General features: G+C 34.4%; 57 protein-coding genes and 1 pseudogene (1 of these 58 running past the window's edge). 39 read left to right on the top strand and 19 right to left on the bottom strand.

Annotated features, from left to right (window positions below):
- Together ACW8TM_RS02640 and ACW8TM_RS02635 are read left to right on the top strand one after the other, a co-directional pair.
- A protein-coding gene (locus ACW8TM_RS02640) for a 4Fe-4S binding protein (RefSeq protein WP_491531725.1) crosses the window boundary here: on the top strand, positions 1-1,329 show its 3' portion. 639 nt of this gene lie to the left of the window's left edge; the window shows 1,329 of its 1,968 coding nt (coding positions 640-1,968); its start codon lies beyond the left edge, outside the window; its stop codon occupies positions 1,327-1,329.
- Positions 1,330-1,338: 9 nt separating this feature from the next.
- Complete coding sequence (locus ACW8TM_RS02635; RefSeq protein WP_491531724.1) at positions 1,339-2,586, top strand: nickel-dependent lactate racemase family protein; 1,248 nt, start codon at positions 1,339-1,341, stop codon at positions 2,584-2,586.
- An 8-nt stretch (positions 2,587-2,594) separates the two neighbouring features.
- On the opposite strand, the gene ACW8TM_RS02630 is transcribed toward ACW8TM_RS02635, so the two are convergent.
- From ACW8TM_RS02630 to ACW8TM_RS02615, 4 genes are all read right to left on the bottom strand, one after another.
- Positions 2,595-3,464 carry a CoB--CoM heterodisulfide reductase iron-sulfur subunit B family protein gene (locus ACW8TM_RS02630; protein ID WP_491531723.1) on the bottom strand — a complete coding sequence of 290 codons (870 nt, stop codon included), beginning with the start codon at positions 3,462-3,464 and terminating at the stop codon, positions 2,595-2,597.
- A 1-nt stretch (position 3,465) separates the two neighbouring features.
- Positions 3,466-3,990 carry a 4Fe-4S dicluster domain-containing protein gene (locus tag ACW8TM_RS02625; protein ID WP_491531722.1) on the bottom strand — a complete coding sequence of 175 codons (525 nt, stop codon included), beginning with the start codon at positions 3,988-3,990 and terminating at the stop codon, positions 3,466-3,468.
- A 190-nt stretch (positions 3,991-4,180) separates the two neighbouring features.
- The gene (locus ACW8TM_RS02620; RefSeq protein WP_491531721.1) at positions 4,181-5,149 is read right to left on the bottom strand and encodes an electron transfer flavoprotein subunit alpha/FixB family protein; all 969 of its coding nucleotides are present in this window, start codon (positions 5,147-5,149) and stop codon (positions 4,181-4,183) included.
- A gap of 3 nt (positions 5,150-5,152) precedes the next feature.
- On the bottom strand, positions 5,153-5,929 hold the full coding sequence (locus ACW8TM_RS02615; protein ID WP_491531720.1) for an electron transfer flavoprotein subunit beta/FixA family protein: 777 nt from the start codon (positions 5,927-5,929) through the stop codon (positions 5,153-5,155).
- 76 nt (positions 5,930-6,005) lie between these two features.
- Here ACW8TM_RS02615 and ACW8TM_RS02610 point away from each other — a divergent pair, with 76 nt between their 5' ends.
- Positions 6,006-7,310: a hydroxymethylglutaryl-CoA reductase, degradative gene (locus ACW8TM_RS02610; protein WP_491531873.1), complete on the top strand. Its 1,305-nt coding sequence runs from the start codon at positions 6,006-6,008 to the stop codon at positions 7,308-7,310.
- A gap of 53 nt (positions 7,311-7,363) precedes the next feature.
- Here the strand turns inward: ACW8TM_RS02610 and pxpB are convergent, their stop codons facing one another.
- Positions 7,364-9,139 carry a 5-oxoprolinase subunit PxpB gene (gene pxpB, locus ACW8TM_RS02605; protein ID WP_491531719.1) on the bottom strand — a complete coding sequence of 592 codons (1,776 nt, stop codon included), beginning with the start codon at positions 9,137-9,139 and terminating at the stop codon, positions 7,364-7,366.
- An 83-nt stretch (positions 9,140-9,222) separates the two neighbouring features.
- Between pxpB and ACW8TM_RS02600 the strand changes: the two genes are divergently transcribed.
- The 6 genes from ACW8TM_RS02600 (at position 9,223) to ACW8TM_RS02575 (ending at position 14,419) form a co-directional block, all read left to right on the top strand.
- Positions 9,223-9,762, top strand: coding sequence for an acyl-CoA carboxylase biotin carboxyl carrier protein subunit (locus ACW8TM_RS02600; RefSeq protein ID WP_491531718.1), 540 nt, complete (start codon positions 9,223-9,225; stop codon positions 9,760-9,762).
- Positions 9,763-9,771: 9 nt separating this feature from the next.
- Complete coding sequence (locus ACW8TM_RS02595) at positions 9,772-11,184, top strand: pyruvate carboxylase subunit B (protein WP_491531717.1); 1,413 nt, start codon at positions 9,772-9,774, stop codon at positions 11,182-11,184.
- Positions 11,185-11,348: 164 nt separating this feature from the next.
- The gene (locus tag ACW8TM_RS02590; protein WP_491531716.1) at positions 11,349-12,152 is read left to right on the top strand and encodes a DUF6754 domain-containing protein; all 804 of its coding nucleotides are present in this window, start codon (positions 11,349-11,351) and stop codon (positions 12,150-12,152) included.
- Between the two features lie 11 nt (positions 12,153-12,163).
- Positions 12,164-12,814: a hypothetical protein gene (locus ACW8TM_RS02585; RefSeq protein WP_491531715.1), complete on the top strand. Its 651-nt coding sequence runs from the start codon at positions 12,164-12,166 to the stop codon at positions 12,812-12,814.
- 1 nt (position 12,815) lies between these two features.
- Complete coding sequence (locus ACW8TM_RS02580; protein WP_491531714.1) at positions 12,816-13,688, top strand: hypothetical protein; 873 nt, start codon at positions 12,816-12,818, stop codon at positions 13,686-13,688.
- Positions 13,688-14,419, top strand: coding sequence for a hypothetical protein (locus ACW8TM_RS02575; RefSeq protein ID WP_491531713.1), 732 nt, complete (start codon positions 13,688-13,690; stop codon positions 14,417-14,419). Before ACW8TM_RS02580 ends, ACW8TM_RS02575 begins: the two co-directional genes overlap by 1 nt.
- Before the next feature lie 56 nt (positions 14,420-14,475).
- On the opposite strand, the gene ACW8TM_RS02570 is transcribed toward ACW8TM_RS02575, so the two are convergent.
- Both ACW8TM_RS02570 and glmS read right to left on the bottom strand, forming a co-directional pair.
- The gene (locus ACW8TM_RS02570; protein WP_491531712.1) at positions 14,476-15,669 is read right to left on the bottom strand and encodes a sugar phosphate nucleotidyltransferase; all 1,194 of its coding nucleotides are present in this window, start codon (positions 15,667-15,669) and stop codon (positions 14,476-14,478) included.
- Between the two features lie 10 nt (positions 15,670-15,679).
- Positions 15,680-17,509, bottom strand: a complete 1,830-nt coding sequence (glmS, locus tag ACW8TM_RS02565) for a glutamine--fructose-6-phosphate transaminase (isomerizing) (protein ID WP_491531711.1) — start codon at positions 17,507-17,509, stop codon at positions 15,680-15,682.
- A 287-nt stretch (positions 17,510-17,796) separates the two neighbouring features.
- On the opposite strand from glmS, the gene ACW8TM_RS02560 reads away from it, so the two are divergent.
- The 12 genes from ACW8TM_RS02560 to ACW8TM_RS02505 all read left to right on the top strand — a co-directional run bounded on the left by ACW8TM_RS02560 (position 17,797) and on the right by ACW8TM_RS02505 (position 31,073).
- Complete coding sequence (locus ACW8TM_RS02560) at positions 17,797-19,530, top strand: hypothetical protein (RefSeq protein ID WP_491531710.1); 1,734 nt, start codon at positions 17,797-17,799, stop codon at positions 19,528-19,530.
- A gap of 4 nt (positions 19,531-19,534) precedes the next feature.
- Positions 19,535-20,623 carry a zinc ribbon domain-containing protein gene (locus ACW8TM_RS02555; RefSeq protein WP_491531709.1) on the top strand — a complete coding sequence of 363 codons (1,089 nt, stop codon included), beginning with the start codon at positions 19,535-19,537 and terminating at the stop codon, positions 20,621-20,623.
- A 342-nt stretch (positions 20,624-20,965) separates the two neighbouring features.
- Positions 20,966-22,228: an ATP-grasp domain-containing protein gene (locus ACW8TM_RS02550; RefSeq protein WP_491531708.1), complete on the top strand. Its 1,263-nt coding sequence runs from the start codon at positions 20,966-20,968 to the stop codon at positions 22,226-22,228.
- Positions 22,221-22,517 (top strand): 4Fe-4S dicluster domain-containing protein, encoded by a 297-nt coding sequence (locus tag ACW8TM_RS02545; RefSeq protein WP_491531707.1) that lies wholly within the window; start codon positions 22,221-22,223, stop codon positions 22,515-22,517. Before ACW8TM_RS02550 ends, ACW8TM_RS02545 begins: the two co-directional genes overlap by 8 nt.
- Complete coding sequence (locus ACW8TM_RS02540; RefSeq protein ID WP_491531706.1) at positions 22,517-23,413, top strand: succinate--CoA ligase subunit alpha; 897 nt, start codon at positions 22,517-22,519, stop codon at positions 23,411-23,413. The genes ACW8TM_RS02545 and ACW8TM_RS02540 overlap by 1 nt, the downstream gene beginning before the upstream one ends.
- Positions 23,414-23,415: 2 nt before the next feature.
- Positions 23,416-24,315, top strand: coding sequence for an HpcH/HpaI aldolase/citrate lyase family protein (locus tag ACW8TM_RS02535; protein ID WP_491531705.1), 900 nt, complete (start codon positions 23,416-23,418; stop codon positions 24,313-24,315).
- Between the two features lie 6 nt (positions 24,316-24,321).
- Positions 24,322-25,983, top strand: a complete 1,662-nt coding sequence (locus ACW8TM_RS02530; protein ID WP_491531704.1) for an FAD-binding protein — start codon at positions 24,322-24,324, stop codon at positions 25,981-25,983.
- A gap of 151 nt (positions 25,984-26,134) precedes the next feature.
- Positions 26,135-27,415 (top strand): amino acid ABC transporter substrate-binding protein, encoded by a 1,281-nt coding sequence (locus ACW8TM_RS02525; protein WP_491531703.1) that lies wholly within the window; start codon positions 26,135-26,137, stop codon positions 27,413-27,415.
- Positions 27,416-27,459: 44 nt separating this feature from the next.
- On the top strand, positions 27,460-28,353 hold the full coding sequence (locus ACW8TM_RS02520; protein WP_491531702.1) for a branched-chain amino acid ABC transporter permease: 894 nt from the start codon (positions 27,460-27,462) through the stop codon (positions 28,351-28,353).
- Positions 28,350-29,306: a branched-chain amino acid ABC transporter permease gene (locus ACW8TM_RS02515; RefSeq protein ID WP_491531701.1), complete on the top strand. Its 957-nt coding sequence runs from the start codon at positions 28,350-28,352 to the stop codon at positions 29,304-29,306. Before ACW8TM_RS02520 ends, ACW8TM_RS02515 begins: the two co-directional genes overlap by 4 nt.
- Positions 29,307-29,319: 13 nt before the next feature.
- A complete protein-coding gene (locus ACW8TM_RS02510) occupies positions 29,320-30,576 on the top strand; it encodes a 3-isopropylmalate dehydratase large subunit (protein WP_491531700.1) in 1,257 nt (418 codons plus the stop codon).
- Positions 30,577-30,578: 2 nt separating this feature from the next.
- A complete protein-coding gene (locus ACW8TM_RS02505; RefSeq protein WP_491531872.1) occupies positions 30,579-31,073 on the top strand; it encodes a LeuD/DmdB family oxidoreductase small subunit in 495 nt (164 codons plus the stop codon).
- Here the strand turns inward: ACW8TM_RS02505 and ACW8TM_RS02500 are convergent.
- The 8 genes and pseudogenes from ACW8TM_RS02500 to ACW8TM_RS02465 form a co-directional block, all read right to left on the bottom strand.
- On the bottom strand, positions 31,070-31,774 hold the full coding sequence (locus ACW8TM_RS02500; protein ID WP_491531699.1) for an ABC transporter ATP-binding protein: 705 nt from the start codon (positions 31,772-31,774) through the stop codon (positions 31,070-31,072). The genes ACW8TM_RS02505 and ACW8TM_RS02500 overlap by 4 nt on opposite strands.
- Positions 31,775-31,784: 10 nt before the next feature.
- Entirely contained in the window at positions 31,785-32,516 is a 732-nt protein-coding gene (locus ACW8TM_RS02495) for an ABC transporter ATP-binding protein (RefSeq protein ID WP_491531698.1), read from the bottom strand.
- Positions 32,517-32,710: 194 nt separating this feature from the next.
- A complete protein-coding gene (locus ACW8TM_RS02490; RefSeq protein ID WP_491531871.1) occupies positions 32,711-34,357 on the bottom strand; it encodes an FAD-binding protein in 1,647 nt (548 codons plus the stop codon).
- Between the two features lie 42 nt (positions 34,358-34,399).
- Positions 34,400-35,092 (bottom strand): 4Fe-4S dicluster domain-containing protein, encoded by a 693-nt coding sequence (locus tag ACW8TM_RS02485; protein ID WP_491531697.1) that lies wholly within the window; start codon positions 35,090-35,092, stop codon positions 34,400-34,402.
- A complete protein-coding gene (locus ACW8TM_RS02480; RefSeq protein ID WP_491531696.1) occupies positions 35,085-35,942 on the bottom strand; it encodes a CoB--CoM heterodisulfide reductase iron-sulfur subunit B family protein in 858 nt (285 codons plus the stop codon). The genes ACW8TM_RS02485 and ACW8TM_RS02480 overlap by 8 nt, the downstream gene beginning before the upstream one ends.
- Positions 35,943-35,946: 4 nt before the next feature.
- Positions 35,947-36,318: a 4Fe-4S dicluster domain-containing protein gene (locus tag ACW8TM_RS02475; protein ID WP_491531695.1), complete on the bottom strand. Its 372-nt coding sequence runs from the start codon at positions 36,316-36,318 to the stop codon at positions 35,947-35,949.
- Positions 36,319-36,329: 11 nt separating this feature from the next.
- Entirely contained in the window at positions 36,330-36,782 is a 453-nt protein-coding gene (locus tag ACW8TM_RS02470) for a hydrogenase iron-sulfur subunit (protein ID WP_491531870.1), read from the bottom strand.
- A pseudogene (locus ACW8TM_RS02465) lies at positions 36,765-38,729 on the bottom strand (FAD-dependent oxidoreductase); the annotation flags it as partial. The pseudogene ACW8TM_RS02465 and the gene ACW8TM_RS02470, both read right to left, overlap by 18 nt.
- 88 nt (positions 38,730-38,817) lie before the next feature.
- Here ACW8TM_RS02465 and ACW8TM_RS02460 point away from each other — a divergent pair.
- Genes ACW8TM_RS02460 through ACW8TM_RS02400 form a run of 13 tightly spaced genes read left to right on the top strand, consistent with a single transcriptional unit; the run spans position 38,818 to position 47,792 of the window.
- A complete protein-coding gene (locus ACW8TM_RS02460; RefSeq protein ID WP_491531694.1) occupies positions 38,818-39,249 on the top strand; it encodes a glycine cleavage system protein H in 432 nt (143 codons plus the stop codon).
- Positions 39,250-39,267: 18 nt separating this feature from the next.
- Positions 39,268-39,732 (top strand): 4Fe-4S dicluster domain-containing protein, encoded by a 465-nt coding sequence (locus ACW8TM_RS02455; RefSeq protein ID WP_491531693.1) that lies wholly within the window; start codon positions 39,268-39,270, stop codon positions 39,730-39,732.
- Positions 39,725-40,003, top strand: coding sequence for a hypothetical protein (locus ACW8TM_RS02450; protein ID WP_491531692.1), 279 nt, complete (start codon positions 39,725-39,727; stop codon positions 40,001-40,003). Before ACW8TM_RS02455 ends, ACW8TM_RS02450 begins: the two co-directional genes overlap by 8 nt.
- Positions 40,004-40,014: 11 nt before the next feature.
- Positions 40,015-40,881, top strand: a complete 867-nt coding sequence (locus ACW8TM_RS02445) for a CoB--CoM heterodisulfide reductase iron-sulfur subunit B family protein (protein WP_491531691.1) — start codon at positions 40,015-40,017, stop codon at positions 40,879-40,881.
- A gap of 2 nt (positions 40,882-40,883) precedes the next feature.
- The gene (locus ACW8TM_RS02440) at positions 40,884-41,327 is read left to right on the top strand and encodes an NADH-quinone oxidoreductase subunit B family protein (RefSeq protein WP_491531690.1); all 444 of its coding nucleotides are present in this window, start codon (positions 40,884-40,886) and stop codon (positions 41,325-41,327) included.
- Positions 41,328-41,615: a hypothetical protein gene (locus tag ACW8TM_RS02435; protein ID WP_491531689.1), complete on the top strand. Its 288-nt coding sequence runs from the start codon at positions 41,328-41,330 to the stop codon at positions 41,613-41,615.
- Positions 41,616-41,641: 26 nt separating this feature from the next.
- Positions 41,642-43,273, top strand: coding sequence for a hydrogenase large subunit (locus ACW8TM_RS02430; protein WP_491531688.1), 1,632 nt, complete (start codon positions 41,642-41,644; stop codon positions 43,271-43,273).
- A 5-nt stretch (positions 43,274-43,278) separates the two neighbouring features.
- Positions 43,279-44,259, top strand: coding sequence for a complex I subunit 1 family protein (locus tag ACW8TM_RS02425; RefSeq protein ID WP_491531687.1), 981 nt, complete (start codon positions 43,279-43,281; stop codon positions 44,257-44,259).
- On the top strand, positions 44,260-44,820 hold the full coding sequence (locus tag ACW8TM_RS02420; RefSeq protein WP_491531686.1) for a 4Fe-4S binding protein: 561 nt from the start codon (positions 44,260-44,262) through the stop codon (positions 44,818-44,820).
- 26 nt (positions 44,821-44,846) lie between these two features.
- Positions 44,847-45,125, top strand: a complete 279-nt coding sequence (lplB, locus tag ACW8TM_RS02415; RefSeq protein ID WP_491531685.1) for a lipoate-protein ligase small subunit — start codon at positions 44,847-44,849, stop codon at positions 45,123-45,125.
- A 2-nt stretch (positions 45,126-45,127) separates the two neighbouring features.
- Complete coding sequence (lipS2, locus tag ACW8TM_RS02410; protein ID WP_491531684.1) at positions 45,128-46,102, top strand: LipS2 family lipoyl synthase; 975 nt, start codon at positions 45,128-45,130, stop codon at positions 46,100-46,102.
- Positions 46,103-46,160: 58 nt separating this feature from the next.
- Entirely contained in the window at positions 46,161-46,922 is a 762-nt protein-coding gene (locus ACW8TM_RS02405; protein ID WP_491531683.1) for a lipoate--protein ligase family protein, read from the top strand.
- A gap of 3 nt (positions 46,923-46,925) precedes the next feature.
- Positions 46,926-47,792, top strand: coding sequence for a radical SAM protein (locus ACW8TM_RS02400; RefSeq protein ID WP_491531682.1), 867 nt, complete (start codon positions 46,926-46,928; stop codon positions 47,790-47,792).
- On the opposite strand, the gene ACW8TM_RS02395 is transcribed toward ACW8TM_RS02400, so the two are convergent.
- Complete coding sequence (locus ACW8TM_RS02395) at positions 47,782-48,789, bottom strand: polyprenyl synthetase family protein (protein WP_491531681.1); 1,008 nt, start codon at positions 48,787-48,789, stop codon at positions 47,782-47,784. The two genes, ACW8TM_RS02400 and ACW8TM_RS02395, sit on opposite strands and share 11 nt — an antisense overlap.
- 160 nt (positions 48,790-48,949) lie before the next feature.
- Between ACW8TM_RS02395 and ACW8TM_RS02390 the strand changes: the two genes are divergently transcribed.
- The 3 genes from ACW8TM_RS02390 (at position 48,950) to serS (ending at position 52,385) form a co-directional block, all read left to right on the top strand.
- Positions 48,950-49,882, top strand: a complete 933-nt coding sequence (locus ACW8TM_RS02390; RefSeq protein ID WP_491531680.1) for a prenyltransferase — start codon at positions 48,950-48,952, stop codon at positions 49,880-49,882.
- Positions 49,883-49,963: 81 nt separating this feature from the next.
- A complete protein-coding gene (locus tag ACW8TM_RS02385; RefSeq protein WP_491531679.1) occupies positions 49,964-50,632 on the top strand; it encodes a DUF2258 domain-containing protein in 669 nt (222 codons plus the stop codon).
- A gap of 388 nt (positions 50,633-51,020) precedes the next feature.
- Positions 51,021-52,385, top strand: a complete 1,365-nt coding sequence (gene serS / locus ACW8TM_RS02380) for a serine--tRNA ligase (RefSeq protein ID WP_491531678.1) — start codon at positions 51,021-51,023, stop codon at positions 52,383-52,385.
- 70 nt (positions 52,386-52,455) lie between these two features.
- On the opposite strand, the gene ACW8TM_RS02375 is transcribed toward serS, so the two are convergent.
- Positions 52,456-54,081: an ATP-binding protein gene (locus ACW8TM_RS02375; protein ID WP_491531677.1), complete on the bottom strand. Its 1,626-nt coding sequence runs from the start codon at positions 54,079-54,081 to the stop codon at positions 52,456-52,458.
- Positions 54,069-55,079, bottom strand: coding sequence for a DNA double-strand break repair nuclease NurA (locus ACW8TM_RS02370; RefSeq protein ID WP_491531676.1), 1,011 nt, complete (start codon positions 55,077-55,079; stop codon positions 54,069-54,071). The genes ACW8TM_RS02375 and ACW8TM_RS02370 overlap by 13 nt, the downstream gene beginning before the upstream one ends.
- A gap of 384 nt (positions 55,080-55,463) precedes the next feature.
- On the opposite strand from ACW8TM_RS02370, the gene ACW8TM_RS02365 reads away from it, so the two are divergent.
- On the top strand, positions 55,464-56,477 hold the full coding sequence (locus ACW8TM_RS02365; protein WP_491531675.1) for a hypothetical protein: 1,014 nt from the start codon (positions 55,464-55,466) through the stop codon (positions 56,475-56,477).
- 15 nt (positions 56,478-56,492) lie between these two features.
- On the opposite strand, the gene ACW8TM_RS02360 is transcribed toward ACW8TM_RS02365, so the two are convergent.
- Positions 56,493-57,191: a glycerophosphodiester phosphodiesterase gene (locus ACW8TM_RS02360; RefSeq protein ID WP_491531674.1), complete on the bottom strand. Its 699-nt coding sequence runs from the start codon at positions 57,189-57,191 to the stop codon at positions 56,493-56,495.
- A 141-nt stretch (positions 57,192-57,332) separates the two neighbouring features.
- On the opposite strand from ACW8TM_RS02360, the gene ACW8TM_RS02355 reads away from it, so the two are divergent.
- Positions 57,333-57,671 (top strand): hypothetical protein (locus ACW8TM_RS02355; RefSeq protein WP_491531673.1); only part of this gene is annotated, 339 nt, incomplete at its 3' end.

The raw sequence follows: 57,671 nt of genomic DNA, 5'->3' as shown, positions 1-57,671 counted from the left end.
GAAAACATAACACTTCTAACCTACTCTGAAGTTATAGATATTTCCGGTAGAGCTGGAGATTTCAAAGTTAAAGTGGTTAGAAAGCCAAGATATGTAGAGAGAGATAAATGTATTAGCTGTGGTGATTGTGCAAGAGTTTGCCCAGTTAAAGTTCCAGATGAATTTAACTATGGTTTAAGTTATAGAAAGGCAATTTATCGGCCTTTTGCTCAATCAATTCCAAGTTCATATCTTATAGATCCGAAGCATTGTCTATATCTTACCAGGGGAGTCTGTCAACTATGTGCTAAGATCTGTAAAGTTAAAGCAATAAACTATGAAATGAAAGAAGAAATTGTTGAGTTAAATGTTGGCGCAATAATTATTGCAACTGGTTACCAACTATATGATGTTAAAAAACTAAGTGAATACGGCTATGGGAGATTTAAAAATGTAATTCATGGTATGGAATTTGAAAGAATTTCAGCCGCAGATGGTCCAACGAAGGGTAAAATTATTTGTCCATCAAATGGTAAAGCACCTGAAAACGTAGCAATCATATTGTGTGCAGGATCAAGAGATGAAAATCACTTACCATACTGCTGTAAAGTTGGATGTATGGTTGGATTAAAACACGCTTACTATATTACATCCTCTCTACCAAATTCAAAGATATACATATTCTATACTGATATACGAGCTGCAGGAAAAGGATTTGAAGAATTTTATCAAAGAATAAGGAAGCTAGAAAACGTTTATCTAATTAAGGGGAAACCAATGGAAATTATAGAAGAGAATGGAAAGCTTGTTTTTGACGTATTTGACATAACAGCAAACGAACTATATAGATTTTCTGCTGATTTAGTTATATTAGAGCCTGGACTAGTACTTAATCAACATATTAATCCATTGATTTCAATGTTAAAACTCCCCCTCAGCCAAGATGAATTTCTTCTTGAGCTTCATCCAAAATTAAAGCCTGTTGAAACAGCTGTAAATGGTGTGTTTATCTGTGGATGTGCACAGGGACTAAAGGATATTCCTGATACAATCGCTCAAGCTTCAGCAGCTGCAGCTGCTACAATATCACTTTTAGCTAAAGGTGAGGTTGAAGCAGAACCATTTATAGTAGAAGTAGATGAAGACTTCTGTAGTGGCTGTGGAATTTGTATTGCATCTTGTCCATACAATGCATTAAAAATGGACCTAGACAAAAAAATTGTTAAAGTCGAAATAGCGATGTGTAGAGGATGTGGAACATGTGTTGCAGCATGTCCAAACAATGCATTAACACAGAAACACTTTTCAGATGAAGTTATTGTTGAAGCAGTTAAAGCTCTATTAAGTTAAGGTGATCGATTGATCTTTAATTATTATTATTTTAATAAAATTAAGAAATTATATTTGCCAAATAATATAAATGTTAAAATATTGTCACCTAGGAAAATTGAGGTAAATAACGAATCAAAAATGGTTAGTTTAGTTCTCAAAAATCCATGCGAATTACCCTCTCTTTCATCATTCTTAGCATATGCAAAGAATATCGCTGTTGTTGTTAATGATCATGAACGTCCCACACCAACAGCTAGGATACTAAGCTATATCCATCATGATATCAAACATTATGATTTAACGTTTATAGTGGCAAGCGGTGCACATAGACCTCCTAATGAAACGGAATTAAGGCAGATATTTGGAAAATTTTATGATGTTTATAGGGATAATATTGTGATTCACAATTGTAGAAACTATGATAAGCTGACTTATATTGGTGAAACAAGCTTTGGGACTACATTACTTGTAAACAATATTCTCTTAGAATGTGATAAAATAATTGTTATAGGGTCAATTGAACCACACTATTTTGCAGGATTTACAGGTGGAAGAAAATTTCTTCTTCCCGGAACTGCAGCCTATAAATCTATAGAGCAAAACCATAGACTCGCATTGGATGAGAGGGCTAAACCCTTAGCCTTAACAGATAACCCTGTCCATGAAGATATGATGAACTCATTAAAACTTCTTGATAGGTATGATGATATCTTTTCAATAATGACGGTATTAAGTGGGAAAAATAGCGTTTTTTATGTTTCAGCAGGCCATATAAACACTTCATTTTATAGGTGTGTAGATAATGCAATGAAAATTTACTGTGTCCCAGTTAAAGAGAAGGCGGATATTGTAGTCGCAATTACACACTCTCCTCTGGACAACAATTTATATCAAGCTCATAAATCAATAGAGCATGCAAAGTTAGCTCTTAAGAAAAATGGCGTACTAATCCTAGTTGCAGCATGTACTGAAGGTATAGGTCCACCGAATTTCTACAATTTATTGTCAAGCTCTAATAATCCAAATGAAATTTTAGAGAAAATTCAGAAGAAATATCGTCTGGGTTACCATAAAGCTGCCAAAATTGCTGAATTACAAACCTGGGCTGAAATATGGGCTGTCACGAATATGAATAAAGAAACATTGGAGAAGATACGTATAAGACCATTCAAAAACCTACAAGATGCGATTAGTGAAGCGCTAAGATTTAAGGGTAAAGATTCTAGAGTACTAATTATCGATAATGCCTCTATGGTTGTACCTAAAATTGATTAGTTGGATGATTATATGATTTTCTTTAAAATATCACTTATATTTGATTTATTTAGCTGTAATCCTAAGTCATCAGGCTTTAAGCCTAGAGCTAAGCCTAATAGTTGTGTATAGTATACCACTGGTATTGGGTTTTTTGCTCCAATAATCTTTAATGCCTCTTCCTGTCTTTTATCTAGCATTTCGCCTCCATGAGGACAGATAACAACAATTCCATCAACTTCTGCTTCACTTGCAACCTTAATTCTGTTTCCTGCTAGGGTTAAACCTGAATCTATATTAGTTTTTGAAATTGCCCATCCACAGCATTCAAGCCATCCCATATGCGACTTAGCCTTAGCTCCAAGAACTTCAATTAACTTTAAAAGCTTTTTAGGTTCAATGGCATCATCTGGTCTACCTAGCTCTGTAGGTCTAATAAATTGGCATCCTGAATGTGGAGAAAATGTTAATTTTTCAAGGTTTACTTCAATCTTTTTTCTAATATTTTCAAGCCCAACATCATCATATAATACTTCAATAATATGCTTAAACCTTAAGTCTTCTTTATATTCTAAGTCTTCTTCTTTTAATATTTCATTGACCCATAATTCCAACTCATCATTTTCACTTAATATTTTCTTAACATGAGTAAAAGATAAATGACACCAATTACACAGCAATATTACTTCCTTGTCATATTCCTTCAGAACTGCCATGTTCCTAGCTGAAAGATAAATCCATCCATAGGCATTAACACTTCTTAAAGGCATGCCGCAACATGAAATATTTTCTGGGTCTTCAAGTTGAATTCCTAATTTTTTCATAACATTTCTTGTTGAAATTTCATAGCCATACTGTTCTGTTAAGACTGTACATCCTGGATATAATATATATTCCATTTTAATCACCAACTGTCTTCTCGAAGGCTGTCATCACCGCAAGTTGATATTTTTCTAAGTTTTTAGGACCTCTCACTGGTGGTAGTCCAAGTGTTCTACGAGTATATGTTCTTCCATCCTTTCCAATTACTTCTACTTGTTCTTGGATAAATCCTGTTTCTAAAGTTGTGCTAAGCATTTTCATATAAGCCTCTGGTAGGCTTGCACCCATATTTATGGATAAATTCCTCAAGGCCAGAAATACTTCAACTGGTGAAACACGTTGAGGACATGCTTCCTTACATTTTAAACATTGTGTACAAGCCCATATCACATCTGATTTCAATAACTCTTCAATAATTCCAAGCCTAACTTTATCTACAACTCTATGCGGATAATTCTCAAGTAAAACCATTATTGTACATCCACTTGTACATTTTCCACATTGCATACAATTTAATGGTTGCTGGTCTCCTGGAATCTTTAATATTTTTTCAAGTAATTCTCTCTTAGAAATTTTAGTTAGACTTGTAACTGCTTCACCCATATTTTAATCCTCCTTTAATTCTCATGTAGTTTGCATTATTAATGATTTAAGCTTTCTGAAAGTCTATTTTCTCTCTTAATAGTTCAAATTGACGGTTCAATCACCATACAAATCAGCTTGACTATTATTGCCTCGAGTATGGTAGTCTCCTAATTAAATACAAGTCGAAAGAAGGAAAAATATTGGAACGTTATTTAGGAAGTTTTCTTTCTCTAAGTGTTCTGATTAATGCTGGAAGTATCTCGTATAAGTCTCCTACAATTCCGTAATCTGCAGCTTTAAATATTGGTGCTTCGGGATCCTTATTTACTGCAACAATTATTTTTGAACCCTGTATTCCAGCTAAATGTTGAACTGCACCTGAAACACCAAATCCCATATATAATTTAGGTTTAACTTTATGTCCTGAAAGTCCTACCCAATCTGGTAACCATTTGAGGTCTGCTGATATTGGTCTTGAACAGGAAACTTGTCCCCTTAATAAATCTGCTAATTCTTCAAGCATTTTGAAATCTTCTTTACGCTTAAATCCTCTTCCACCAACTACTAGTATTTCAGCTTCCTCTAGTGGAATTCCTCTAACTTCCTTTTCTCTCTCTTCGATTACCTTTATTCGAGGTGAAGTTATTTTAATTTCTTCTATCTTTACTATTTCACCTTTTATTTCTTCTCTTTTAATTGCTTCAAAGGTTTTAGGCGGGACAGTAATTATTGCTGGTTTTGATTTTATAATTTCTGTTGCAATAGCTTTTCCAGCATAGACTGTCTTTTTAACTTTAAAGGCGTTTTTGTCAATATCATAATCGATATCGATACACTCAGTTACGCATCCAAGCTTCAACTTTGCAGCTATTTTTGAAGCTATGTCTTTTCCATTTTTTGTTGAGCTTAAAATTATTGCGGTTGGGTTATATTTCTCAGCTATTTTTACTAAAAGGTCTGCATAAACTTCAGGAATAACTTCTTTCAACTCTTCTTTCTCAATTACATATACTTTTTCTGCCCCATATTGAAATAACTCCGACGGGTTTTCAGCTCTACTCGAAAGCAGGATTGCTGCAGTTTTGCACTTAATTTTTGAAGCTACGTCACTTGCCTTTGATAATAATTCGCCCATTAAATTAACATTCTCTGAGAATACCCAAATCTCCCCAGTCATTTTCTATCCTCCTAAAACTCCCTCCTTAGCCAGTAATTCTATTAGTTCTTGAACTGCTTCATCTACTGGTTTATCCTTTATAATGTACATCTTACGTTTCAGTTCTGGTGCATAGACATCTAGAATTTCAACTGCAGGTTCTATTATGTCTAAGCCTAGATCATCTATGGTGATTTTATGAATAGGTTTCTTTGAAGCTCGTAGAATTGCCATTAATGGAGGTAGACGTGGAACATTAATTTCTCTTGTAACTACCAGTAATGCGGGCAAATTGACTTCTACCACTTCATATTTATCCTCTAAATCTCTTTCAGCAATAATTTTTCCATCCCTAATTTCAACTGCTCTTACATAGCTTATACATGGAATATTTAGGATTGCTGCAATTCTTGGTCCTACTTGACTGGAATAAGAATCTATTGTAGCTTCTCCACATAGTATTAAATCGAATGGTCCATATTTGTTGAGTGTAGCTGCCAATACTTCAGATGTAACATATGTATCTGCATTTTCAATTTTTTCATTTAAAATTAAGACTCCTTCATCTGTACCCATAGCTAATGCTTCTCTTAATACTTCTCTTGCTTTTTCAGAGCCAAATGTTATTGCAATAATTTTTCCTCCATGTCTTTCTTTTATTCTAACTGCTTCTTCGACAGCATTTCTATCAATGTCACTCATTTTTCTCGGCACTCCCGTAATAATTGGTTTCCTAGTGTTTTGATCTATTCTTAATTGTGATACATCTATGGCTTGTTTAATACATACCGCTATTCTCATAAGTTTAGCCTCCTGTAAATTCATTTACACATGTAAATTTAACGTTTAGCATCGATTGCTTCATTAAGTTTTTATTATTTTAAAGTTAAATTATGTCGGAGGAATCTCTATGAGTAAAACTTCCCGTATTTCTGGCTTCTACAAATTGTCTATACATGAAAGATTAATGAAAGTGAAGGAGTTTGCTAATTTAACTGATGAAGAAACTAAACTGTTAACACAAACTGGTAGACTTTCACTTGACTTGGCAGATAAGATGATTGAAAATGTCATTGGAACTCTTGAACTCCCACTAGGAATCGCAGTTAACTTTCTAATCAACAAGAAGGATTATCTTATTCCAATGGCTATTGAAGAACCTTCAGTAGTAGCAGCTGCCAGTCATGCTGCAAAGTTAACTAGAGCTGGTGGAGGAATATTCACTCAAAGTACGGGTCCATTTATGATTGGTCAAATTCAACTTGTAGGTGTCATGTCGCCTTATAAGGCGAAATATGTTATTTTAAGTCATAAAAATGAAATTTTAGAAATAGCTAATCAGCAAGACCCAATACTCGTTAAGTTGGGTGGAGGAGCAAAGGACCTTGAAGTTAGAATAATCGATTCAATGCTTGGACCAATGGTGATAACACATTTAATTGTTGATGTCAAAGATGCAATGGGCGCGAATGCAGTTAACACTATGACAGAAGCAGTAGCCCCTTACATTGAAAAGATAACTGGAGGCAAAGTATATTTAAGAATACTCTCAAACTTAGCTGATAAACGATTAGTTAGAGCATATACGAGAGTACCGAAAGAAGTTTTAGGTGGAGAAGATGTTGTTGATGGAATAATCTATGCTTACGCCTTTGCAGCTGCGGATCCTTATAGAGCGGCTACACATAATAAGGGGATAATGAATGGAATAATAGCTATCGCATTAGCCACAGGTAATGATACAAGGGCTCTAGAAGCAGGGGCACATGCCTATGCAGCTAGATTCGGAAGATATATGCCCCTAACTGTTTGGGAGAAGGATGAGAATGGCGATCTAGTAGGATGGATAGAGCTTCCATTAGCTGTTGGAATAATTGGTGGTGCAACAAGAACAAACCCGATAGCTAAAGTTTGTCTAAAAATTCTGGGTGTAAAAAGTGGTGTTGAATTAGCTGAAATTATGGGTGCAGTTGGATTAGCACAAAATCTCGCAGCAATAAGAGCGCTTGCAACGGAAGGAATTCAAAGGGGACACATGAAACTTCATGCAAGAAATATTGCTATCATGGCTGGGGCAGTGGGTAGAGAAATAGATCAAGTAGTAGAAGAAATGATAAAAATGCGAGTTATAAGAATTGATAAAGCTAAAGAAATTCTCATGAAAATACGTTCAAGCAAATAACTGTGAGGGCATCATTTAACTTAGAAGTTAATGTAGAATGGAGAAATATGTAGTTAGTGTTTGGAAATCCAGACATCCAGTAACCTACTATGATATTTTACTTGTAGATACTCAAATTTTAAAGTTAATTTTTCAACTTCTTCTTTGAGTATTGCTTTGAGTTCTTCAATGACTTTAAATATGTTGAAGTATTCGTTAACTGCTTCGTCCAATGGTACTTGTTTAAATTTAACCTTTGTTCCTGGCTGAGCTTGTGCCAGTATGTCTAAATCATGAAGAATTACTGTGCCTATAATCGGATAGCCACCAGTTGTTTGAGCATCAGCCATCAATACTATTGGGTTTCCATCAGGTGGAATTTGTATAGCTCCGGGCATTGTACCACACGATATCAATCTACCTATGCCTCCATAAATTTCACCTTTCAATTTAGTTAATCTAAATCCCATCCTGTCAATGTAAGGTGTTACTATAAATATGCTATTAAGAAAGTCTTGAATAACTTCATCAGCGAAATAATTGTCATGGGGGCCTAATACGACCCGTAATGTAACTTCTCCATTTATAACTTGTTTAAACTTATTAGGAGCTTTTCTGGCAGGATAACTTTTGAATATGTTTTTATCTTTAAGTTTCCCTATATATAGAAAGTCTCCACTTTTTAAAATTCTTCCAATACCTGCTTTGGGATAATGTGATTTACTTCCCAATAATATTGGTTCTTCAATTCCACCTGCTACTGCAATATATGCGACTTGACCTTTTTCAAACTGCTGAATAGTTAATTCATCATTTTTTCTTAAAATCGTAGCCTGATATGTTGGAATCCTGTCACCGTTAATTGTTGCATAAACTTCTGCCCCTGTTATCGCTATTATTACATTTTTTAACGCTTTTAGTGTTAAACTACTTTGGAAAACTTCTATACATGCAGAGTTAAGATCATTACCGACGAGAATATTGGCTATCATGAATGATTTCTTATCAAGAGCTCCTGAAAATGGTACACCATATTTTCTAAAACCTATTCTACCTAAGTCTTGCACTGTCACTCCTGGACCTGCATTTAACACTTGTAATGTAACTTCACCTTTTCTCTCTATTTTCTTAGTTATTCTTTCAATTTTTCTTAGTTTTTCATATTCTTTTTCTGAAATGGGCTTAAATCTCACAAGATCCCCCGCATTTAGAAGAGTTGGTTTTGGAGAAGTTGGATCAAATAATTTTAATGGAGTTCTACCAATGATTCGCCATCCACCTGGACTTTCAATTGGATAAATTCCAGTTTGCTTACCTGCAATTCCAACTGAACCTGCTGGCACCCTTAATCTAGGTTTTTCCAATCTAGGAACAGCTATGACGTCAGGGACTTCACCCATGTATGTAAATCCCGGAGTGAAACCTATCATATATACCAGGTATGTCTGGCTTGAATGAATCTTAATAACTTCATCAATAGTCAAACCTGCATATTCAGCAATGAATTTAAGATCGGGACCAAATTCCCCGCCATATACTATGGGGATTTCAATAATTTTTCTTCTACCTACAATTTCTTCAATGTCTCTCTTTTTTACTTCATTTTCACTTTCTTTAATTACTTTCATTAAATTATCAATTGATACTCGTCCTGGATCATAATGAATTAGAAGAGTCGTATAGGCTGGAACAAATTCGAAGATCCCATCCATCTTCCTTGTTTTTTCTTCCAATTTCTTCTTAAGTGCAAGAACATAGCTATTCGCTTCTCTACTTATTTTATTTGCAACTTCAATTAATACTGCTGTTTCACCCATCATTTTTATCTTAAATTCTGAATATATCGTCATTGAACTCTCTCCAGTAGCTATCAGCTTCTTATCAATTAAGGTTATATAAAGGGTGCTCTTTTAAAGCCATTGGGAGATGTAAATTGAATCTTGATGCGTCAATACAAACAAAAATAAAAATAGCAGCAATAATTGCAGCATATAAATTCTGGGCCAGATATAAAGATTCGATTATACCAAACTTAAAAGTAAATGTTTCAAATAATGTTTTTCATATTAGTATTTCTCCAATAAATAGTAGTAAAATTGAAGTTAAGCTCAATAGTGAAGTTTTTAGAGTGAGCTATATGAACAATATTCTCAGTATTTTACCTATAACAGAAAAAAGTATCGAAGAAATTAGAGTTGAGTCTTCAAAGAAGGATGAAATTAAGCTTGAGGAAGGTGAAGTGTTAATCAAGGCTCAAACTACTGGTAAGATATTAAAAATTTTGGTTCAAGAAGGAGACTTGGTTGAAAAAGAGGATTTACTTCTAGTTATGGAGGCTATGAAGATGGAAATTGAGCTTAACTCTCCTCTGGCTGGGATTGTAAAGAAAATTTTAGTTAAGGTAGGAGATAGAGTTAAAATTAACGATCCGCTGATTATAATTGAGCGTAAAAATAAACTTGCATTGTTATAGGTGACTTTAATGGTAAAGATAATTGACTTAACTTTAAGAGATGCACATCAATCATTGCTTGCAACTCGCATGAAAACTGAAGATATGCTTCCGATCCTTGAATTGATGGATGACATAGGCTTTTATGCTCTCGAAATGTGGGGTGGTGCAACCTTTGATGCTCCATTAAGGTTTCTAAAAGAGGATCCCTGGGAGAGACTAAGAATTATAAGGAGTAAAATTAAGAAGACAAAGCTTTTAATGCTTCTTAGAGGTCAAAACTTAGTTGGATACCATCATTACCCAGATGATGTATGTATAAAGTTTGTAGAGAAGGCCTTTGAGAACGGTATAGACGTCTTTCGTATCTTTGATGCTTTGAATGACTTGAGAAATTTAAAGATAACTGTTAAAACAGCTAAGAAGCTTGGTGCTGAAGTTCAAGTATGCATGGTCTACTCAACAAGTCCAATTCACACTATCGACTATTATGTAAATCTCGCAAAGGAAATTTCCAGTATGGATATAGATTGTATAACCATTAAGGATATGGCTGGAATACTAAAGCCTTACACAGCATATGAATTGGTGTCAAGAATTAAGAAGGAAGTAGACTTATCCATTAATGTTCATTCCCATACAACTGGTGGTTTTGCTCCAATAACTCTAATTAAGGCAGTTGAGGCAGGTGCTGATTTTATAGATTGCGTAGTTTCTTCAATGTCAATGCATACTTCTCATCCTCCAGCAGAAACAATAACTGTCACCTTAAACAATACTCCACATGACCCTAAATTAAACTTAAAGTTATTACTGGAGGTTTCCAAATACTTTTGGAAAATTAGACAAAAATACCATGAATTTGATTATGCACTCAAAAATCCACCAGTAGATGCAAGAGTCATTGAACATCAAATTCCAGGTGGAATGTATAGTAACCTTCTAGCACAATTAAGAGAACAGAATGCTGAAGATAAACTCAGTGAAGTATTGGAAGAAGTGCCACGAGTCAGGAAAGATTTAGGTTGGCCTCCACTAGTTACACCATTATCTCAAATTGTAGGGACACAAGCAGTGATAAATGTGTTATTTGGCAGATATAAAGTGATAATTAAAGAAGTTAAGGACTACATAAAGGGTCTATATGGAAAGCCACCAGCATCAATAAATAAGGATGTCATGAAAATTGCTTTAGGAGATGAAAAACCCATACAATGTCGACCAGCAGACCTCCTAAAACCACTTCTAAATGAAGTAAAAAAGAAGTTGCCAAAAGATTTAGTTGTGAAGGAGGAAGACTACTTGACTTACGCACTTTTCCCTGAAGTAGCATTAAACTACTTTAAATGGAGAAAACGCTACTTGAATCGTAAAATTAGTCGTCTTGAAATAATGATAGAAGGGGAAGTTTATAAGGTTTCAGTTGAAGAAGATTTAAAGTAGCTTTCATTTTTCCATAGTGGTTTTTTACTATGTAAAAATCTTTCTTTACAAAGTGCAAAAATTTATGTTAGATTGCTAATTATTTGACGTAAGTCTTAAATATCATCATAATCTATATTCATCATGACATAGTATTAAATAGAAGATTTTGAGAGGGGAAAACTTTGAATCCCATATTATTTGAAACTATTCTAAAGGAAGCAAGAACTGCACCACTAATTATGCTGATAATCATTATGGGTGCAGCTTTCTATTTTATTCAACGTGCTAGACGAGGAATAGTGCCAAAAATACGTCGTGTCCCAGGATTAGATGCTATTGATGAAGCAATAGGTAGAGCTACAGAGATGGGTAGACCAGTATTCTGTTCACATGGAATTGCAGGATTATCAAGTGCAACTTATGGGCCTCAGACTATTGCTGGCCTCGGTGTATTAAGCTATGTAGCTCAAATGTGTGCGAGATATGGTACGAGATTAATTGTACCAGTCCGTGTCCTAGCCATATTACCCATTGCAACTGAAATTGTAGAAACTGCATATAAGCTTGAAGGCAAACCAGAACAATTTAGAAAAGAGGATATCATGTACTTATCACCGTGGCAATTCGCATATTCATTATCTTATATGAGCTTAATGGATCGAGAAAAAGCAGCTGCAAACATAATGATTGGTGCATATTGGGCTGAATCACTACAATTAGCAGAAACAGGATATAGAGCTGGAGCAGTACAAGTATCAGGAACAGCTAACACACATCAGATACCATTCTTCGTAGTAGCTACTGATTACTGTCTAATTGGAGAGGAAATTTATGCTGCAGGTGCGTACCTATCTAAAGATGCAATGATGCTTGCAAGCATTGTAGCTCAAGATGTTGGTAAATACATTGCAATGATACTAGGTTTTCTAGGAGCACTACTAACAACAGGTGGAATAAAAGTGATTGTTGACTTTCTTAGCTCTTAGAGGTGAGATGAATGGCCTGGTATAAGAGAGTTGAAATACCTGTTGCGATAACCGTAATATGTGCTATTCTGCAAGTAGTGCCATACTTCTTCAATATTCCACAATGGGAGGCAGTTGCAGATGACTTTGTTGAATGGCAAATGATTGTAGGCACTGCAGCTTTATTCCTAGGAGCAGGCTCACTATATCTACTTCACATACCTAAAGTTAAAATGAAGAGAGCAGGATGGGAATTTAGTGCATTGCTCTTAGCACTAATGACATTAATGATAATTGCAGGTCTACCCATACCACAACTAGGCCTCGGAAAGCAAAATCAAGTCTACCAGTTCATATATAGAAACATGACTGTAGCTCTATCATCAACGATGTACTCCATATTAGCGTTCTTCATAACTTCCGCTGCATACAGAGCATTTAAAGCTAGAAATATAGACGCCGCTATATTGTTAATCAGTGGAACACTTGTAATGCTGGGTAATGCGCCTGCAGGAACTGCTGCCTGGGCAGGCTTCGCCGATATTAAGACATGGTTATTCGATGTACCTAACCTAGCTACTATGAGAGCAATTAGAATCGGTGCTGGACTAGGTTCATTAGTATTAGCCGCGCGAACATTCATGGGTGTAGAGCGGGGATACTTCAGAGGTGGAGGTGAATAAAATGTCTGAAGAAGTTACGATATGGGAAAAACTAGAAAACATAGATAGGAGAATTATATATCTACTTTTATGGATTGCTGTACTATGGCCACTCTTATCACCTATAGGCTTACCAGTTTCGATTAGTGAAGAAACTAGGGTTGCCTATCAATTTATTGAAGATTTACCAGCAGGAAGTGTCGTAGTTGTATCTTTTGACCATAGTTTTGCCGGAATGCCTGAACTTTATCCACATGATTTAGCATTCCTCCACCACTTATTCTCAAGACCACTTAAAGTTGTAATAATAGCCATATGGTCAGAAGGCTCATTAGTAGCTGAAATAGCGCTCAAAGAGCTTAGTGCAGGTGAAGACCCAAGAACAGGAATCGAGAAAATCTATGGAAAGAAGTATGGGGAAGACTGGGTATTTCTTGGATGGATCCCAGGAGGAGAAACTGGAATGAGGGCATTTGGACAAGACATGCATACAGCTGCCCCTGCAGATTTCTGGGGCACACCCGTGGGTGATCTTCCAATGATGGCTGACATTAAAACAGCAGAAGATGTAGACCTGCTCGTAAGCATTGAATCAGGAACTCCAGGTGCCCCAGAATGGATTAGACAATGGTGGTCAATATATGAAACACCAATAATTGTTGCAATAGTGGCAGTAGGCGCACCAGAACTAGTTCCAGCTAGACATGCTGGACAGTTAACTGCACTTCTTCCTGGAGTAAGAGCTGCGGCTGAATATGAACAATTAGTGGGTAGACTTGGACTTGGAACAGCTTCTGCAGATGCACTATCGACGTCACATATACTGGTGATAATTTTCGTGATAATTGGAAATATTGGTTACTTTAGCCTTAGAGCTAAAGGGGTGAGAAAATAATGGCAGGAGAAATTGAAACTCTTGGAACTGCTGTAGCTGTATTATTTACATTGGCTGTTTATAGCTTTACATATCGTGAAAATCCATGGTCAAGATTGGCAGAGCATGTCTTCGTAGGTTCAGCTGTAGGTGTTGGTATAGCACTAAGCTTTGACTGGTTAATGAAGACTTACACTAAATGGACTGCTGATCCAGCTAAAGCTGGATTCTTCTGGCTTGCAATTCTATTTGGTTTACTTTACTACTTCTACTTCAGTAAGAGATACTTCTGGCTTTATAGGTTTCCATTAGCAGTTTCAGTGGGTACTGGTCTAGGATTGGCAGTAAGTAGATTGGTTAAAACACAGTTTGTTGATCAGATAAGAGCTACAGCTCAAATGGCATGGGTTGTACCTGGAGATCCATTAAAAAGCTTTAACAACTTCTTAGTTGTAATTTCACTTACTTTAGTCCTCATATACTTCATATTCAGCTATGAGTTAAAGGGTCCTGCTAAAGGTACCCTAGTTATTGCTAGATGGGTCATGATGGCCGGCTTTGGTGCGGCCTATGGATACACAGTGATGACTAGAATGGCATTATTCATTGGTAGATGTCAATTTCTACTTGGAATTCCACCTAATCCAGCTGAGGCGAAAACATTCTTCGGAATATTTGCTGTAATTATACTTGGCAGTCTATTAGCCTATGACTACTGGAAAAAGACTAAAGTAACTACTTCATCAACATAAATTTCCACTTTTATTTATTTTATTGTTTAACTTAATTCAATAAATTTAAAATTACACTATTCTTTGGGATATATTTCATTGCTCTTTATAATAGTTCCAGGATAAATTTTAGTGTGAGCTTTCACTCTACAGTTATTTCCTATAATAGCTCCTAGTTTTGAGATGAATTTTCCTCTAATTTTTACTGGGTGAAGTCTACTTACTTCAACTCCTGATGGCAGTACATTTAGGGTTGTGACTCCCGGCTCAACTACACTATTCATGCCAATGACTGAATCTCCAATGAAGCTTAACCTTCCTATACTTACTCTTGGCTGGATGTTTGATCTAGAAATTTCAGCATATGCTCCTATAATTGAATTTTTTTCTATGGAGGCATAATTCCTTATGAGTGAGCCTGTTCCAATATATACATTTTCACCTATATAGACTGGACCTCTAATTATAGCGTTGTGATCTATAACTGCCTTGGAATCTATTATCACAGGCCCCTCTATTATGGCTCTCGATGAAATATCTACATCTTTACTGATAATAGTGCTATTGATTTCTTTTAGAAGATTTTCTGTAGCTGTAATTAAATCCCATGGATAGCCTACATCAACCCACCAATCACCCCAAAGAGCTGTAACTATCCTCATTTCACTGGCAAGTTTATTAATTGCTAAAGTAACGTTCATCACCTCTTCAAGAATGCTGATGAATCGCCCTGGAAGAACATAAGCTCCTGCAACTGCATATTCTACCTCATATTTTTCCTTTGGTTTTTCAATAATTGATGTTAAAATGTATTTTTCATTGATTATTGGTAAACCATAGGTTGATAATTCCCTTTGAGGTGTAATGAGTATAGCTCCATCTCCATCTCTGTCGATATATGAGCTTAATAAGACTCTATAGGCTTCCTTTGGGACTATAATATCACCGTATGCTAATAGGAATATTTCATTTTCATCAATTAAATTTGAAGCGGAAATGATTGCACCTTCAACTTCAGGTTCTTTCTGTTTAATAAATTGGATTTCAATTTTATCAGTGTATTCCATTAATTCTTTTCTAAACAATTCAATATTGTTTACAACAATTATTGTGTTTTTTATACCTAGATTTATTAATGCATCTAAAACATAACCTATAACTGGTTTTCCAAGTATCTTTAACAGAGTTTTAGGATAATTTTCTGATAGAGGTTTCATTTCTCTACCTTCGCCACCAGCTAAAATTAGGGCTTTAAATCTACTTTCATTCATTTCCTTCACCTCACTCAACTGTAACTGTTTTAGCTAAATTCCTTGGTTTATCCGGATCATACCCCCTGGAAACTGCTGAATAATATGCTATTAGTTGCATTGGTATTACATATATTATTGGAGCTATTAATTGATTTATATTAGGCAAACCAATATAGGTATCCAAATGTTTTACTGTTCGTTTTTCACTTTGAGGAATTAAACCAATAGTATAGGCTTCACGGGCCTTCATTTCCATGATATTTCCTATCAAGCTTTCTCTATATTCATCAAGCAACATTGAAAATACTACGGGAAAGTTTGGTTCGATGAGTGCTATCGGTCCATGTTTACTCTCTCCTGCTGGATAAGCTTCTGCATGTATATATGCTATTTCTTTCAATTTTAACGCACCTTCCATTGATAATGGAACACCAATACCTCTACTTAGATAAAAGACGCTTTTTGCATCACTTAGCCTTCTACCTATTTCTCTACATTTAGCTTCATGTGCTCTAATGACTTTACTAGAAATTTTTGGTGTTCTTTCCAATTCTATCTCTATACTTTCAACATCTTCACCATATTGCTTTGCAGCTTGTAAGATTACTTTTAATAGTGTTATTATTTGGGTTGTAAATGTTTTTGTAGCTGCAACACCAATTTCTGGTCCAGCTCTAGTGTAAATGGCTATATCTGCCTCACGTGGAATTGCACTATCAATCACATTTGAAATAGCAATAATCTTTACATTTTTCTCCTTCATTTTTCTCAGTGCAATTAAGCTATCTATAGTTTCTCCTGACTGTGAAATAACTATACCAACATCACCTTCTCCAAATGCCTTAGAGTATTTTAGGTATTCAGATGCGATAAAGGTGAAGGATGGAAGTCCCAGTAATGAGCTTAAAGCATAATCAGCTACTAAACCTGCATGATAGGATGTTCCACAAGCTGTAATAAAAATCTTCCTTGAATTCATTATCAAGTCCACAGCCTTTGAAATTTCTTTTATATTTAATGATTGGAGAGTTCTTCGCATAGCTAATGGTTGTTCGTGAATTTCCTTTAGCATGAAATGTGGATATCCACCCTTCATAGCCATTTGGGGAGTCCAACTAATTACTCGAATTCTATCTCTAACATTGACTCCTCCTCGATCAAAACTTTCAATATATACTTCCCTAGGTGAGATGTATCCAAATTCACCGTCTCTTAAAATAATAACCTTATTGGTGAATTCTAGAAACGCGGGAATATCGCTTGCAAGAAATTTTGCTTTATCGCTTATACCTAAAACTAAGGGAGAGGTCATTTTAGCAAAGAAGATTTTATTTGGTTCTTGGGTAAAAATTGCTGCAAAAGCGAATGCTCCCTTTAGATGTCTTAATGTTTCTCTCAAAGCGTCTAATGGTTCCATTCCAACCTTTAAGTATTCCTCAAGTAGATGTGGAATAACCTCTGTATCTGTTTCGCTTCTAAAAATATGTCCCTTAATAACTAATTTTTCTTTTATTTCCATGTAATTTTGAATAATTCCATTATGCACAACTGCTATTTTTCCATTACAATCAATATGTGGATGTGCATTTTCATTGCTTGGCTTTCCATGAGTAGCCCATCGAGTATGCCCAATTGCAATGTTACTACGTGCATTTTTAAAGTCAAGAATCCTTGCTACATCATCAATTTTGCCTTTAGCTTTCCTAACGACAATTCTAATTTCCTGTTTATCTAAATATGCGTATCCAACTGAGTCGTATCCTCTATACTCAAGTCTCTTTAGACATCTACGTATAATAGAACCAATAGGTTCTCTTAAATAGTTTTCAATCGCTGTTAACCCTATAATTCCACACATAGTCTCAAAATAATATTTATATTATCCCAATTAAATTATAAGCTTGTTCCTTTTTCAAAATTAACATCACAGTAGATTATTTTATCGAGTTTATGATTTTACCTCATAACATAATTAGTTCATTATTTCTAAAAAATTTACAAATTTTATTCAAAATTTATTCATTCTTAGTATATTATCTTAATTAAATTTAATTATCTGGATTAAAAATAAGTTGAACAAAATCTATTTATTATCACGATCCAACAATATTATAAACCATTTGTCAAAATGTTGAGGGGTAATGTATGCCCTTTGACGTGAAGAATTTTTATTCAAATTTTAAAGGCAAGCCTAAATGTTACTTGCTTTTTATCCTCGGATCACTTCTATTAGCACTATTATTTAGTCTACAAGTACATCCAGTTGCCTCAGCAGATTACGATCTTAAAATTATTGAAGTAGATCCACCAAAGGACTCATCCTTACAAGCTGGCAAAACATATGCTTTCAAATTGAAAGTTTCATACTATATGAAAAATCCTGCAACCATTTATTATACTATATGGGATGGGCCTATACGAACGGGTAAAGAATTAATTAGTGATAGTTCAGATTTCCTTAAGGCTGGATCTGGCACTTATGAATTCCCTATAAAATACTTTACTGTTCCTGAAAACTGTAAGTTTATTACTGTCGAAGTTTATATTATGACTTTTGGCGGTCCCACAGGTATTAGTATTGTTTGTCATACAGAATTTAAATATAATATCGGATATGGTGGTGACTTCTCTCTAACTAGTGTTGTTACAACTGTCGCAATAATTGGTGGCGCAATTTACGCAATTCATTTTATTCGTTCTAAGAGAGCTGCAAAAAAGTTTTCTAAGACTAACAAGATTACATTAAAGACAAGAAGAGCTAAAGTTACTAGAAAGAGGAAAATTAGTACTCAAAGAAAAGTTGATGATGAGAAGACTAAAGAAACTGTCCTCGAAAAATTAACGAAAATCTTCGTAGAATTAGAGGAAAAGTATGATTCATTATATTCATTTGTCGAAAATTCAATCTCATCATTATCCTATCTGTTAGATCAATATACAAGTAAACGCTTAAAAATGTATTTCAGCAAGTCTAAATTTTGGTTTAAGAGACTAAAAGATGCTTATAATGCTTATGAAAATGCTTTAGAGAATTATAGGAATGAATTGAAAAATATTAAGGTAATCGATAATAGAATTGTCAGGTTAAATCCTGAGAAATTCCGTATTTCTCAACAATCATATTATAAGAGTTTAAATCGTTTAAGGAGGGCTAAAGAGTTTTTCAAGGATAATTTAAGGAAAATTGTGAGTATGAAGAGGTTAGAGAAGTTCAGTAATATTCTGAGTAAAATTGGTGACGTACTTACTGTAATTGATGTGGGAAGAGATACATTCAAGAATCTAATTAAAGGAGATAATTTAATTCATGCATATACTAAAAGTGCAGCTTCAAATTACCTGCTAACTAAAATTTCAGTATTACAGCCAAAAATAGCGTTATACGAGCTTGGATGTTCATTAATGTTTGGTGATAGTGAAGCTGGGAACATTATAAGTCCATCTGACATATTAACTGGACCTGTAAAAATGGTCTATGACGCAGCTTTTAAGGGAAAGAATGTAGTTAGCAAAAGATTAGCTAATGGAGATTACGGTTTATGGTGGAAGTATGTAAGTGAAGCATCATACGAGTTAAAAGAATGGCTTAGAGATCCATCATTACTCAAACATGTTCTTGACAATAAGGGCTGGAGTGCAGGTTTAAGAGGTGAAATTGATAACTTAGGTGAATTTGTAGACGGGCTTCATGAGAGAGTTGATAAAGTATTCAAGGTTAGTAAGGATTCATGGAAAATAACTAAAATGACTGTTGGTGTCACCAAGAAATCCCTCCACGGATTAATAAATCTAGGTGAAGCAAGTGTCCGAGCAGCAAAATCACTAAAGGATGCTGCAACTAACACTATAGTTAAAATTAAAAGACTATTTGGCTGGTGAAATTATGCCCATACATTTTTTAAGTGCTCAAAATTTATGGACACTAACAATACTATCAGGATTCAAACTTGACTCAAACTCACCTCTTTCAATTCTAGATTCATGGATAGAAGAATTTTCAGATGATCAAGCATTATTGAGAAGTATAAATGAACTTTATAAGGCGAATTATCTTTGGAGAAAAAGGGATGGCTCTTTAGATGTAAACCTAAGTATTCTACCTGCATTACTTGTTATGATGCAACCTGAAGAAATAACATTTTTCTTTTCATTAAAATTTATTCATTCAAGCGAAAATTACTTTCTAAAAAGAAGTAACACTATAGTTCATTATTCCCCATCAATAAACTATGAAATACACTCTTTCTCATATCCATGGACAACCAAGTTAATGGAAAAATGGCTTGAAAATGAAATTAAAATGAGAACAAGTAATTCCATTAGTGAAGATGATGAATTTGAACTAAATCTAAATATAAATGAAATGGCAATTTTAATTACAATACAAAACATATTTCTGTCTAGATTTAAAGAGCTGGGTAAATTATCCCTTAAAGATTCCATATTAACTATCGATGAAATTGAAGAAGCTATAAAAAATGGATCAATATTGCCTTCTATACTCTTTAATGTTCCAGCTATTAAAGAGGTTCTAAGCAAAATTAATCATAAGCCAGAATTAGTTGAATCTCTGATTGATAGTTTGAGAGTCAAAGGGTTGTTGAGGTATGTAAATGAAGATAAGTTTACATATACAAAACTTGCGAGAAACCTTTTCGATCCAGGATTAATGACTGACTTTGGAATCGCATATTATAAATGTCTAAAGCCTAAAACTAGCGAGAGAGGGTATAATCTAATCTATCACGAAGACAAGATAGTAATTTTAAGTGTTGGAGGGAATGTAGTTAAAATTGCAGTATTAACTCCAAAAAACACATTAAACTTTCTAAAGAAAAATGTTTTTCCAACAAAAATTAAGGAGACCCCATTTAAAATACAAAAGAAAATTGTCAAAAAATGTGGAAGATGCGGGTATCCAGTGGATCCTGAAGATATTTACTGTAGTTATTGTGGATTCAAACTAAAATGACTCAATAAACTTCAGCTTTTAAAATCTTACCAGAAACATTAAACTCAACTATATTTGAATCATAAACAAATCTAAGTTTTAATTTAAAATTAAACTTGAATGGCCTCAGCTTCCCTAGGAATCTTCATTAATTTCAGTGGGCATGACTAACATCATCGGCATTTTACATATCCAATATAAATCCAAATTAATTTTATCTTAGAAATGACATTTAAAATTCCTATAGAAATATTATGGTAGTTATAACTGTCATAGGTGCAAGTTACTTAACAAAATACTATTACCCAGTAGAGTTAAAGCTTAAATGAGATATAGTTCCATAAGAGTTAATAGGTGTATCATGTGGCTAGACTCTATGAATATCAAGGCAAATTATTACTCAAAAATATAGGTATACCTATACCACATGGTGATATTGCCTCAACTCCTATCGAAGCAAGAGAAATATCTGAAAAATTAAATAGGCCAGTGGTTCTTAAAGCTCAGGTTTGGGCTACTGGTAGATTAAAGGCTGGAGGAATAAGATTTGCTTCGTCTCCCAGTGAAGCTGAAGAGGAGGCAAAAAATATTCTTGGATCAGAAATTAAGGGCTTTAAAGTAGAGAAAATTTTAGTAGAAGAAAAATTGGAGATCAAAGATGAATATTATTTAGGCATTATAATTGATGATTCATATAAAATTAAGGCGCCCGTGATAATGTTAAGTACACATGGAGGAATAGACATTGAAGAAATCGCAGTTGAATATCCAGATAAAATTACAAAAAAAGTCATAAACATTCTGGAAGGTTTATCTGAGGAGGATATATATGATATGTTATCCAGCTTGAACATTGACGATGCGTATTTTGATAATATCAGTAAAATAATATTAAAGTTTTATAGCTTATTCAGAAAATATCATGCGAGTTCAGCTGAAATCAATCCATTAATTCTAACAATTGATAATAAATTTATTGCGGCAGATTGCCGTCTAAGTATTGATGATTCATCAGTTCATCTTCACCCGGAACTTAATATAAAAGTTGCCAGGGAAAGTGATAAGCCACCTACTAAATTAGATGAAATTGCATGGAAAGTAGAGGAAAGCGACTATCGTGGCGTCTTCTATTACATGCAGTTAATTCCTGAAGAGGAAATGCTTAAAGGATGTATAGGATTTCACGGTATAGGGGGAGGTGCCTCTATAGTAGGTGCAGATGCTCTTACAAGAGCTGGATTAAGAATAGCTAACTTCGCTGATACTAGTGGAAATCCGACAGCTTCAAAGGTTTATAGATGTGCGAAAATAATCTTATCCCAACCTGGAATTGAAGGTTATTTTCTTGGTGGCTTCTGCATTGCCAGCCAAGAACAATGGCATCATGCACATGGACTAATAAAAGCTTTTAGAGAAGAACTTCATGATAAGAAGGGTTTTCCAGTAATAATTGTAATTGCAGGAAATAAGGAACGTGAGTCAATCGAAATTTTAAGAGATGGGTTAAAAGATCTGCCCATTAAACTTGAAATTTATGGAAGAGATTACCTTGATAAAGCAGATTTCCTAGCCAAAAGAATGAAACAGCTCGTTGAAGATTATAGGAGGATGAAGAAATATGCATAATTCCACTAGACTTGAATTTGCCTCCAAAACTGGGAAAATAATTATCGATTACAATAAATGTGATGGCTGTAAAATCTTTGAATGCGTTAAAGCATGTTCACTTTATGGAAGAGGAATTCTAAGGATAAGAGGCGGAAAAGTAGTTTTAGTGGTTAATAAAGAAGAAGCCACTAGAAGGTGTATAGAATGCCTAGCATGTGAAATTCAATGTCTACTTCATAGCAATGCTGCTGTAAAGATAGTTTTGCCCATACCTGGCCTCGAAGAATATCGTAGGAGGTGGAAATAATGGCAATTTTGCTTGATGAAAATGTAAGTGTTCTAGTACAAGGGATTACAGGGAGAGCTGGAAGTAGTGCGACAAGATACATGCTAGAATATGGCACAAAAATTATTGCAGGTGTAACTCCAGGTAGAGGGGGAGCAACAGTCTGGGGGGTACCAGTATATAATAGTGTTGAAGAAGCATTTGAAAATCATGGTAAAATAGATGCAAGTATAACGTTTGTTCCAGGGCCTATTGTTAAGAATGCAGTCTATGAAGCTATAAATGCAGGAATAAAATTCATTATAATGCCAGTTGAGAGAGTTCCATTACATGACATTTTAGAGATGATTGAATATGCTAGGAGGAGAAAAGTTAAAATTTTAGGACCTGGTTCCTTTGGAATAATAAGTCCAGGTAGAGCAGTGGCAGGCTGGATTGGAGGTTCAGTTGAATTAGCTGAAGAAAGCTTTAAACCTGGACCAGTAGGTGTTATGTCGAGAAGTGGAGGAATGACTACAACTGTATGCTGGTTTTTGGCTAGGAAAGGTATAGGTGTGAGTACTGCTCTCCATATAGGTGCTGAACCAATTGTTGGTTTAACCTTTGCAGAACTTTTACCTTTATTTCAAGAGGATGATGAAACAAAGATCGTAGTAATGTTTGGTGAAATTGGAACTGTAGCGGAGGAGGAGGCAGCTGAAATTATTAAAGAGGGGTTGTTCACGAAGCCACTAATTGCTTATATTGCGGGAAGAGGCCTCAAATCAGGTGTTAGATATTCCCATGCAAGTGCAATAATTACTAGGGGTAAAGGTTCAGCTGAAAGCAAGATTAGAGCCCTAAAGGAAGCAGGAGCAATTGTAGTTAATAGACCTGAAGAAATAGCTTTAAAGGTAAAGGAAGTTTTAGGTGGCTGAAAATGAGAGTTATTGTTTTAAGGTCAATGCTTTTTGTTCCTGGAAACAATATGAGAATGATACACAAATCAACAACCCTACCTGCTGACGCAGTTATCTTAGACCTTGAAGATGCAGTACCAATAGATGATAAGGAAACAGGCAGAATTTTTGTTAGAGATTCTATCAAAAAAATTAAGCGTAGTGGTGTCGATGTTTTTGTTAGAGTGAATGGATTATATACTAATTTAACCTTTGAAGACTTAAAATTTTCAATTCAGTTTGGTTTAGACGGAATAGTGCTTCCAAAATGTGAGGGAAAGGAGGACGTATTAAGGCTTGAAGAGATGATAATTAAACTTGAGCAAGAAAGGGGGTTAGCTGAAGGTAGCATAACCATAATACCGTTAATAGAGACGACTATGGGAGTAATTAAAGCCTTTGAAATTGCTATGTCTAGTGAAAGAATTATTGCCCTAGCCTTCGGAGCTGTTGACTTTACACGTGAATTAGGCACATCGCCTTCTCCAGAAGGTATTGAAATTCTTTATGCGAGATCACATATATCAATTTCAGCTAGAGCTGCAAATGTATTAGCTATTGACACCCCATGGACTAACATAATGGATATGAAGGGATTAATTAATGACGCTAAACTTGCTCGAAGACTGGGTTTTAGGGGAAAGCTTCTAATCCATCCAAAACAAATAAAACCGATAAATGAAATATTTACACCATCAAAAAATGAAATTAACTTTGCTAAAAAAGTTGTTGAAGAATTTGAAAAAGCTCAAGCTAAGGGGCTTGGAGCTATTTCTATTAATGGATTAATGATTGACATAGCAAACTATCGTCATGCTAAATACTTACTCTCACTAATGGATGCAATAAAAGAAAAAGAATTGAGATTGAAGCGAAGGTGAAAACTATTGTTAAATAAATGGGACACAGTTAAAACTGATGTATTGATAGTAGGATCTGGTGGAGCTGGTTTATATGCTGCAATTAAAGCTATTGAAAAAGGTGTTGACGTAATAATCGTCACCAAAGAACATTTACATTCAAGTTCCACGTCTATCGCAATGGGAGCAGTTCAAGCTGCCATTAAAGCTCCTGATAATCCTGAAATACATTTTAAAGATACAATTGTAGGTGGAGCCTATTTATCAAATCAAAAACTTGTAAGAATAATGGTTAATGAAGTGATAGATAGAGTCAAAGAATTAGAACAATTTGGTACCCGTTTCCGAAGGGATGCCAAAGGAAAATATTTATTATTTCCCATATCAGGATGTACCTATCCACGTGCACTAGTTTCTATTGATCCATATGATGCCGGCTTTATTACTGGATTATTTAAGGAGACTAAAAGGTTAGGAGTAAATATCTATGAAAATGTTATGATCACAAAACTCATTAAGTCAAAGAATAGAGTTGTCGGTGCTATAGCAATTAATTTAAAATCTCAAAACATAATAGTTTTCCAATTTAAATCAATTGTAATTGCAACTGGAGGGGCTGGTAATTTATATCCTGTAACTACTAATCCACTAAGCATAACTGGTGATGGCTATAGCTTAGCTTATAATGCTGGTGCTGAACTAATGGACATGGAGTTTATCCAGTTTAGAGCCTGTATTATTTTTCCATATAGCCTCAAGGGAATAACTTTACCACTTGATGGGCTAGTAACTATCGGAGGAAGATTTTATAATGCATTGCATGAAAGATATATGAAAAAATATTTTCCTAAGAAAGCTGAATGTGTGACACGTGACTTAATAGCAATTTATGCTTATAAGGAGATTAAAGAGGGTAGAGGAACAACTCATGGAGGAGTATATAGCGACTTGTCAGGAGTACCTGAAAACGAATTAAATCAATTCAAAAGATTTATGAAAGCATGTAAACTTGCAGGTATAAACCCTTATTGGCAACCAATCGAATGGAAACCTGGAGCACATCATTTTATGGGTGGTATCAAGATCAATGAAAAATGTGAAACAAGAATATCTGGGTTATTTGCAGCTGGAGAGGTTACTGGAGGTATACATGGAGCCAATAGAATTGGCGGCAATGCTCTGGCTGATGTAATTGTTTTTGGTGCAAGAGCCGGAATACATGCCGCTAAAAATGCATTGAAAAGTGTTTTTCAAGAAATTCCACTTACTCAAACTGAACTTGAAATTAAAAGGTTACATAATTTACTTAGAAAAGAAGGTGAATATTATCCTCAAGAAATTATATGTTCAATTCAAAAAATAATGGACAGCAAGGTTAACGTATTGAGAAATGGCTCCGAACTGATTGAAGCAGTAGATGAACTCAAATATATCAAAGAAAAGAAATTACCTTCAATATATGTTGCTAATGATTTCATTAATTTAAAGAGAGCTCTAGAAGCAGAAAATATGGTTAATGTTGCAATAATGGTTACTAGTGCAGCATTGAAGAGAAGGGAAAGTAGAGGAGCACATTTTAGAGAAGATTTCCCACAAAGAAATGATAGAAAATGGCTTAAAAACATCATTATAAGACAAGTTGCTGGTAATATGAAAATTTACCTTAAGCCAATTGTAATTAAACCCTAAAGTAAAGACAAATAATAATATTCGTTATGTCATAATGGTATAAAGAATTACATAGACAATAGTGCTTTTAATAATGTATATCGAAAACTCTAAATATGTCTACATGGCAATATATATATTCTAAGAAGTAATCTAAATGGGAGGTTTAACAATGTATAAATCTCATATTTCCAAAAGTGCTTTAACTCGAATGCAAGCAATGATAATTGTTGCCATCGTGATTATTGGAGTAGTTGCTGGTGGATTATACTACTACTTTACTGTTTTGACTGCTCCCCCAGCAAAGGAATATATAGTCATAGGTAGGACTCTTGCTTTTACAGGAAAATATTCAAAGCCTGCTCTAATGGCTCAAAAAGGTTGGGAATTATGGATGGAAACAGTAAATGAACAGGGGGGAATATACGTTCCTGAATATGGAAGAAAATTGTTAGTAAAAACAATATATTATGATGATGAAAGCGATCCTTCAACTGCAGCAGAGTTATATAGAAAACTAATTGAAGTTGACAAAGTTGATATAATTGTTGGACCATATGCAAGTGCTGTTAATTATGCAGTACAGCCAATTGCTGAGTCTTATAAAATGATTCTTCCCATAACAGAGGGTACATCAGCTAAACTATACAATAGAGGATTCAAATACTCATTTATGGCAGGACCTGGAGGAATGGCTACTCATTACGCTTTTGCTTTTATTGAATGGTTGGCTAATCTACCTGCAGAAGAGAGGCCGACCAAAGTAGCATTAATTGCTGAAGACACTGCTTTTCCAAAGAGTTTCCTAGAAGGAAGTAGAGCTCTCCTCTTGGAACGAGGTTTTGAGATTGTTTATGAAGAATTATATCCAAAGGGTACCACAGACTTTGTACCAATTGTAACAGCTGTAAGAGATGCTGGAGCCGAAGTTCTTCTATGTGGAACATATTTCCCCGATGCAGCAGCAATCGTACGAGCATGTAAAGAGATAGGATATAGTCCAAAGGCAATATTCTGTACTGTTGGTCCAGCACTCCCAGAGTGGGGCACTGAACTCGGCTCTGATGGTGACTATGTTCTCTCCGCCACTGATTTCGTTCCCATAACTCCTGAAGCAAAAGACTTTGTAAATAGATTTAAAGAAAAATTCGGTATAGATCCAAGTTATCATTCAGCTAGAGATTATATATGTGGTCAAATGCTAAAACAAGCTATTGAGGCTGTAGGTTTGGATCAAGAAGCTTTGAGAGAATACTTCTTTACAGCTACTTTTGACACTATTTTAGGTCCAATGAAAATTGGTTCATGGGGAGAATATAAAGGAATTACATGGCCACCAAAATACTTGATTATACAATGGCAAAATGGCGAAATGAAAGTTGTACTTCCAGAAGATTTGGCTGAAGCTGAAATCATTTATCCAATGCCCACATGGGAGGAGCGGGGAGGATAAAACCTTTTTATATTTTTCTTTTTCTAGTTTTATGAGGTGATTTAATGTATGATGCTTCAATTATTTTAAATCTCCTTCTTAATGGAATTATGATTGGATGCTTATATGCATTAACTACACTAGGTTTAACCTTAGTCTTTGGGATAATGGGTGTAATTAATGTTGCACATTTAGATATTATGGTTTTTTCTTCATACGTAATGTATTGGATGATTAACATCTACGGTTTTAATCCATTTCTGGCCTTTATTATCACTGTTCCATTAACTTTTAGTATTGGGTTAATTCTTGAGAGGTTATTAATTGAATTTCTCCATAAACGTACAAGATCCAGAGCTGAATTTGTCAGAATGACTTTGCCTTTATTTTTTGGAGTAGCTATGGTTTTTCGACATTCAATGACTCATTTTTGGACTGGTGATTATCGAGCTATTACAACTTGGTTAACTGGGAAAGCCATTGAGTTTGGATTAATAAGAATTCCTATTCTTAGATTATTATGTTTAATTGCATCTTCAATATCGATAATATTTTTATATTTATTCCTTTATAAAACTAAAACCGGTAAACAAATAAGAGCCTTATCTCAAAATATTACTGCAGCCAAACTTGTGGGAATAAAAATCGAAAGAATTAGGTTGATAAGCTTTGCTATAGGTCTAGCTACAGCTGGAGTTGCGGGATATCTTTTTGCACTAATTTATACATTCTTTCCTGCAGCTGGAGCTGAATGGGTGCCCTTAGCTTTCTGTATTATGGTTACAGGTGGGCTAGGATGTGTTGAGGGTACATTAGTTGTCGGATTACTTTTTGGATTAATAGATAGCATTATAGGCTATTTCTATTCATTGGCTTTGTCTCGACTAATAATATTTGTCACTATGTTGGTAATTCTCCTTTTCAGACCCGCAGGAATTTTAGGGAAGGGTATTACATGAATAGATTAATGAAATTAATCAAAAAGAATGCTCTGTTGATAGTTATTTTAGTTCCTTTATTCATTATACCTATTACTAGAAACCCATTCGTATTGGCAACCCTTTTTACTATATTCTCATACATAACTATGGCTGAGGGCTATAATATATTAGGTGGATATGGCGGCTACGTAAACTTTGGATATTCAGCATTTTATGGATTAGGAGCTTATTTAACTGCTATTTTATATAATCAATTTAGAATTCCACCATTATTAGCTGTTCCAATTGCAACTATAATGGTTGCAGGTATTAGCGCTCTTTTAGGAATACCATTACTTAGAATTAGAGGTGTATATTTCGCTATTGCAATGATTACCGTTAATTTTATTTTTTATAGTCTAATCCTACTCTTTCCTGAAATAACAGGTGCAGGCACAGGTATCGCGTTACCTCCTCCTCCCCCTTTAACAACTTTTTATTACTTAGGTCTTATAATAATGCTAGCAGTGATTTTTGTCAAGTATAGGTTAATGACATCCAGTTTTGGTTTAGCTATAAAAAGTATTAGAGAAGACGAAGATGTAGCAGAAGTTGTCGGTGTAAACACAGCATTATATAAGATTATAGCTTTTGTAATTAGTATTACACCTGCATCTATTATTGGAGGTATAACTGCTGTATATTGGTCTTATATTGACCCACCGACAATGTTTGATATTGGAATGAGTGTAAAGGTTATCTTAATGGTACGTCTTGGAGGTCCAGGAACAATAATTGGTCCTATTTTAGGATCAATTCTAATCCAGATTTTATCCTACGCTTTACGATACACATTGGCAGGTGTATTACATAAAATTATTTGGGGTGCACTTTTAACTGCTGTTGTTATATTCTTGCCTAATGGAATAATACAATATTTACAGAAAATGGATTGGATACCTTTTAAGTTTAGACGTATCATGGCAATATAAGGGAGGGATTACTATGGGAATGACTATTGCTGAGAAAATATTGGCTCGTGCATCTAATAAAAAAGAAGTGTATGCTGGAGATTATATTATAGCTAACATTGATATTGCAATGTCACATGAGTGGACTAAATACATAATAGAAAATTTAAGGAAATTGAGTATTCATAAAGTTTGGAACCCCGATAAAATTATAATAGTTTTAGACCATTATGTCCCTCTATCTGATGATATTGCTAGGACACATATGCTCATAAGAAACTTCGTTAAAGAACAGAAAATTAAAAATTTTTACGATTTCGGATGTGGTATTTGTCATCAACTATTATGTGAGAATGGTCATGTTAAACCAGGACTACTAATTGTGGGAACTGATTCTCATACTACTACTTATGGTGCCTTTGGAGCAGCAGGAACTGGTATTGGAACTAGTGAAATGACCTATGTCTTCGTTAAGGGTAAATTATGGTTTAGAGTTCCAGAAACTATTTGTTTTTATATTTATGGCAGTCTTCAAGATTTTGTAATGTCAAAAGATATAATTCTTCATATCGCTGGTAAGTATGGGACAGATGTTGGACAATATAAGTCAATCGAATTTAAAGGTCCATTAATTGAAAATTTAAGTATTGATAGTCGCATGACAATGTGTAACATGGCTGTTGAATTGGGCGCAAAATTTGGTATAATTGAAGCAGATGAAAAAATAATTAATTTTTTGAAGAAAGTCACTGGACAAATTTTTAGTACTCTAAAAAGTGATTCGGATGCAATGTATGAGAAGGTTATCGACATAGATGTTTCAAATCTGGAGCCTATGATTGCCTTTCCTCATGACCTTGAAAATGTTTACCCAATTTCAAAGATTGAAGATATTCATATCAATCAAGCTTTCATAGGTTCATGTACTAATGGTCGAATTGAAGACTTAGAAATCGCAGCAAGAATTTTAAAGGGAAGAAAAGTCCATGAAAATGTTAGGTTAATTATCATTCCAGCTTCAAGGAAGGTGTATTTAGAAGCTTTAAGAAAAGGTTTCATTGAAATTTTTCTCAAGGCAGGTGCAATTATTTATAATCCCACCTGTGGACCCTGCTATGGAGGACTATTGGGATATCTGGCTCCAGGTGAAGTTTGTATCAGTAGTTCTAATAGAAACTTTAAAGGAAGAATGGGAAGTAAAGAATCTGAAATTTATTTGGCATCCCCTGCTGTTGTTGCAGCATCTGCTGTGAAGGGTAGAGTATGTGATCCCAAGGAGTTGGTTTGCTAATGATGCGTTACTTAGTAAAAGGGCGAGTATGGAAGTTTGGTCATAACATCAATACAGATATAATTGCCCCTGCAAAATATCTTCATCTACCAATTAGTGAGATAAAGAAACATATAATGGAGCCTATTTATCCAAACTTTTACCAGAAAATTGAACCTGGAGATATTATTGTTGCAGGAAAAAATTTTGGATGTGGTTCAAGTCGAGAACAAGCACCCTTAGCTCTAAAGGCAGCAGGTATATCTGCGATTTTAGCTATTTCCTTTGCGAGAATATTCTTTAGAAACGCAATAAGTATAGGTCTACCTGTTCTTTCTAGTGAGAATATATTCAATTTCTGTGAAAATAATGATTTCATAGAAATTAACTTAAAAAAAGGTGTAATTTCCAACTTGAATAGAAACATAGTGTTGAAAGTTAAACCACTACCACAATTTATCATAGATATTCTCGAGGCTGGTGGCATAATTAATTTAATAAGACGAGATGATTTTTAGAGGCCAAGATATGCCTTCTTTACATGTTCATTTTCTAAAAGCTCATCACTTCTTCCTTCAAGCACTATCCTACCTACTTCTAATACATAGCCTCTATCAACTAATTCTAAAGTGTGTCTAACATTTTGTTCTACAAGTAAAATTGTAACTCCCTCTTGCCTAATTTTCTCGATAATATCAAAGACTTTTAAAACTAGTTTTGGTGCTAATCCTAGTGAAGGTTCATCTAGCATCAATAGTCGTGGTCTAGACATTAAACCTCTAGCAATTGCAAGCATTTGTCTTTCACCACCGCTCATTGTTCCAGCTTTTTGATACTTTCTCTCCTTTAATATTGGAAATAACTGAAATATCCATTCTAATGTCTCATCTTTCTTTTCCCAAGCTCTAGGTATGGAAGCTCCCATTTCAAGATTCTCCAAAACAGTCATTTGAGGAAATAATTGTCTGCCTTCAGGTATTAGAGAAATCCCTAAGTTAACAATTTGGTATGGTGGTACCTTATCGATTCTTTCATTTAGAAAGTGTATTGTTCCACTTTTAGGTCTAAGTAATCCAGCAATAGTATTTAGTGTAGTTGTTTTCCCAGCACAATTTGCACCTATAATTGCAACTGCTTCTTTCTCCCTTACTTCTAATGATACATTCCATAAAACTTGTAGATCTCCATAAAAAACATTTATTTTGTTGACTTTGAGCATAATTCCACCTCTAAAATAAATATTTTTCACCTAGATATGCGTCAATAACTTTAGGGTTGTTTGCTATTTCTCTTGGTTTCCCTTCAGCAATCTTTTCTCCGTGGTGGAGAACTATTATATGTTCAGCAAGACTCATTACAGCTCTCATGACGTGTTCAATCCAAAAAACAGTAATTCCTAAATCATTTCTAATTCTTTTTATCAAATTCATGGTTGAGATTGTCTCTGTGGGATTTAAACCGGCTATCACTTCATCTAGCAGGATAATTTTTGGTTCAGTTGCTAGAGCTCTAGCAATTTCTATGAATCTTCTATCAAATAGAGTTAAGTTACGTGCTTTTATGTGCTTTTTATTGTCTAGGTTTACGAATTCAATCCAATGTAATGCTTCTCTACGAATGTCACTCATACTTCTTATACTACCACTCCTTCCAAATCTAGCAGCTACCATTACATTTTCAAGTACACTCATGTCTAAAAATGGTCTGACAAGTTGAAACGTTCTTGCTATACCCATCTTACAAATTTTATGAGGTTTTAACCCGGTAATGTCTTGCCCAAGAAATTTTATTTTTCCATATGTTGGATGATATACACCTGTTATGACATTAAATAATGTTGTCTTTCCAGCTCCATTTGGTCCAATTAATCCAACTATCTTCTTCTCTTTAACTATAAAATCTACATCTTTTAATGCTGCTAGTCCACCAAAGTATTTTGTAACTTTCTCTCCTTCTAACATGATGTCACCATCATATAATACATTGATGTTTCATTTTATTATAATTTTACCTAGCTTCAACTCTAAGTATATAAAAATTTACTTGGATTTGGTGCATCAATTTAAATTTCAAAGTTATACATGAGTAAAAATCTTGTTAACAATCCTCTCTAAGGAGAGCAAACAAATTAAAAGAAAATTTAAATTTATGGAATTTACGGTGAGAATAGTGGCAATGCTCTTGAGAGAACTTTCTCGCCACGATATTCTGGTAGAATTATTGGTGCCTTTCTTTTAGGTGGTATTTTTGCTTCCTCTAACATTTTTATATATCTCTTAACATGGTTTAATGTTAATTTTCCAAGTGTTGTGTTTCTTATGTATTTTGCAGCTGATATTCCCGCCGTTTTACCGAAGACATTTATTTCTAGTAGGGAGTTGCCCATTAGACGGTTCTTTCCATGCACCCCTCCTGAGACTTCTCCTGCCGCGAAGAGTCCTTCTATAGGTTTATTGTTTCCGTCTAGCACTTGAGCATTAACATTTATTTCGATGCCACCATTTTGATAGTGTAATGTTGGGAATACCAGTATTGGTTCTTTTGTTGGATCTATACCAAATCTAGCAAACATTCTATAGACTGCTGATAGATAGCGTTTAATTGTTCCTTCTCCATGAATCAATTCGATCATAGGTGAATCTAACCATACTCCCCTCATACCTGTTGGTGTTATAACTCCCTTATTTCTGCCATAGCATTCTCTTATTATTGCAGCTGCAACTACATCTCTGGGTTCAAGTGGATAGATGAATTGTTCTCCCTCTGCATTTACTAGTTGTGCACCTAGTCCTCTAACTTTCTCTGTTACTAGAAGTCCTACGATTTGTTCTGGGTATGCTGCTCCAGTTGGATGGTATTGGGTTGCATCTAAATCTCTAACTTTTGCTCCTACTCTGTAGGCTAAAACTACTCCATCCATTGTTGCTCCATAGTGATTTGTTGTTGGAAATCCTTGTATATGTAGTCTTCCATATCCCCCAGTTGCGAGTATTACTGCTTTTCCCCTTGCAATATGGTATTCCTTAGTTTCTAGGTTCCATAATATTGCCCCTGTAACTCTTCTACCATCTTCATCTGTTAGTAACTCTATTACAGGCGAGAATTCTAGTACTGGAATTTCCTTGTTTAATACTTCATCCATTAAAACTCTCATTATTTCGAGTCCAGTGTAATCTTTAGCTGCATGTAGTCTTCTTCTACATGTTCCTCCACCTGAAAGTTCAATCATATTTCCTTCTTCATCTTTATCGTAAATTATTCCTAGTTCTTCATGCCATTTAATGATTAATGGTGCTTCCTTAACTAGTAACTTCACTAGTTCAGGTTTATTTGCGTAGTGTCCTCCACCTATAACATCTATGAAGTGGAGGAGAGGACTGTCGTTTGGTCTGTCAGCTGCTTGAATTCCTCCTTGTGCCATTTTTGTATTTGCATCTCCAAATCTAAGTTTAGTTACAATTAGAATTCTATCTGCAGGTATGCCACTATAGTATGCCCATAGGGCCGCAGCTGCTCCTGCTCCTCCACCACCTATAATCAATAGGTCGACATCATAATCTATTTTGGTTAAATCTATTTGATCTGGATCGATTAACGGGTAAGCTTCAATTAAGTCTGCTACTTCATGGGGAACCATTAATCCCTTACTTGGACCAATTTTAAGTGGACGTTTACCTTCAGGTCGATAGTCTGGATGCCATTCTCTTAATAATTTCTCTTTTTCCTCTGGACTTATTCTTTCGAATATTTCTTTTAATCTTCTATCTCTTGTTTCTTCAACTTTCTCGATTGATTTTCTCATTTCTTCCGGGTATCCTACTATTTGAGTCAACTTATTCACCTCCTATTTCTCAATCTCTCTTGATTCATACAGTTTCTTCCATTCTTCAACTCCTAGTTGAGCTAGTTTTTCCAGTTCATCATCATATTTTCCGTCCAAGATTTCCTTTACGCGTTCTTCGAGATGATGAGATTTTTTAGTCATATATTTTCCATATAATCTTCTTACAAGCTGGAATACGTGGTAGTGGACAATTTCAGCTGGGCATCGTATTGAACATATGCCGCATGCTATGCAGTCAAAAGATAATTCAGCTGCTTTTACAATGTCTCCTCTAATTAATGCTTGTATTGCATCCATAACCTCTAAGTCTTGGGGGCAAGATTTAGTGCAAGTATTACATGCCACACATCTAGTAATTTCGGGGAATAACATTAAAATAGTTGAAGCAGTTGGCCTTAATTTATCAAGGTCATAATTTGGCTTTTCAGCTGGAATGAATGGTATTTGAACTAAGTACATTCCATCTTGAACTGTTGTTTGACATGCTAAACCAGTGTATAATTTGTAGTCATTTCCAATACGGTATACTGTTGCGCATGCGCCACAAAATCCACCTCTACAGCCAACTCCCCTTATGAATTTGTATCCTGCATACTCCATTGCCTTCATTATGGTAAGACCTTCTGGTACTTCATACATTTTACCCATAATATAGATTTTAACCATCCTCATTTTCCGACCTTCATTACTCATCTTCACCTTCCTCCATAAGGGAATAAATAACTTTTCTAACTTCCGGAGTTAAGACTTCATCAACTCCAAAAGCTACACACATTAACTCCGTAAAATAAACTACAGGGATTTCAGGTCCTCTTCTCGGTAGGTTTAAATTATAATGACAGAGTGGGCATGTCGTAACAATTATGTTTGCACCCCATCTTGTAGCAGCTTTTCTGATTTCCACTGCTTTATCTACGGCTATCTTTTTATTGTAGACTACATCATAGGCACTACAGCACTTGGTTTCGTAGGGGAACTTAACTGTCATTGCTCCTAATTTTTCCATTAATATGCTTAGTACCTTTGGATTTTCATGGCTATCGACTTGAATTTCCTTTGGTCTCAGGATAGTGCATCCATAGTAAGGTGCAACTATTATTCCTTTTAGTGGTCTAACCACGTGCTCCTTCATTTTCTCAAGGCCAATTATATCTCTCAGAACTTGTAAGAAATGAAGTACTTCGATGCCACCTTCATATTCTACTTCTTCGTCCATAAATTCATTTGCAGTCTTTAGTTTATCTGGATCATTGAGCATTAGCTGGTTCACTCTTTTAAGGACGTTATAGCACATTGAGCAGAGGGTCACTAATCGATTATCATTAATCTTATTGCTCATTTCCTGCGCTCTAATTAAATCTCTAATTGCTCCTATGTGATGCATTACACTGTCTGCAGCTAAGTTGAATACAACTCCACAGCAATTCCATCTTTCAAGTTCAACTAATTCAATGTCTAGTTTCTTTGAAACAGCTAATGCTGTATTTTCATAATTTATAGCAGTCGTCTTTAAAGTGCAACCAGGAAAATACATTAACTTCATTTTTTCACCCCATAAGCTTTCTTGATGCTGCAACTAATGCTAACTGAGGATATTCCTCGACTTTTTGTATTTTCCTTAAGTTTACAACTGAGATTCCCCTACGCATTTTAATATTTCTTAAAATGTTAATTATTCTTGCAGGGTCGATTCCTCGCGGGCATCTAACTGTACAGTTATAACATGAGGCGCAAATCCAGATGGTATTTGAATCTAAAACTTCCTCCATATTTAATTGTATCATTCTGATTATTTGGTTAGGAGGAACATCCATTATGCTTATTAATGGACAACTTCCACTACATATACCACATTGATAACACAAATACACATTTTCTCCAGACAGCTCATAAACCTTTGCAGCCAAACCTTTAAACATATCTCTCCCTCCTAAACTTTAATTTTTTCACGTTTTTCAGGTTTAATGGGACCTAATCTTTCTGCAATGCCCACTAGTTCATCAAGGTTTTTAGCAAGCCTTTCAGCCGTGTCTACTGCAATTGTATCGAATCTAAGTCTTCTAGCATCAATTTTATATTTACGTAGCATTCTCCTAGTTTTCCTTATTATATCGTTTATTACATCCAAAACCTTTGGGTGGTATGGTGATCCTCCAGGGAGACAATCACCTATGAATACTCCATCTGCACCATGTTTGAAGGCACTTAAAATTATTCTTGGTGTAAGTCTGCTTGAACTTGGAACTCTAATTATTCTAGCTTTATCTGTGTATTGTACTCTACTTGTACCTGCAAGATCTGCAGCTTTATAAGTGCATGAATCATCAAAGAAGGCTATTACCCTAATTTCATTTGGCTTTTTACTTTTTAATACAGCTCTTATCTCCGCTATCAATTGTTCCTCAGTATAGTGTCTTAAGTCTATAGCATTCTTGGGACAGTATGGAATACAGCTTCCACATCCATTACATATCGCCTCATTTATTCTCACTATGCTATTCTCCATTATTATTGCTCCTAACGGACATTTGTTAATGCAAATTCCACATCCATCACACTGATCTTTCTTTATGAAAGCTTTTATCGGTTCTATCATTATTTTTCTTTGACTAATTAGTCTTAATGTTCTTCCTGCTGCTGCACTTGCTTGTGCTACACTATCTGCAATGTCCTTTGGGCCTTGAGCACATCCACATATGAAAATCCCCTCTCTAAGGGTATCTACAGGCCTATACTTTGGATGCGCCTCTAAAAAGAAGCCTCCTGGTCCAATTGTTATTCTAAGTTTTTTAGCTAACTCTTCTGCTCCTTTACTGGGTGTTAATCCTATCGATAAAACTACTAAATCGAATTCCATTTCAATAAATTTTCCAGTTAATGTGTCTTCTGCCCTTACAATAACATTCTTGGTTATAGGGTCTTCAATTATTTCTGCAACTTTTCCTCTAATAAAGTGGATTCCCATTTCCTGTGCTCTCATATAGTATTCTTCAAATCCTTTACCGAAGGCTCTGATGTCAATATAGAAAATGTAAACATCTCTTGTAACATCTTGACGTTTAAGTATCATTGCTTGTTTAATTGCATACATACAGCACACTCTTGAACAATCTATTCGGTTTATTTGTTCATCTCTTGATCCTACACATTGTATGAAGGCTATTTTCCTCGCTATTTTTCCATCTGATAGTCTTATTACATTGCCTGATGTTGGGCCGGTTGGCATGACAAGTCTTTCTAGTTGAGGTGCAATTATCACGTTAGCATATTTTCCATATCCATAATTTCCAAGTGTTGTTGCATCAAATGGATCATATCCCGTTGCAACAATTATTGCATCCACTGTGACTCTAATTTTCTTTTCTTGATCTTCAAAGTTAATTGCATGTTGAGGACAGATTTTTTCACATATCCTGCATATACCCTTAGTTAAGTATAAGCAATGTTCTTCATCGATAAGATACTTGTATGGTACTGCCATTTCATGTGGAACATAAATTGCTTTTCTCATTCTTAATCCATAGTTAAATTCGTCAGGAACCTTTGTTGGACATTTTTCTGCGCATAGTCCACATGCAACACACTTATCCAGATCCACATATCTAGGTTTCATTCTAATTGTTACCTCATAATTTCCAACATGCCCTTGAACATCTTCAACTTCACTATAACTCAATAATGTTATATTTGGATGATTATAAACTGCCGCCATTTTAGGTGATAAAATACATAGTGAACAGTCATCTGTAGGAAACGTATAGCTGAGTTGAGCCATTCTTCCTCCAATAGTTGGTTGTCTTTCAACTAGATACACCTTACATCCTGAATCAGCTAAATCTAACGCTGCTTGAATCCCAGCTATACCTGCACCTATAATCAAAACCCTATTACCAATAGGAATTTCTCTAATTTCTAATGCTTCATTTAATTTCACCTTAGCAATAGCCGCAGCCACCTGATCTTTAGCCTTCTCAGTTGCACCTTCAGGATTGTTAGCATGTACCCATGAATCATGTTCACGTATATTAGCCATTTCAAGTAAATATGGATTTAACCCAGCAGCTTCCAACAGGTCCATAAATGTTTTCTCATGAAACTTTGGTGAACATGCAGCTATTACAATTCTATCTAGCTTAAAATCTTTTATATCATCTAAAATCATTTTTTGCCCAGCTTCGGAACATACATGTTCATGATCTCTAGCAATGACTACGCCTGGAATTTGCTCTGCAAATCTCCTAACTTCCTCTACATCAACAATGTCAGCTATATTGCCCCCACAATGACAGACATAAACGCCTACTCGTACACCGCTACTTTGCACCTTCATCACCGTAATGAAGCATCATATAACACATTATATATATTGCTTTTTCTTTTACATTTATCCATAAAAATATGTGCGTAAACTATTTAAGATGAAGATTGATGATAACGTAAAGAGGTTGATTCAAGTGAGTGCTGAGTATGAAGTTAGAGAAGGCTTATACTATACGCCAGATCATACTTGGGCTGAAGTTTTACCCGATGGAACAGTAAAGGTGGGAATAACCGATTATGCGCAGAAAATGTTAAAGACTGTAAGAAGAATTAGATTAGAATCTGTAGGTGAAGAAATAGAGCAATTTGAACCCTTCGGAATAATTGAATCTACCAAGGCTACAAGCGACTTAATTTCTCCAGTATCAGGAGTTATAAAGAAAGTTAATGAAAATGCATTGCGTCAACCTTCACTAGTAAATATTGATCCATATGGAAGAGGATGGCTTATTATAATTGAACCGTCAAATTTAGATGAAGAATTAGCTGAACTATTAGATGCTGAAGGATATAAAGAAGAAATGATCTAAACATATGAGTGATTCGGCATGGAATCTGAAAAATTACAGAAAGTACTTTTATACGATCCCAAAAAATGTTCAGGTTGTTTGTATTGTATGATCGTTTGCTCCTACTCACATTTCCATGAAGTTTCACTTGAAAAAGCACATTTAGAAGTGATTCGAGACCCCTTCAACAAAAATGTTTTCATTAATACACATTGTGCACACTGTTACTATCCATATTGTGAAGCTGCTTGTCCTACGGATCCTAAGGCCATACATAAAAATGAAGAAACAGGTTTCGTATTAATAAACCAAAGTTTATGTATTGGATGTAAAAGCTGTAATTATGCATGTCCATTATCAATCCCACATTTTGATGATACTCTTAAAATAAGTGTTAAATGTGATGCATGTAATGGAGATTTTCTCTGTGCAAAGTATTGCAGTACTGGTGCATTAAAAGTAGTTACACGTGAAGAAGCATGGGAGATTGTTAAAAATGAGTGAAAAAGAAATCAGACTTTATCCTCTCAGAAAGAAGATTAAAGGGCTACCTCCAGCATTTAAATCACCTACACGTGGCATTATATTATATGGACACGTACCAAGGTTATCTAAATTTCTCCAAAGAGTCAGAGTTAAGCTAGGATTATCAGAGACTCCTCCCACTGCATACACAATTAAAAATGCTGTCGGAGAAATTCAAAAAATAATTAAGGACACCAGCCTTGATGTTAAGATTAATTGGGATTGGAAGAGAAAAAGAATGAGATACTAGGTGAAATATCTATGGTTAATTATTCATTATTTCTAGGCTGCTACATTCCTGCCATGCAACCCTTTGCTGAAGCTGCATTACGTAAAATCGCTCCAAAAATAAATATTAAATTAATTGACATTAGAGGGGCAACATGTTGTCCAGTTCCTGAAATTTCACGCCTTATTGATCATGATACATGGCTCATAATTGCAGCTAGAAACCTATCTCTTGCTGAGGAAATTGGAAGTGATATTTTAACTCTCTGTAATGGTTGTTGGGAAACTTTAACTGAAGCTAGGGAGGAACTACTCAGAGAGCAAAAGCTAAAAAGAAAAGTAAATGAACAATTAAAAACTTTAAATAAACAATTTAAAGGAAATATTAGGGTTAAACACCTTGTTCAATCGTTAATTGAAGATGTAGGATTAGACATAATAAAAGAAAACATTAAAATCGACTTAAGTAGTTTAAATGTCGCCATCCACCCTGGATGTAAATTATATAAGAGTGAAAACGAAAAATTTTTGCAATATTTTAGACAAATTGTAGAAGTAACAGGTGTAAATGTTGTTGAATATGAAATTGAAAGAATTTGTTGTGGTTACCCCTTAATGCTTGCTTCAGTTGATAGGGCAATTAATGAACGAAGTAAATGGAAGCTTGATGCTATGAAGAACAGTGAAGCTGATCTTGTTGTAGTTGTTTGTCCAGCATGTTACGATCAATTTGAGAAGGCTCAATTGACTCTTAAAGATGAAGGGTTTGAATATAATTTACCAGTGCTTCACTTATCTGAACTTTTAGCTTTAGCTTTCGGCTTAAAACCTGAAGACTTTGGTTTAAATCAACATGGTATAAGTTGTGAAGGTATAATTGAAAAATTAAGGGTGAAATAACTATGAAGTTTAAGCAAAAAATGGTGATTTATTCACCATGGGTTTATCATCTTCATGCAGGTGGGTGTAATGGATGCGATATTGAGCTTGTTGCAGTCTTAACTCCAAGATTTGATGTTGAAAGATTCGGGATTACCTTGGTCAGTTCACCTAGACATGCTGACATTTTAATTGTAACAGGCCCAGTACCAAAGCAAATTGCCCCCTTCCTTAAGAGAACATATGAACAAGTGCCTAACCCAAAGGTTGTAGTGGCAATTGGTGCATGTGCATGTTCTGGAGGAATTTTCAATGATGCTGAAGGAGAGGAAACTTATGCACATATAGGAGGTGTTGATAGTTTAATCCCTGTTGATGTATATGTTCCTGGATGCCCTCCTAAACCTGAAGCCATTATGGATGGAGTAGTGAAGGCAATAAAAATATTGGCTGAGAAGGTGAAATAAATGAAATATAGAAATCTACCTTTATCAGTTGCCTCTATAGTTCTTATTGTATCTTTAATCTTAACTTATGTTATAAGAAACCCATTTATATCGCTATTATTTTTCGAATTATTTATTACATCCACAGCTTACTTCCTATTAATATTTTCACTTCACTTCTTGAGACCTAAGAAAATAGATCCCGAAAGAATATTTCTGTCAGGCTTGGCTAAGCCACCATATTTACATCCTGATGAGGTATATGTGTTTAAATTGTTTAGAAAATCGAGGGGTAATGGGAATGAATGATTATTCAAGCTAATGGTGGTAATATAATGGTCAATGTAAAGCAAGTCCTTGGAAAATTGAAAAATATACTCTCCCCCGATTTTCAAGTTACTAGAGTTGATAGAAATGGTGGACATGTTTACATTGAAACATCTCCCCAAAAACTACTAGATGCTGCCAAATTCCTATTAAATATTGATGGACGTCTCATTCATGTCACCGCATCAGATTTAGGGTTTAAAGGGATAAAACTATTACATGTATACTCGTTTGACCACTTAATAAAGAATTTACATTTAATTCTTTATACTATTTTGCCTAGAGATAATCCAATTGCTCCATCAACAGCAAGTTTAACCTATCAATCAAACTGGGCTGAAAGGGAAACTATGGAGTTAATGGGTGTGAAATTCGAGGATCATCCCGATCCACGCCATATATTTCTTCCATTTGAATGGCCTGAACCAGTTGAGTCAAGTAAAGAGTGGAAATCAGTAAAGGTTAAAAAAAGCGTTGTTTTACCAATTGGACCCTATCATCCAGCTTTAATTGAGGGAGGATACTTCAAAATTAAAGTTGACGGTGAAGATGTTTTAGATGTTGACATAAAGGTTGGTTTTAACCATAGAGGTATAATGAGGTTAGCTGAAAGAAGAAGTTTTTGGAAAAATGTTTTCCTTGTAGGTAGAATTTGTGGTATCTGTAATATTTGCCATTCACTAGCCTACTTAAACGCAGTGGAAAATCTATTCAAAATTGATGTTCCAGACAGGGCTAAATATATCAGAACACTACTTGCAGAGTTAAACAGAGTTCATAGCCACTTTCTATGGTTAGGTGTTGCTGGAGAGTTAATTGGTTTTAAAACTCTTTTAATGTGGACTTGGAAAGCTCGTGAATTAGTTCAAGATTGCATTGAATTGATTACTGGGAATAGGGTTCATATGGATGCTGTAATAATTGGAGGAAGTAGAATCGACTTAACTGATGTGAAAATAAATAAAACTAAACAAAAGCTCTTAGCTTTTAAGTCACAAGCAAAGAATGTCATAGACATCGTTTATGATAACAGTTTAATTAGAAAAAGGACTGAAAATGTGGGTGTATTAAAGTTATCCGAAGCTAAAAATGCAGGTGCTGTAGGGCCTACAGCCAGAGCTAGCGATTGGAAAATCGATGTTAGAAAGGATAGCCCATATGATGCTTATGGTGATGAATATACTTCATGGGATATAGTCACAGATATGGGAAGCGATGTACTTGCAAGGGTTATTGTAAGATGTAAAGAAACTTTAGTTTCATTAGATATTTGCATGCAATGTCTAGATGCGTTGAAGCGAGTTCAGGGTCCCATTGTTTATAAAGAGCGTTTTGAAATTCCGGAGGGAGAGTCCATAGGCAAGTCGGAGGCTCCCAGGGGAGAACTTTTTTATTATATTTCCTCTGATGGGACTGTTAATCCGCATACAGTGCGTATCAGAACTCCAAGTTATAGGAATATAGCTGCACTAAAATATATGATACCAGGCTATACACTTGCAGATGTCCCGATTATAATTGGAAGTGTGGATCCATGCTTTTCATGTACGGATCGAGTTATAATTATTGATGAAAAACATGATAAAAAACAAGTTATGTCATATGATGTATTTTTAAGGAAGTATTTGAAGAGGAGATGATATTTATGGGACCTATACTCAAAGCATTGATAATCACCTTGATTGGTTTCATTTTAGGTATAATCCTAACCTTTGAAATACGTAAAGTTTTTGCAAGAGCTCAATATAGGCTTGGACCATTAACTAGCATACCCCCTGAACTTAAAGCATTACTTGGAACTACAAGAATTTTACAACCCCTATATGATGTCCTTAAACTGTTTTATAAGGAGACTATTATTCCACAAACTACAAGTAAAATCTTATTTATAATTTCTCCAGTAATTAGCCTTTTACTCTCGATATTCTCCCTATACTTTGTATCCTTTGGAGGTTTCTCAATATTTGCAGGCCGAGATCATAGCCTGACATGGTTAATTTACGTGTTAATAGCCATTACACTTTTTTGGCTGATAGGTTCAGCTTCTAGTTCTTCTCCATGGGCAATCATAGGTACAAGGAGAGAAGCTGAATTACTGTTTTCCATCGAATTTTCACTTCTAACCTCAGCATTTTCCATAGCAGTAATCTCAAATTCACTGTCAATTCAAGAAATTGTTTTTATACAAAGAGAATTATATCCATTTATATTCGTAAATCCAATTGCAGCCCTAACCTTTTTACTTGCAATTCTTGGCAAGTTACGCTTAAAACCCTTTGACATATCTGAAGCTGAAGTAGAAATAGTTGCAGGTCCATGCACTGAATATTCAGGCAAATTATTAGGCTTGATTTACCTTTCAAAATATTTCATGACAGTAACTTTAGTCGCGTTCTTTATAGACCTCTTCTTAGCTGGAGGACAATTCTCAAACTTTAAACTATTAAATATGATTTTCTTCCTGGCTCTAACTCTCATAGTGACCTTTATTCTCTCCTTAATACATGCTTTAATGCCTAGGTTCAAAATAGACTACGCCTTCAAATGGATCTTAACTAGAATGTGGCCTCTCTCAATTTTCTCCTTAATTCTCTCCTTTATTATTAAGAGTTTAGGGGTGATATAAATGTTGAAAGCTCTAAAGGAAGCGTTATCAGCATTATTTAATCCAGTAACAATTACCTATCCTGTTGGGAAGCCTGAAGAAAAATACAGCCAACTTCCTGAAGGATTGCGTGGAAAGCCACAGTTTGACGAGGAACGATGTATTGGGTGTGGAGCATGTGCAATTCAATGTACTACTGGAGCTGATATTTATCATGATGGAGATGTTATTAGAATTTTTGAAATAAAACTGTCAAAATGTGTTTTTTGTGGAAGATGTCAAGAAATATGTCCAGAGGATGCAATTAAATTAACTAATGAATTTGAATTAGCAAGTAGTATTAAAGATCAGCTTGTAGTACAGTTGGAGCTTTCATTACTTAAATGTAAAAATTGTGGAACACCAATTACAGCTGAAAGGCAATTAAACAAGATTGAAGAAAGAATTTTAGCTCAAATTAATCCAAAAATAATGGATATTGCTAAAGAAGATTTGTCAAAGTACATGCATTTATGCAAGAATTGTAGAAGAAAACTAAGTTATAAGTTAAATACACATACGAGAAAACATTATTTGTATTAAGCTAAAATTTGCAAGAGGTTTGAAGCATGAAGTTTAAAGCTGCATATAAAGCTACTAAGCTAATTAAAGTTGAACTCGATGTTGATGACAATAAGATAAGGAATATCCGTTTTACTGGAGACTTTTTCATGTATCCTGAAGAAGCAATTAGAAAGCTTGAAAATGAACTTGTAAATTTAGATTTAGAAGAAACAGTACTACTTGACACAATTGAAAAATTCTTTAAGCGTGAAAATGTAGTTACTCCTCTGATTGAACCAAAAGATTTTGTTAAGGCAATAATGAAGGCTATTGGTAGAGATTAATTATGATAAAGTATATCAGAGTTTCAATTGGAACCGCAGCTATTTTAGGTCTAGCTAAAGTTAAAATGTTGGCTAAACCTACAACAGCTTATTTAATGACATATTACTCTGGTAAATGTTTTGGTAATTGTAGCTTTTGTACACAAGCAAGGACAAGTCAAACTGATAATGATTATCTTTCAAGGATAATTTGGCCGAGATACTTATTTTCTAAGGTATTAGAATCTTTTGAGAAATCAAGTAGTTTTAAAAGAATTTGTGTTCAAACTCTAATATACCCTAACTATGTCGATGAAACGCTTGAAATAGTAAAGCAACTTAAGACTCGAGTAGATGCTCCAATTTCAGTATCTATCCATCCTGGAAATATAAATGATTTAATTAGACTGAAGGAAGTAGGGGTAGAGCGTATTGGAATTGGTATTGACACTGTAACTAAGGAATTATTCAGTCGAATAAAACCATCATTTTCATGGAAGAAAACATTAAAGTTAGTTGATGATGCTTTAAAAATTTTTGGGAAAAATAAAGTCTCAGTGCATTTAATTTATGGTTTAGGGGAGAGAGATGTGGAATTCATTAATTTTATGTTGCAACTTAATAGTAAAGGTGTACGAATAGGTCTCTTCACCTTTACTCCAATGGAAGGAACACTATTAGCAAATAAAAAACCACCAGTACAATCAAAGTATAGAGCTATTCAATTAGCACATTACCTAATAACTAAATATTCTGCATCAATGGAAAATTTCCAGTTTGATGAAAATGGCAATCTAATTCGAATAATGTTTCCAAGTAAAACACTTTTGAAGATAATAAAAGAAGGTAAACCCTTTATCACTAAGGGTTGTCCAAATTGTAATAGACCATTTTATAATGAATCTCCACGAAGACCGCTATACAATTATCCAACAATTGACATGGCTAGAAAAGACGCTCAAATTATCATGCAACAATTAGATAAATATCTTTCATGACCTTCAAACTCTAAAAAATTATAAATTAATATTCATTTTTAGCTTAATTGGTGATTAAATGAGCCGTTGGAGGCTAATTCGCTTAAATGAATTTGATGGCTATATGCAAATGGCAATTGATGAAGCTATGCTTATATTGCGATCTAAGAATAAAATACCTAATACGCTTCGCTTCTTCGTTTTTAAGCCCTCAGCTATAACTATAGGCTATTTTCAGTCATTAATCGAAGAAGTTAACTTAGATTTTTGTAAAAGAAATAGAATTTCAATTGTTAGAAGAATTACTGGGGGAGGCGCAGTATTTCATGATGAAAGAGGCGAAATAACCTATTCAATAGTAGTGAGTGAAAAGGATGCTCCAAGGGATATAATTAAAAGCTATGAATTATATTGTAAGGGTTTAGTTTTAGCATTAAGGAAATTTGGATTAAATGCTGAATTTAAACCGGTAAATGATGTATTAGTATTTAAAAAGAAGATTTCTGGATCAGCTCAAACTAGGAAGCGAGGTGTTGTTTTACAACATGGAACATTCATGTATGATACTGATATTGGTACTCTAGCAGTAGCTTTAAAGATAATTCCCGAAAAATTAAAAGATAAAGGTGTATCTAGACTTGAAGAAAGAGTAATCACTCTTTCAAAAGCACTTGGGAGAAAAGTCACTAGAAATGAAGTTCTTCAGGCATTAATTGAAGGATTTAGAGAGGCATTAAATGTTGAATTTATGGAGGATCAGTTAACTCAAGAAGAGATCGACCTTGCAAGAAAGCTTGTTGAGGAAAAATATTCACGTAATGAATGGAATTTCATGGTGTGATTTATGGTTAAAGCGTATAAACCTCTTCCTTTATTTCCATCAATTTCAATCACCGGAGAGTGGTGTGGTCTTAAATGTAAATATTGTGAAGGTAAGTTTCTAAGAGAAATGTATCCTGCTTTATCTCCAAAGAAGCTCTATGAATTATGTAGAAATCTAAAGAAACGATACAATATTGTTGGTTGTCTAATTAGTGGAGGCTTCACAAAGGATGGAGTACTCCCTATAAAACCATATTTGTCAGTCATAAAAGAAATAAAAAGGGATTTGGACTTAATAGTTAGTGTTCATGTAGGCTTGGCTAATGAGCAATATGCCAAACAACTAAGTTATGCTAAAGTCGATTTGGTTGACTTAAACATTTTAGATCCATTAACAATGAATAGCGTCATGAATTTAAATTTAACTTGGAATGACATAGAGAAAACTCTTAAATCCTTATATGAGTACGGTCCCCCATATATTGCTCCACATATTCTTATAGGAGCATATTACGGTAAAATAAAAGGTGAATATGAATTACTATCTTTAATTAGAGATTACTCTCCTTATGTAATTATACTACTAGTTTTGATGCAAGCAAAGAAAACTTCATTTCATTTCATAAATCTACCTTCAATAGATGATGTTATCTCAGTATTTGATTATGCAAAACGGAAAATTACCAGCGCAGAAATAGCATTAGGATGTATGAGGCCTAGAGGAGTTTACTCAGAGAAACTTGAATTAAAATTGTTAGGAGGACATCTTCTAGATAGAATAGTTATCCCATCAACGTTTAGGTCTAAATACTTTCCATTCTGCTGCTCTCTTCCGAATAATTTGGAAAGAACATTACTATATAAAATAGATAATAATGTTAACAATTAAAAATAAACAAATCTTTAAATCCAACATTAATTTGTTCTGCGAGAAACATTAGTAGATGCTTATACTTTGTTTCTTTAAGCTTACTTAACTCTTCACATGCATTGTTAATGTACTCATTTATTTTCTCCTTAATTTTCATCATAATTTCAGGTTTCCTAATTTCCCTAATTATCTCCTCTATAGTTTCTGTTGAAATGTCTTTTTCACCTTCTTCACAATTGGATAAAATTTTCCTAATTCCACTTGAACCATAATTATATAAATATATCAGAGGGTAGGTTACTCTTCCATTTCTTAAATCAACAAGTAGAATCTCCTTGTTAAGTGCATCTTCCAAATCATCTTTCAATTGATAAGCTATACCGTAGTTTTCACCATATCCTGATAATGCTTTAATTTCTAATTCACTTCCTCCTCCAACTATACTGCCACATTCAGCAGCTACTTTAAAGAGGATTGATGATTTAGGAATTATTTCCTTAAAATACGTTTTCTCGTCAATTGTAGTCAACTTCATGGTAGCATCCAATAATTCACCGCTACAAAGACTTAAAGCACCCTCTGATGCAATTTTTATTATTCTTGATTCATAGTCTGAAATTAAATTAATTGCAATGGCTATTAAAGCATCTCCAGTTACTATAGCATCACTTTCCGACCATTTCTCATGTAATGCAAGTTTTCCTCGCCTATATTTTGCTTGATCAATTATATCATCATGAATGAGTGATGCTGTATGAATTAATTCAATTGCCAATGCAAGCCTAATTGCATTGCTAATTTTTCCTCCAACACTTTTCGCACTTAACAATGTTATTAATGGTCTAAGTCTTTTTCCTTCACCTAATAATGCGTATTCTATGCGTGATCTTAAAAGAGAAAAAGGAATCATTGATATTAACTTAGATAAACTTTTCTCAATAATCTTTTTTAAGCTTAAAATATAATTTCTATAAAAGACTATATCGTCAATTTGTTTAGCTATTCTTTCACTCAACATGCTCACCCTTAATCTCAATCATAATTAGCTTGAATAGAATTTAAAGTTAATGAAAATACTTTAAACTAGTGGTTTAATTTTAACGTTAAAGTCAAATAGCTTTATACTTATTCTAATTTTGATCAACTCGAGCAACATATTTGGGAGGGTGAAATAAATGCAGAATGCCGGTTCAAGGTCTTTGAATGCTTGGTCAAAGCTTATTCGAGCTAATTTTCTTTTATTGGCATTTTTGTGTTCAATGGCAGGTATATTAGTTGCATACTATGAAGTTAGAAGCTTAAATTTCTTGAGTTCTTTTTTTACGATTATCGGTGCAATACTAATTCATATGGCAGTTAATGTGTTAAACAACTATTTTGACTATAAGTATGGTATAGATGCAGCTACAATTAAGACACCTTTTAGTGGTGGTGTTGATGTTCTAGTTAAAGGTTACATAAAGCCCTCACATGCATATTTATTGGGCGTCATTTGCTTAGTAATTTCAGCAAGTATCGGCCTCTACATAATTTTCTCTCACTTTTTATATAAGCCAACCTTAACACTTTTTATAGCTATTCTACTTTATGGGGGATTCTCAGTTTACTTTTACAACCCCTTAATATCAAAAATACCTGCCTTAAGTGAAATTGTAGCAGGAACTAACTTCGGTTTAATAGCTTTAGGTTCAGCTCTAATACAAATGGATTATATTAGTACTTTATCCTTAGGAGTTTTTATAATAATTAGCATTCTTGTTGGACTTCTACTCTTCTTGAATGAATTTCCCGATATTGAAGCCGACCTAATTGGCGGGAGAAGACACAGTGTCATACTTTTAGGTAGAGCTAAGGCAGCGAAACTTTATGTTTTAATGTTATTTTCAGTTTACATAACAACAATAATTTTAATTTTAGTTAAAGTATTCCCCTTAACTATGCTACTTATTTTCATCACTATTCCACTTGCTCTAAAAGCAAGTAGAATTACATTGAAACAATATGACAACTTAAAAGTATTAGTCAAAGCTCAAGCATTCAACACTTTAATAGTACTAATTAATATTGGTTTGATATCCACTGCTCTTATTCTAAGTTTTATATTTTGAAAAGAAATTTTAGCATGTACGCTATTTGGTAATGCATTAAGTATTTTAATTCATTTTACATATCTCTACTAGGTGGTAATTATGGCTCAACTGAGTACTGGATTAATAATTGCAGGAGCATACGCAGATAAAATTAGGAAAACACTTTTTGCTCAGCTAAGAAATGAAATTAGAAATGAAGAAGTAACTTCACAAGAAGTTGCTAGAGCAGCAGCTGAACTCAATCAAATCCTATATCGAATAATAGTCGATAAACTGAAGTCTAGTAAAGGTGATGTGATAAGAGCAAGAATACAATACGACCTTGAAAATGGACAAATAAAATGGAACTATGACACTTTACAATTAGAGTATTTCAAGAGAGTTCCAGATGAAGAAATAGCTAAAATTGTATCAGAAGCACTATCAACCTTAGAAGCGAAAGTTGAAGTAGAAGTTAGATACACCTCCGAAAAGATACTTACAACCTCCTATGGAGATCACATCTTTAACATTAAAATGGACGATGAAATTATTGGAGCACTTGTAGTAACTCCAGTAAATGAGGACATGGCTATAATTAGAGGGGCAGTCATAAAGCCAGACCCGATAATTGTTAAAAGAGGAAGAGTAAAAGTGACGGGAAAAACTATAGATGAAGTAATTACACAAAATCTTGAAAACATATTTAGGATGGGTGAACGCACTACGCTCGAAGAAGCTGAAAAAGTATTAAGGGACATTAAAGCAATAATTGAAAGTGAACAGTGAACTCTTTCTAATCTACCAATGCCTAGCATCTTAAACGTAATTAATTAAATTTTTAATTTTTATTCTAATCTATTAGATTTCTTCCAGTTATGATTACACTTTTAGGATCTATTTAATTATTTTTTAGATTAATTGTTATTTTTGTTCAATTTAATTTACAAACCAAGTAACGAATCAATTAGCAATATATTAGTTTTAGTTTTTCTATTATAAACTTCTTTACTAGAGGAGGTTCTCCTATAGGTACGATCTTGGGAATTATTGAGGGTTGCTAGATTTTTATCAAACATTGAAATCGATTTCTTTATTAGATGCGAAGATTTAATTAGAAGCTTGAAAGGTATTATTTAAAGTTAAATCTAAACTTACAATGTGTGAAGGTGCAGCTATGTGGACCATGTTATATTTATTGCGAAACAATCCTGAACGTATTAAATGGTCCCAAAAAAGACGGGGTTTAGATGTATCAATTGTTGATTTAGCAGTTGAATTAGACATGAAATGGAGAAAAGCAATAACAGAGTTAAATGAACTTAGAAGAAAACATAATATTGTATCTAGAGAAGTTGCTAGATTAACTGGTAAAGAAAGAGAAAGCAAAATAAACGAAGCAAGAGAACTCTTAAAGATAATTGAATTAAAGGAAAAGGAAGTTAAAAAAATTGATAGAGAAAGGAACAAAGTTTTATTAAGCATACCCAACATTGTCCATGAAAGTGTTCCCCTCGGTAAAGATGAAGAAAACAATGTTCCAATTAGATTCTTTGGAAAGCCCAGAGTGTGGAAGGGTTTTATAAGTCAATTTTTAGAGCAAACTAAAGGTTTCAGTGTTGAATATGAAGTAATTGACTGGCGTCCAATAGGCCATGCAGATATGCTCTCTTATTTAGGTTTAGGAGATACTCTTAAAGCGGGTAAAGTTGCAGGTTCAAGATTCTATTATCTCTTCGAAGACTTAGTTTGGCTTGATATAGCCCTGCTACTATATGCCATAGACTATATGACTAAGCAAGGTTTCAAGCTTGTACTACCACCCTATATGATGAGGAGAAAACCCTATGAAGGAGTTACTCCTTTAAGCGATTTTATAGATGCAATTTACAAAATTGAAGATGAAGACTTATACTTAATAGCTACAAGTGAGCATCCATTAGCTGCATTACATATGGATGAAACTATTAAAGCTGAAGACCTACCATTACTTTACGTTGGTATAAGTCCATGCTTTAGAAGGGAGGCTGGAGCACATGGCAAAGATACTAAGGGTATCTTTAGAGTTCATCAATTCCATAAAGTTGAACAATTTGTTTACTGTTTACCAGAAGATTCATGGAATTGGATTGAAAAATTAATTAGAAATGCTGAAGAAATGTGGTCTGGTTTAGGTATTCCATATAGAATAGTAGATATTTGTACAGGTGAGCTAAGTTCTGTAGTAGCTAAGCGTTATGATTTAGAAGCTTGGATGCCTGCTCAAGGAAAATATCGTGAAATGGTTTCATGTAGCAATTGTACTGATTGGCAAAGCTATCGATTAAACATTAGATTTCAACGGAAAGTAGAGAAGGGATTTGAAAAAGGATTTGTACATACTTTAAATTCAACAGCTATAGCTTCTACACGTGCAATCACAGCTATTTTAGAAAACTTCCAAGAGCCAGATGGAACTGTAATTATACCTAAAAGACTTAGACCTTACCTCGAAGTATTTGCTAAGGCTCCAAAAGAAGTTATAATACCGAGAAGAAAATAGTTAGGGGAGAGGGGGCTTAGGTTCAGTCTGGCCACGATCATCATAATCTCAGTTGTCTTCATCATCATCCCTAAGCCCTACTAAAAAGGTGTATTTGCTTTAGCATTTTTAGTTCATATGCAAGTTCATTCAAAATGACATTTTCATAATGATGAATTTTTACTGGAACTGCAAATTTAAATCCCGAGGGGGGAGAGACTATTAACGCTTCTCCTCTATCGAGAGTTTTTATTTCTTGTCCAGCATTATCTAAATGAGGGCTATAATTTATAATTAATTTATAATCAGGTTTAGTTGGCAGTGGTAAAATAATCTTAGTTAACTGTTGCCTAATTATAGGTTCATCAAGCTCTCCTGGCATTTGAGTTATACAGCATAAACCCACCCTATACTTTCTACCCCGCTTACTTATAACTGAGAAAATATTTTCTCTTTTTTCTCCTCCACCATAAAGTGCCTTTTTAGATAGATATCTATGTGCCTCCTCAACTACTATCAATGTAGTTGGGAGATTCTTCCATTTTTCAGGTGTAGTTTTTCTCATATTCTCATAAAATTTAAAGATCCTCCTGGCAAATAGAACTGTCATTAATTTTTCTTGGGCTTCAGATGCGCTTGGCATGTCTATTAAAACTACTTTACCTTTAACAATTTCTTCCAATACTGTTTTTATTAGGTTTGACTTACATGGATCTCTCTTAAAGATTTCATAGTTCCCTAAAATATATCTTAACTTTCTTTTTGTGACTAGTATGGTGATTTTCTGAGTTTTGCCTCTTAAATCTTCATATATCTGATTTGCATCTCTATATATTAAATAGTTTAGCCAATTCTCACCTCTTAATTTCCATGTCATCCATAATAATGACTCTTGAGGGGGGGTAAACTCACCTGTCTGAATAAAATCTTCTGGGTGAAGATCACCCCACCAAATTTCAAGTGGATAGGCTCTAATTCTTCTGGCCAATGTGACACCATTATACTTAAACTCATACTGTATTTTACATGGGAATCTCACCTTAGAAGTAACATAAAATAAGCCTCTTTCTGCATAAAAGCTATGAACTAGACCGAGATGGGATGGTTCACCTCCATCAAAATATTCACTTTCAGTATCAATAATCAATAGAGAGTAAAGTCCACCACTTCTCATAATATTCCAAGAAAGTATTTTTCCAAAATTGGTTTTTCCTCCACCTGTTATTGAGCAAACTAGAATGTGATGGGGAAAACTTTTTAGCCCGTTCAAAGAAACATGTTTCGAAGTTGCTCTATGACCACTTCTAAGAAAACCAATATCAATATCACCAGTATCTAAATTTAATTTCTCGAAATCCCAATCATTAAGATACTCAACATATGAAAATAAAGATGGAACAGACGTAGGTCCATAAACTAATTCGTCCTCGTCGATTTGAGCAACAATAGTAGCTAAAGCTACATCATAGCATCTAACAGGCTTATCCAGTAATTCAACATCCTCCCCCTTTTCCTTTTTAAAAGAGATTCTCGCTACTTCAGCGGGAGACAGAAGAGCTTCAGGTTTAAAATCAAAAACTCTAATAATGAAGTTAAGATTTCCGTCAACAACTTTAAGCAACTGACCCCTTTCAACTCTCATCCCACTATAAACTCTGAAATGTACAACATTATTTTCAACCCATATAACCACTCCAACTTTATTTAACTCGCCCATAATTTCTCCTCCCTAAAACTCGTAGACCTCAAGTTAGCAATAAAACGCTCCTTTAAACCTGCCTCTTCCAATTTTTCAAGGAATAGTAGGCGGAGATAGGTTAACTCCTGTTTACCAATTTTTGCTTCTTCATGAGAACTCCTAGGCGGATAAGGGTAACCAGGTATTGCCGGATCTTGTAGATAGGCAATCTCACCGAGAATTTCATCTAAAATTTCACGATTAACCATCTCTCTTTTATTGATATCAACTCTAAATACATGATCTGAATCTGCTGAAAACTTTACAATTGTTATAACACCTAAATACCATTTAGGATACTGTCTTCTTCGAAAAATTGGATAATAATACCAGGGAAAATCAATGAGGAAATGTCTACTTTTATGAAGCAAATAACCAAGTAAACTTTCACCAGTATTCAACTCTAACTGGGAGCTCTTACTTATCCCAACTAACCTAACACCCTTTAAATTTAACTTCTCGCATAATTTATCTAAAATCTTCCGAGTACTTTCCTTATAGGCTGGAACAGCCATCAATGCTCTATCAAGTATACAATAATCTCCCCTTGATAGCTTAGATGAAGCATTTAATACAGTTTCAATTTCAACATTAAACAAAAATTCCATAGCTTCAAGTTTACTTTTAACCATTTTAACACGTAAAACAGGCTTCATCTCAAAAAATCTACTCCTCCCCCTCCAAATCAAACAAGAGACCTTAGCTAATACAATCTGAAAAGTCCCACAGTCAAACAATGTCTTAAGTGAAGCATCAACAGATAAAACATTCTTTCTATGTTCTATAATTGTAAGTTTATGGAAATTTTCCTCTCTAATAGATATGCCACGTATAACTCTACCTCTCACCTTGAGCATTGGATATGGATTTGTAATTAATTCGCCAGTTAAAGTCCATTGTGGACTCTCAATTTTACCCTTAAACACAGTTTTCAATCTTGAAACTATATTCTCAAAGTCGTCTATTAGTATTTTCATCTTACTCGCCCGTGGCCAGCTACATAAAAATATTAAAGTAATAAAAATATTTTAATTTCACTTTAGAAACAATTTGAAACAAACAAAAATAAATTTAAGATACAATTCAATAATTGAAGATACCTTGAGACATTAACTGTACGGTATCATATTGAATGGTTACAGTAACAAAAAATTGATACTATCATACACCTCAACATTTGTTCTTCAATAAAATTTATGATATAGAAGCCATTAGAAAAGAGAATTATTTTAGTGATACAGTATCTCATTGCAAATAGCCAATTAAAGGCATACTGTTATAGTAACATTTTTCTGTTACTGTATCAAAAGCTATATAACTAGAACAGTACCCAAATATTGTTAGAGAATACGGTGACTTTCATGGTTGTATTAATGTGCTTTGTAGGACATGACTACCAGAGAATTCTGGATGGTGTAAATTACTGGAGAATGCAAGAGCCCATAGAAGCAATATACTTGTTCTATGACAAAAAGCGTGATCCATATGGATATGCTTCAAAAAGAAATGCTAGAGACCTTGAAAAAGCTCTAACTTTCGCTGGCTCAAAACCAAGGGTTATTGGAATAAATCCTCAAGATTATGAGGATGTATTCTCATCATTCTACAAGGCTTTAAAAAGAGAAGTTATTGACAATGGTAGAAAAGTACTAATAGACGCTACTTCAACTACAAAGGAAGCATATGGTGCAGCTGTAACTGTAAGCTTAATGTTCCCAAATGTAGGTATATACATTGTACCTCCAGCTGAAAGAGGCTGGTATATCCCACAACCAGGAACACCTGAATATGAAGAATGGTTTAAACGTGTGAGAATGAGACGAGGTACAACTCCACAACAAATATTCCTACCTGGAAATAGACTCGAACATCCATCACTTGATGAAATGAAAATTTTACTTGCCCTCATAGAGCATGGAGGAAAAGCTGAATCAATAAAATCTGTAATTAAATGGTGTGGAGACAATCCATCTAATCCAGCCGTGAAAAATAGGTATAGCAGGCTAATTTCAAAGTTAATATCAAAGGGTTTCATTACTCAAAAACCATCAACTAGAACAAAAAGAATAAAGTTGACAGGTTTTGGTAAAGTATTTGCAAAAGCATTAAAGCTTATAGCGACAAGCCCTCCACCTAAAAAGGAGGTAAAAACAATATTTTATCATGACTTAAACTATGAGTATAATGGATTTGATGAAACCATAACTTCAAGAGAAGCTCTAAGGGAAAGTTCATTGAAAGAAATGTATGGAAAAATAGTTAATTCAAGACAATTTAATACTATAGCTACACGAAATGTGATTCAAACACATTCAATAGATAAATTTGCAAATCTACTATCAAGATTAGCAAGAGAATTTAAAGAGTTAGAATAATAGAAAATAACTTACTTAACTCTTTAATTCCAACATTATGTCAGGCCTATTGGTTACAATTCCATTTGCTCCATTCTTTTTCAACATCCTAGCTACATATAAATCATCAACAGTCCATGGAATTACCATTAATTTCAATCTCATAGCAAAGGCTATAGCTTTCTTAGTGGCAAGCCTGTAGAATGGAAGGACAGCCTTAGCTCCAAGCCTCTTCGCACCAACAATACCGTCAACAGGCTTAATGTAGATTAATCCTACATAAGCTTTAGAATTAAATTCTAAAATCCTCTTTAAATGCTCAATTTTAAATGAAGTAAAAATAACTGAATTCCATAAATTCCTTGCTTCAACCTCCATTAAACTAGGCATTACAGCTTCATCAACCTTAATTTCAATAAAAATATCAATTCTATTTCCAACTAAATCTAAAACTTCACTCAGAAGAGGTATTCTCTCACCCTTCCCAGCATCAAGCCTTCTCAATTCATCAAGACTAAACTGATTGACAAGTCCACTTCCATCAGTCATCCTATCCACTGTCTCATCATGAATAACAACTGGATGACCATCACGTGTAACTCTCACATCAACTTCAACTGCATCGCTTCCAATCTCAATAGCACGCCTAACAGCCCTCAACGTATTCTCAGGCTCATAAGCACTTGCACCTCTATGAGCAACAACAAAAAACCTACTTCTAAGATCATCAATCATAACTATCAGAATTAACTTAAAGGTTCGCCTATTTAAAAATTTTAAAATTATGTTTACAATCCTAATTTCAATTTTTAATATTTTTACAATTTTTCGAAAAATATATATATGAGGATGTGGATTTTATTCTCGAGGTCGTTTATGTCCACTAAAAATGTTTTGGCAAAAATAAGACCTCTAATATTTGTTGCACTTATGGTAACTGTCCTAATCGGGTCAGTGCAAATTATTGCAGTAGAATTAGATTCTATCCATCTAAGTGTAACTGTGGTCAGAAACGACAAAGTCATTCCTAACGCCAAAGTATACGTATTTGCAGTTATGCCAAACGGAACACGTTTCATAACTAAAATATCAACTGGACCAAAGGGAGTTGCGGGAGCAACTCTTTCAATAAGAAAAATAATAAAACCAATGTATGATTGGAATAGAAAAGAGAGAAGAAGCTTTACATTGCATCCCGGTTTATATATAACTGCG

This window comes from Candidatus Culexmicrobium sp., assembly GCF_058356305.1.
This window is presented reverse-complemented; position numbering and strand designations above follow the sequence as displayed.

What these genes read in the sequence shown, in the direction of transcription:
- ACW8TM_RS02630 (WP_491531723.1), bottom strand. Translation starts at nt 3,464, where the DNA reads ATGGAATATATATTATATCCAGGATGTACAGTCTTAACAGAACAGTAT.
- ACW8TM_RS02625 (WP_491531722.1), bottom strand. Translation starts at nt 3,990, where the DNA reads ATGGGTGAAGCAGTTACAAGTCTAACTAAAATTTCTAAGAGAGAATTA.
- ACW8TM_RS02620 (WP_491531721.1), bottom strand. Translation starts at nt 5,149, where the DNA reads ATGACTGGGGAGATTTGGGTATTCTCAGAGAATGTTAATTTAATGGGC.
- ACW8TM_RS02615 (WP_491531720.1), bottom strand. Translation starts at nt 5,929, where the DNA reads ATGAGAATAGCGGTATGTATTAAACAAGCCATAGATGTATCACAATTA.
- pxpB (WP_491531719.1), bottom strand. Translation starts at nt 9,139, where the DNA reads ATGACGATATATTCAGAATTTAAGATAAAAATGATGGGTGAAACAGCA.
- ACW8TM_RS02595 (WP_491531717.1), top strand. Translation starts at nt 9,772, where the DNA reads ATGGTAAAGATAATTGACTTAACTTTAAGAGATGCACATCAATCATTG.
- ACW8TM_RS02585 (WP_491531715.1), top strand. Translation starts at nt 12,164, where the DNA reads ATGGCCTGGTATAAGAGAGTTGAAATACCTGTTGCGATAACCGTAATA.
- ACW8TM_RS02580 (WP_491531714.1), top strand. Translation starts at nt 12,816, where the DNA reads ATGTCTGAAGAAGTTACGATATGGGAAAAACTAGAAAACATAGATAGG.
- ACW8TM_RS02575 (WP_491531713.1), top strand. Translation starts at nt 13,688, where the DNA reads ATGGCAGGAGAAATTGAAACTCTTGGAACTGCTGTAGCTGTATTATTT.
- ACW8TM_RS02570 (WP_491531712.1), bottom strand. Translation starts at nt 15,669, where the DNA reads ATGAATGAAAGTAGATTTAAAGCCCTAATTTTAGCTGGTGGCGAAGGT.
- glmS (WP_491531711.1), bottom strand. Translation starts at nt 17,509, where the DNA reads ATGTGTGGAATTATAGGGTTAACAGCGATTGAAAACTATTTAAGAGAA.
- ACW8TM_RS02560 (WP_491531710.1), top strand. Translation starts at nt 17,797, where the DNA reads ATGCCCTTTGACGTGAAGAATTTTTATTCAAATTTTAAAGGCAAGCCT.
- ACW8TM_RS02555 (WP_491531709.1), top strand. Translation starts at nt 19,535, where the DNA reads ATGCCCATACATTTTTTAAGTGCTCAAAATTTATGGACACTAACAATA.
- ACW8TM_RS02545 (WP_491531707.1), top strand. Translation starts at nt 22,221, where the DNA reads ATGCATAATTCCACTAGACTTGAATTTGCCTCCAAAACTGGGAAAATA.
- ACW8TM_RS02540 (WP_491531706.1), top strand. Translation starts at nt 22,517, where the DNA reads ATGGCAATTTTGCTTGATGAAAATGTAAGTGTTCTAGTACAAGGGATT.
- ACW8TM_RS02535 (WP_491531705.1), top strand. Translation starts at nt 23,416, where the DNA reads ATGAGAGTTATTGTTTTAAGGTCAATGCTTTTTGTTCCTGGAAACAAT.
- ACW8TM_RS02525 (WP_491531703.1), top strand. Translation starts at nt 26,135, where the DNA reads ATGTATAAATCTCATATTTCCAAAAGTGCTTTAACTCGAATGCAAGCA.
- ACW8TM_RS02520 (WP_491531702.1), top strand. Translation starts at nt 27,460, where the DNA reads ATGTATGATGCTTCAATTATTTTAAATCTCCTTCTTAATGGAATTATG.
- ACW8TM_RS02515 (WP_491531701.1), top strand. Translation starts at nt 28,350, where the DNA reads ATGAATAGATTAATGAAATTAATCAAAAAGAATGCTCTGTTGATAGTT.
- ACW8TM_RS02510 (WP_491531700.1), top strand. Translation starts at nt 29,320, where the DNA reads ATGGGAATGACTATTGCTGAGAAAATATTGGCTCGTGCATCTAATAAA.
- ACW8TM_RS02505 (WP_491531872.1), top strand. Translation starts at nt 30,579, where the DNA reads ATGCGTTACTTAGTAAAAGGGCGAGTATGGAAGTTTGGTCATAACATC.
- ACW8TM_RS02500 (WP_491531699.1), bottom strand. Translation starts at nt 31,774, where the DNA reads ATGCTCAAAGTCAACAAAATAAATGTTTTTTATGGAGATCTACAAGTT.
- ACW8TM_RS02495 (WP_491531698.1), bottom strand. Translation starts at nt 32,516, where the DNA reads ATGTTAGAAGGAGAGAAAGTTACAAAATACTTTGGTGGACTAGCAGCA.
- ACW8TM_RS02490 (WP_491531871.1), bottom strand. Translation starts at nt 34,357, where the DNA reads ATGAGAAAATCAATCGAGAAAGTTGAAGAAACAAGAGATAGAAGATTA.
- ACW8TM_RS02485 (WP_491531697.1), bottom strand. Translation starts at nt 35,092, where the DNA reads ATGAGTAATGAAGGTCGGAAAATGAGGATGGTTAAAATCTATATTATG.
- ACW8TM_RS02480 (WP_491531696.1), bottom strand. Translation starts at nt 35,942, where the DNA reads ATGAAGTTAATGTATTTTCCTGGTTGCACTTTAAAGACGACTGCTATA.
- ACW8TM_RS02475 (WP_491531695.1), bottom strand. Translation starts at nt 36,318, where the DNA reads ATGTTTAAAGGTTTGGCTGCAAAGGTTTATGAGCTGTCTGGAGAAAAT.
- ACW8TM_RS02460 (WP_491531694.1), top strand. Translation starts at nt 38,818, where the DNA reads ATGAAGATTGATGATAACGTAAAGAGGTTGATTCAAGTGAGTGCTGAG.
- ACW8TM_RS02455 (WP_491531693.1), top strand. Translation starts at nt 39,268, where the DNA reads ATGGAATCTGAAAAATTACAGAAAGTACTTTTATACGATCCCAAAAAA.
- ACW8TM_RS02450 (WP_491531692.1), top strand. Translation starts at nt 39,725, where the DNA reads ATGAGTGAAAAAGAAATCAGACTTTATCCTCTCAGAAAGAAGATTAAA.
- ACW8TM_RS02445 (WP_491531691.1), top strand. Translation starts at nt 40,015, where the DNA reads ATGGTTAATTATTCATTATTTCTAGGCTGCTACATTCCTGCCATGCAA.
- ACW8TM_RS02440 (WP_491531690.1), top strand. Translation starts at nt 40,884, where the DNA reads ATGAAGTTTAAGCAAAAAATGGTGATTTATTCACCATGGGTTTATCAT.
- ACW8TM_RS02435 (WP_491531689.1), top strand. Translation starts at nt 41,328, where the DNA reads ATGAAATATAGAAATCTACCTTTATCAGTTGCCTCTATAGTTCTTATT.
- ACW8TM_RS02430 (WP_491531688.1), top strand. Translation starts at nt 41,642, where the DNA reads ATGGTCAATGTAAAGCAAGTCCTTGGAAAATTGAAAAATATACTCTCC.
- ACW8TM_RS02425 (WP_491531687.1), top strand. Translation starts at nt 43,279, where the DNA reads ATGGGACCTATACTCAAAGCATTGATAATCACCTTGATTGGTTTCATT.
- ACW8TM_RS02420 (WP_491531686.1), top strand. Translation starts at nt 44,260, where the DNA reads ATGTTGAAAGCTCTAAAGGAAGCGTTATCAGCATTATTTAATCCAGTA.
- lplB (WP_491531685.1), top strand. Translation starts at nt 44,847, where the DNA reads ATGAAGTTTAAAGCTGCATATAAAGCTACTAAGCTAATTAAAGTTGAA.
- lipS2 (WP_491531684.1), top strand. Translation starts at nt 45,128, where the DNA reads ATGATAAAGTATATCAGAGTTTCAATTGGAACCGCAGCTATTTTAGGT.
- ACW8TM_RS02405 (WP_491531683.1), top strand. Translation starts at nt 46,161, where the DNA reads ATGAGCCGTTGGAGGCTAATTCGCTTAAATGAATTTGATGGCTATATG.
- ACW8TM_RS02400 (WP_491531682.1), top strand. Translation starts at nt 46,926, where the DNA reads ATGGTTAAAGCGTATAAACCTCTTCCTTTATTTCCATCAATTTCAATC.
- ACW8TM_RS02390 (WP_491531680.1), top strand. Translation starts at nt 48,950, where the DNA reads ATGCAGAATGCCGGTTCAAGGTCTTTGAATGCTTGGTCAAAGCTTATT.
- ACW8TM_RS02385 (WP_491531679.1), top strand. Translation starts at nt 49,964, where the DNA reads ATGGCTCAACTGAGTACTGGATTAATAATTGCAGGAGCATACGCAGAT.
- serS (WP_491531678.1), top strand. Translation starts at nt 51,021, where the DNA reads ATGTGGACCATGTTATATTTATTGCGAAACAATCCTGAACGTATTAAA.
- ACW8TM_RS02375 (WP_491531677.1), bottom strand. Translation starts at nt 54,081, where the DNA reads ATGGGCGAGTTAAATAAAGTTGGAGTGGTTATATGGGTTGAAAATAAT.
- ACW8TM_RS02370 (WP_491531676.1), bottom strand. Translation starts at nt 55,079, where the DNA reads ATGAAAATACTAATAGACGACTTTGAGAATATAGTTTCAAGATTGAAA.
- ACW8TM_RS02365 (WP_491531675.1), top strand. Translation starts at nt 55,464, where the DNA reads ATGGTTGTATTAATGTGCTTTGTAGGACATGACTACCAGAGAATTCTG.
- ACW8TM_RS02360 (WP_491531674.1), bottom strand. Translation starts at nt 57,191, where the DNA reads ATGATTGATGATCTTAGAAGTAGGTTTTTTGTTGTTGCTCATAGAGGT.